General features: G+C 70.1%; 39 protein-coding genes and 4 pseudogenes. 14 read left to right on the plus strand and 29 right to left on the minus strand.

Annotated elements, in window-relative coordinates; genetic code table 11:
- On the minus strand, window positions 1-435 hold a 435-nt coding region (locus IEY95_RS20985), incomplete at its 3' end, for a nucleoside/nucleotide kinase family protein (protein WP_189187609.1).
- 165 nt (window positions 436-600) lie between these two features.
- On the opposite strand from IEY95_RS20985, the gene IEY95_RS20990 reads away from it, so the two are divergent.
- The 3 genes from IEY95_RS20990 to IEY95_RS21000 all read left to right on the plus strand — a co-directional run bounded on the left by IEY95_RS20990 (window position 601) and on the right by IEY95_RS21000 (window position 3,830).
- Window positions 601-1,293 (plus strand): DUF2293 domain-containing protein, encoded by a 693-nt coding sequence (locus IEY95_RS20990; RefSeq protein WP_189187610.1) that lies wholly within the window; start codon window positions 601-603, stop codon window positions 1,291-1,293.
- 333 nt (window positions 1,294-1,626) lie between these two features.
- Window positions 1,627-2,106 carry an anthrone oxygenase family protein gene (locus IEY95_RS20995; protein ID WP_189187611.1) on the plus strand — a complete coding sequence of 160 codons (480 nt, stop codon included), beginning with the start codon at window positions 1,627-1,629 and terminating at the stop codon, window positions 2,104-2,106.
- A gap of 236 nt (window positions 2,107-2,342) precedes the next feature.
- Window positions 2,343-3,830, plus strand: a complete 1,488-nt coding sequence (locus IEY95_RS21000) for a glutamate synthase subunit beta (RefSeq protein WP_189187612.1) — start codon at window positions 2,343-2,345, stop codon at window positions 3,828-3,830.
- A 146-nt stretch (window positions 3,831-3,976) separates the two neighbouring features.
- Here IEY95_RS21000 and IEY95_RS21005 read toward each other — a convergent pair whose 3' ends face one another.
- Window positions 3,977-4,513, minus strand: coding sequence for a carboxymuconolactone decarboxylase family protein (locus IEY95_RS21005; protein WP_373294501.1), 537 nt, complete (start codon window positions 4,511-4,513; stop codon window positions 3,977-3,979).
- Window positions 4,514-4,560: 47 nt separating this feature from the next.
- Here IEY95_RS21005 and pdxR point away from each other — a divergent pair, with 47 nt between their 5' ends.
- On the plus strand, window positions 4,561-5,970 hold the full coding sequence (gene pdxR / locus IEY95_RS21010) for a MocR-like pyridoxine biosynthesis transcription factor PdxR (protein ID WP_189187614.1): 1,410 nt from the start codon (window positions 4,561-4,563) through the stop codon (window positions 5,968-5,970).
- Here pdxR and IEY95_RS50725 read toward each other — a convergent pair.
- The 3 genes and pseudogenes from IEY95_RS50725 to IEY95_RS21025 form a co-directional block, all read right to left on the minus strand.
- Window positions 5,968-6,389, minus strand: a pseudogene (locus IEY95_RS50725) (SAM-dependent methyltransferase); the annotation flags it as partial. The gene pdxR and the pseudogene IEY95_RS50725 sit on opposite strands and share 3 nt — an antisense overlap.
- An 84-nt stretch (window positions 6,390-6,473) precedes the next feature.
- Window positions 6,474-6,737 (minus strand): DUF397 domain-containing protein, encoded by a 264-nt coding sequence (locus IEY95_RS21020; RefSeq protein WP_189187615.1) that lies wholly within the window; start codon window positions 6,735-6,737, stop codon window positions 6,474-6,476.
- Window positions 6,738-7,598 (minus strand): Sco1979 family transcriptional regulator, encoded by an 861-nt coding sequence (locus tag IEY95_RS21025; protein ID WP_189187616.1) that lies wholly within the window; start codon window positions 7,596-7,598, stop codon window positions 6,738-6,740. It abuts the gene before it with no gap.
- A gap of 179 nt (window positions 7,599-7,777) precedes the next feature.
- On the opposite strand from IEY95_RS21025, the gene IEY95_RS21030 reads away from it, so the two are divergent.
- The 3 genes from IEY95_RS21030 to IEY95_RS21040 all read left to right on the plus strand — a co-directional run bounded on the left by IEY95_RS21030 (window position 7,778) and on the right by IEY95_RS21040 (window position 11,026).
- Window positions 7,778-8,458 (plus strand): ATP-binding protein, encoded by a 681-nt coding sequence (locus IEY95_RS21030; RefSeq protein WP_189187617.1) that lies wholly within the window; start codon window positions 7,778-7,780, stop codon window positions 8,456-8,458.
- A 77-nt stretch (window positions 8,459-8,535) separates the two neighbouring features.
- The gene (locus IEY95_RS21035) at window positions 8,536-8,901 is read left to right on the plus strand and encodes a hypothetical protein (protein WP_229703218.1); all 366 of its coding nucleotides are present in this window, start codon (window positions 8,536-8,538) and stop codon (window positions 8,899-8,901) included.
- Window positions 8,902-9,163: 262 nt separating this feature from the next.
- Entirely contained in the window at window positions 9,164-11,026 is a 1,863-nt protein-coding gene (locus IEY95_RS21040; protein ID WP_189187787.1) for an ABC transporter ATP-binding protein, read from the plus strand.
- A gap of 71 nt (window positions 11,027-11,097) precedes the next feature.
- Here IEY95_RS21040 and IEY95_RS21045 read toward each other — a convergent pair whose 3' ends face one another.
- From IEY95_RS21045 to IEY95_RS21060, 4 genes are all read right to left on the minus strand, one after another.
- Entirely contained in the window at window positions 11,098-11,271 is a 174-nt protein-coding gene (locus IEY95_RS21045) for a DUF8839 family protein (protein WP_189187619.1), read from the minus strand.
- A gap of 217 nt (window positions 11,272-11,488) precedes the next feature.
- A complete protein-coding gene (locus IEY95_RS21050; protein WP_189187620.1) occupies window positions 11,489-12,199 on the minus strand; it encodes a DUF899 domain-containing protein in 711 nt (236 codons plus the stop codon).
- 82 nt (window positions 12,200-12,281) lie between these two features.
- Window positions 12,282-13,442: a cytochrome P450 family protein gene (locus IEY95_RS21055; protein ID WP_189187621.1), complete on the minus strand. Its 1,161-nt coding sequence runs from the start codon at window positions 13,440-13,442 to the stop codon at window positions 12,282-12,284.
- A 24-nt stretch (window positions 13,443-13,466) separates the two neighbouring features.
- Window positions 13,467-14,810 carry an amidohydrolase gene (locus IEY95_RS21060; protein ID WP_189187622.1) on the minus strand — a complete coding sequence of 448 codons (1,344 nt, stop codon included), beginning with the start codon at window positions 14,808-14,810 and terminating at the stop codon, window positions 13,467-13,469.
- 149 nt (window positions 14,811-14,959) lie between these two features.
- Between IEY95_RS21060 and IEY95_RS21065 the strand changes: the two genes are divergently transcribed.
- Window positions 14,960-15,913, plus strand: a complete 954-nt coding sequence (locus IEY95_RS21065) for an endonuclease/exonuclease/phosphatase family protein (protein ID WP_189187623.1) — start codon at window positions 14,960-14,962, stop codon at window positions 15,911-15,913.
- Between the two features lie 46 nt (window positions 15,914-15,959).
- Here IEY95_RS21065 and IEY95_RS21070 read toward each other — a convergent pair whose 3' ends face one another.
- The 7 genes and pseudogenes from IEY95_RS21070 to IEY95_RS49155 all read right to left on the minus strand — a co-directional run bounded on the left by IEY95_RS21070 (window position 15,960) and on the right by IEY95_RS49155 (window position 23,238).
- Window positions 15,960-18,113 carry an FUSC family protein gene (locus tag IEY95_RS21070; protein WP_229703189.1) on the minus strand — a complete coding sequence of 718 codons (2,154 nt, stop codon included), beginning with the start codon at window positions 18,111-18,113 and terminating at the stop codon, window positions 15,960-15,962.
- Between the two features lie 545 nt (window positions 18,114-18,658).
- Window positions 18,659-19,072: pseudogene (locus IEY95_RS21075) on the minus strand (DUF7873 family protein); the annotation flags it as partial.
- Between the two features lie 692 nt (window positions 19,073-19,764).
- Entirely contained in the window at window positions 19,765-20,220 is a 456-nt protein-coding gene (locus tag IEY95_RS21080) for a hypothetical protein (protein ID WP_189187624.1), read from the minus strand.
- A gap of 49 nt (window positions 20,221-20,269) precedes the next feature.
- On the minus strand, window positions 20,270-21,457 hold the full coding sequence (locus IEY95_RS21085) for an amidase domain-containing protein (RefSeq protein ID WP_189187625.1): 1,188 nt from the start codon (window positions 21,455-21,457) through the stop codon (window positions 20,270-20,272).
- A gap of 175 nt (window positions 21,458-21,632) precedes the next feature.
- Window positions 21,633-22,592 carry a hypothetical protein gene (locus tag IEY95_RS21090; protein ID WP_189187626.1) on the minus strand — a complete coding sequence of 320 codons (960 nt, stop codon included), beginning with the start codon at window positions 22,590-22,592 and terminating at the stop codon, window positions 21,633-21,635.
- 359 nt (window positions 22,593-22,951) lie between these two features.
- Window positions 22,952-23,113 (minus strand): annotated as a pseudogene (locus IEY95_RS21095) (transposase); the annotation flags it as partial.
- Window positions 23,104-23,238 carry a lipocalin family protein gene (locus IEY95_RS49155; protein WP_229703191.1) on the minus strand — a complete coding sequence of 45 codons (135 nt, stop codon included), beginning with the start codon at window positions 23,236-23,238 and terminating at the stop codon, window positions 23,104-23,106. The pseudogene IEY95_RS21095 and the gene IEY95_RS49155, both read right to left, overlap by 10 nt.
- A 339-nt stretch (window positions 23,239-23,577) precedes the next feature.
- On the opposite strand from IEY95_RS49155, the gene IEY95_RS21100 reads away from it, so the two are divergent.
- The gene (locus tag IEY95_RS21100) at window positions 23,578-24,048 is read left to right on the plus strand and encodes a RidA family protein (protein ID WP_189187627.1); all 471 of its coding nucleotides are present in this window, start codon (window positions 23,578-23,580) and stop codon (window positions 24,046-24,048) included.
- A 73-nt stretch (window positions 24,049-24,121) separates the two neighbouring features.
- Here the strand turns inward: IEY95_RS21100 and IEY95_RS21105 are convergent, their stop codons facing one another.
- Both IEY95_RS21105 and IEY95_RS21110 read right to left on the minus strand, forming a co-directional pair.
- A complete protein-coding gene (locus IEY95_RS21105) occupies window positions 24,122-24,859 on the minus strand; it encodes an aspartate/glutamate racemase family protein (RefSeq protein WP_189187628.1) in 738 nt (245 codons plus the stop codon).
- Between the two features lie 2 nt (window positions 24,860-24,861).
- Window positions 24,862-26,334 (minus strand): NCS1 family nucleobase:cation symporter-1, encoded by a 1,473-nt coding sequence (locus IEY95_RS21110; protein ID WP_189187629.1) that lies wholly within the window; start codon window positions 26,332-26,334, stop codon window positions 24,862-24,864.
- Between the two features lie 158 nt (window positions 26,335-26,492).
- Between IEY95_RS21110 and IEY95_RS21115 the strand changes: the two genes are divergently transcribed.
- Window positions 26,493-27,185, plus strand: a complete 693-nt coding sequence (locus IEY95_RS21115) for a GntR family transcriptional regulator (RefSeq protein ID WP_189187630.1) — start codon at window positions 26,493-26,495, stop codon at window positions 27,183-27,185.
- Here IEY95_RS21115 and pip read toward each other — a convergent pair.
- The 3 genes and pseudogenes from pip to IEY95_RS21130 all read right to left on the minus strand — a co-directional run.
- Window positions 27,182-28,150, minus strand: coding sequence for a prolyl aminopeptidase (gene pip, locus IEY95_RS21120; protein WP_189187631.1), 969 nt, complete (start codon window positions 28,148-28,150; stop codon window positions 27,182-27,184). The two genes, IEY95_RS21115 and pip, sit on opposite strands and share 4 nt — an antisense overlap.
- Window positions 28,151-28,159: 9 nt before the next feature.
- Window positions 28,160-28,915, minus strand: a complete 756-nt coding sequence (locus IEY95_RS21125; RefSeq protein ID WP_373294506.1) for a uracil-DNA glycosylase — start codon at window positions 28,913-28,915, stop codon at window positions 28,160-28,162.
- A 140-nt stretch (window positions 28,916-29,055) separates the two neighbouring features.
- Window positions 29,056-29,322, minus strand: a pseudogene (locus tag IEY95_RS21130) (YfcC family protein); the annotation flags it as partial.
- 101 nt (window positions 29,323-29,423) lie between these two features.
- Here IEY95_RS21130 and IEY95_RS21135 point away from each other — a divergent pair.
- Complete coding sequence (locus tag IEY95_RS21135; RefSeq protein ID WP_189187633.1) at window positions 29,424-29,984, plus strand: RNA-binding S4 domain-containing protein; 561 nt, start codon at window positions 29,424-29,426, stop codon at window positions 29,982-29,984.
- A 165-nt stretch (window positions 29,985-30,149) separates the two neighbouring features.
- Here the strand turns inward: IEY95_RS21135 and IEY95_RS21140 are convergent, their stop codons facing one another.
- The 3 genes from IEY95_RS21140 to IEY95_RS21150 form a co-directional block, all read right to left on the minus strand.
- Entirely contained in the window at window positions 30,150-30,599 is a 450-nt protein-coding gene (locus IEY95_RS21140; protein ID WP_189187634.1) for a DoxX family protein, read from the minus strand.
- A 316-nt stretch (window positions 30,600-30,915) separates the two neighbouring features.
- The gene (locus IEY95_RS21145) at window positions 30,916-31,605 is read right to left on the minus strand and encodes a class I SAM-dependent methyltransferase (RefSeq protein WP_189187635.1); all 690 of its coding nucleotides are present in this window, start codon (window positions 31,603-31,605) and stop codon (window positions 30,916-30,918) included.
- A 69-nt stretch (window positions 31,606-31,674) separates the two neighbouring features.
- Window positions 31,675-32,661, minus strand: coding sequence for an acyltransferase domain-containing protein (locus IEY95_RS21150; protein WP_229703195.1), 987 nt, complete (start codon window positions 32,659-32,661; stop codon window positions 31,675-31,677).
- Between the two features lie 94 nt (window positions 32,662-32,755).
- Here IEY95_RS21150 and IEY95_RS49160 point away from each other — a divergent pair, with 94 nt between their 5' ends.
- Complete coding sequence (locus tag IEY95_RS49160; protein ID WP_229703197.1) at window positions 32,756-33,052, plus strand: DUF6343 family protein; 297 nt, start codon at window positions 32,756-32,758, stop codon at window positions 33,050-33,052.
- 7 nt (window positions 33,053-33,059) lie between these two features.
- Here the strand turns inward: IEY95_RS49160 and IEY95_RS21155 are convergent, their stop codons facing one another.
- The 4 genes from IEY95_RS21155 to IEY95_RS21170 form a co-directional block, all read right to left on the minus strand.
- The gene (locus IEY95_RS21155; RefSeq protein ID WP_189187637.1) at window positions 33,060-33,440 is read right to left on the minus strand and encodes a tetratricopeptide repeat protein; all 381 of its coding nucleotides are present in this window, start codon (window positions 33,438-33,440) and stop codon (window positions 33,060-33,062) included.
- A gap of 50 nt (window positions 33,441-33,490) precedes the next feature.
- Entirely contained in the window at window positions 33,491-34,099 is a 609-nt protein-coding gene (gene coaE, locus IEY95_RS21160) for a dephospho-CoA kinase (protein WP_189187638.1), read from the minus strand.
- 60 nt (window positions 34,100-34,159) lie between these two features.
- Window positions 34,160-35,098: a PAC2 family protein gene (locus tag IEY95_RS21165; protein WP_189187639.1), complete on the minus strand. Its 939-nt coding sequence runs from the start codon at window positions 35,096-35,098 to the stop codon at window positions 34,160-34,162.
- 199 nt (window positions 35,099-35,297) lie between these two features.
- Window positions 35,298-36,824, minus strand: coding sequence for a flavin monoamine oxidase family protein (locus IEY95_RS21170; protein WP_229703220.1), 1,527 nt, complete (start codon window positions 36,822-36,824; stop codon window positions 35,298-35,300).
- 300 nt (window positions 36,825-37,124) lie between these two features.
- Between IEY95_RS21170 and IEY95_RS21175 the strand changes: the two genes are divergently transcribed.
- Complete coding sequence (locus IEY95_RS21175) at window positions 37,125-38,087, plus strand: right-handed parallel beta-helix repeat-containing protein (RefSeq protein WP_189187641.1); 963 nt, start codon at window positions 37,125-37,127, stop codon at window positions 38,085-38,087.
- Between the two features lie 147 nt (window positions 38,088-38,234).
- On the opposite strand, the gene rpsA is transcribed toward IEY95_RS21175, so the two are convergent.
- Complete coding sequence (rpsA, locus tag IEY95_RS21180) at window positions 38,235-39,731, minus strand: 30S ribosomal protein S1 (protein WP_189187642.1); 1,497 nt, start codon at window positions 39,729-39,731, stop codon at window positions 38,235-38,237.
- Window positions 39,732-39,977: 246 nt separating this feature from the next.
- Here rpsA and IEY95_RS21185 point away from each other — a divergent pair, with 246 nt between their 5' ends.
- Window positions 39,978-40,928, plus strand: a complete 951-nt coding sequence (locus IEY95_RS21185; RefSeq protein ID WP_229703199.1) for a class I SAM-dependent methyltransferase — start codon at window positions 39,978-39,980, stop codon at window positions 40,926-40,928.
- The last annotated feature ends 9 nt before the right edge of the window (window positions 40,929-40,937 follow it).

Genomic DNA, 40,937 nt, shown 5'->3' on the forward strand with positions numbered 1-40,937 from the left:
GAGGGGGCCGTGCAGCAACAGGAGACCGCCGGGCGGGAGTTGGACGTAGGGGCTGCGGGTGGCCCGGTCGGTGGCCGGGTCCCAGAGGTCGGGCAGGACGCGGCCGTTGCCGCCCGCTTCGAGGGGACCGAAGACCTCGCGCCAGAGGGCGCCGGTGTCGACCCAGCCGTCGTAGTAGGCCTCGATGTCTTGGTGGCCGTACTCGAGCCGGAGCGACGCGGGACGCAGGAAGTCCGCGGTACCGACCACGAGGGAGGACCGGCCGTGTATGCGCAGCGCCTCCGAGACACGGTGGGCGAGGTCGCCGGGGCGTGCGGCCGGGGCTCCGTCGAAGGCGATGCGCGGCCAGGGGCTGCCGTCGTTCGGTTTCAGGTCGAGCAGACGCTCGGTGAGGAGGTCGCCGAGCCGTTCCCAGGTGATCGCTTCGAGTCGCACAGGCCCATGATGCCGCGATCACGAGGTGTTCTCGTGGGGCCGGCGGGTGCGAGGAGCTCAGGATGCTCGCACCCGCCGGCCCCGGAGGACGGCTCACGACCACGACTGACGCGCGCGGCTCACCGGCGGCGTAGATCCCGGGGCGGACGGGGGAATGAACCGCGTATGGCATCGATCGCAACTCCCCCGCAGCGCACCGGACTTCTCGTCATCCAGCCGCTCAAGAAGCGGCACTGTGCCGAGTGCCGGACCGGGCCACTGGCGCTGCTGGTGCTGGAGGAGGGGTTGCCGCGGTGTCTGGACTGCGCGGATCTGGGGCATCTGGTGTTCCTGCCGCGCGGTGACACGGCGCTGACGCGGAGGTCGAGGGAGGGCAGTGCGCTGTCGGCGGTGGTGGTGCGGTTCAACCGGCGGCGGAGCCGGTACGAGCGACAGGGCGTTCTCGTCGAGGAGACGGCGCTCGCCCGGGCCGAGAAGCGGTGCCTGGCGGACGCGGAGGCGCGGCGGCGACGCCGGGTGCGGGACGCGCGGCGGCGCGAGGCGGAGGATCTGCGGTTCACGGACACGTTCGCGCGGGAGATACGCCGGCTGTTTCCCGGTTGCCCGGCCGACCGTGCACAGACGATCGCCGCGCATGCCTCGGTGCGCGGCAGCGGGCGGGTCGGGCGCAGCGCCGCGGGTCGTGCGCTGTCCGAGGCCGCGGTGACCGCGGCGGTCCGCGCCTCCGTACGGCATACGGACACGCCGTACGACCAGTTGCTGATGAGCGGTGTGCCGCGGCATGAGGCGCGGCGGCGGATCGCCGGGGCCGTGGACACCACACTGCGGGGATGGCACGCGGGGCGTGCGCCGACGTGACCGGGCGCCATCGACGACTTCGGCCAATTCGCCACTACAGCCGCTTCACCACTTCAGCACTTCAGCACTTCAGCCACTTCAGCACTTCAGCCACTTCAGCCACTTCGCCACTTCGGCCGCACCGACCACACCGACCACACCGACCGCACCGACCTGTCGACCTGTCGGGCGGCAGCGCCGGGGTCGGCATCGCCCGGACAAGCCCGCCTGGACGCTCGCGTATGCGCCCGCACCCCTCGACCATGGTCACTGTCCCCGTACGGGATTTCACTTGTGGTGACGGTAGGGCGCCGTGCAGGATCTTTGATCTCGGGGATCGATGCGGGGGTTGTCATGATCGATGGGCCGTATTTCGTGCTGACGTTGCTGGGTGTGCTCGGCTGCGGGCTGGTGGCCGGGGTGTTCTGCGGGTTCTCGACGTTCGTGATGAGGGGGCTCGCCGAGCTGCCGCCAGCGCAGGGGGTCGCCGCGATGAACGCGATCAATGTCGCCGCGCTGCGCCCGGCGTTCATGCTGGTGTTCCTGAGCTCGGCAGGGCTGTGCGCGGTTCTCGCCGTGGTGACGTTCGTGCTGTTGCCGGACGACGGGACGGTGGAGCTGCTGCTGGGTAGCGCGCTGTATCTGTTCGGGTCGTTCGGGGTGACGGTCGTCGCCAACGTGCCGCGCAACGAGACGCTGCTCAAGATGGACCCCGGGACGCCGGAGGCGGCCGTGTACTGGCGTACGTACGTGCGCGAGTGGACGACGTGGAATCACATCCGCACGGTCGCGTCGGCCGCCGCGGCGATCTCGTACACGCTCGCCCTCACCTGAGGCACACGACCTCCCTGAGGGCGCGGCGCCGGAGCACCCGAGGCGGACACTCACCTCACTCGAGGGCGGCGCATGCGCGACGAGGAAGCCCAGCGGGAGCGACCCCTCAGCTGAGCGGCGACGCCCACGGAGGGGACGTATCGTGGCGGGAAAGGAGTGTCGCCCGACGGCCGTGGGCCGATCGTGTCCGACGGCCGCGCGCCTCCGTGCCCGTCGCGTACGCAAGGGAGACGGCCATGGCCGATCCCAAGGGATTCATGACCACACCGCGCGAGGAGTACCCGCGCCGGCCCGTCGAGGAACGCGTACGGGACTGGAACGAGGTGTACGTCCCCAGGGCGCTGCTGCCGATCATCAACAGGCAGGCCGATCGCTGCATGGACTGCGGGATCCCCTTCTGCCACGACGCCTGTCCACTGGGCAATCTGATCCCCGAGTGGAACGATCTCGTCTCGCGGGACGACTGGCGGGCGGCGAGCGACCGGCTGCACGCCACGAACAACTTCCCCGAGTTCACGGGGCGATTGTGTCCCGCGCCGTGCGAGGCGGGCTGTGTGCTCGCGATCAACCAGCCGGCGGTCACCATCAAGAACGTCGAGGTGGCCATCGCGGACCGTGCCTGGGAGGACGGTTTCACGCCACCGCGCCCGCCGGACCGGCTCTCCGGACGGACCGTCGCGGTCATCGGATCCGGGCCCACCGGGCTCGCCGCGGCCCAGCAGCTGACGCGGGCCGGACACACCGTCGCGGTGTACGAGCGGGCCGACCGGATCGGCGGGCTGCTGCGATACGGGATCCCCGCGTTCAAGATGGAGAAGCGGCACCTGGACCGGCGGCTCGAGCAAATGCGGGCGGAGGGAACGAAGTTCCGTACGTCGACTGCTGTCGGAACGGACATCCGCGCCGCCGACCTCAAAGCACGCTACGACGCGGTCATACTCGCCATAGGCGCCACTGCGTGGCGTGAACTCGACGTACCTGGACGGGAGTTGGCCGGCATCCATCAGGCGATGCAATATCTGCCGCTGGCCGACCGGGTGTGCGAGGGAGATCTGGAGGTCTCGCCGCTGTCCGCGGCCGGCAAGCACGTCGTGATCGTCGGCGGCGGTGACACCGGTGCCGACTGTCTGGGGACGGCCGTACGGGAGCGCGCGGCGTCCGTGACCCAGCTGGACATCTATGCCCAGCCGGAGGCGGAGCGCGACGAGGACGTCGAGCCGTGGCCGACGTACCCGAAGATCTATCGGCTCTCGGCCGCGCACGAGGAGGCCGGCGTGCTGGGGACGGCGCCCGCGGCGGACGCGGACGCCCGGCTCTTCGCGGCGTCCACGCTCCGCTTCACCGGGGACGCGGACGGGCATGTGCGCTCGCTGCACCTCGTCGAGGTCGACGAGCGGCGCCGCCCGGTCCCCGACTCCGGGCGGACCCTCCCCGCCGACCTCGTCCTGCTCGCCCTCGGCTTCTCGGGCCCCGACCGCCATGACGGCCTGCTCGATCAGCTCGACCTCGAGCTGAACCCGCGCGGCACGATCGCCCGCGACCCGGACTTCGCGACCAACGTCCCCGGGGTGTACGCAGCCGGGGACGCGGCCCGCGGCCAGTCCCTGATCGTCTGGGCCATCGCCGAGGGCCGCGCGGTGGCCGCCGCGGTGGATCGCGCCCTTTCGGGAGCGTCTCGCCTGCCGGCGCCGATCGGGCCGTACGACCGCCCCATGAAGGTGTAGGAATCCCGCCACCGAGCACCACCGAACGCCACCGAGTGCGGCTCAGTTCGGCACCGCGAACCGGGCCGTCGTGGTGCCTCGCCGTTGCGGCGGAACGGAGTTGTCGCTCATCGGTTCCGGTCGGAGGTCTCCGCGCGCAGCGGGGTCTATCGCTCGTCGGTGCCCGCCACCTTCGCCGTCGACAGCGCCACGCGATTCCATGTGTTGATCGTGAAGATCAGGGCCAGGACGTGAGCCAGTTCCTGGTCGTCGAAGACCGCGGCGGCCTGCGCGTACACGTCGTCGGGCACGCCCGCGTCGGCGACCCGCGTGACGGCCTCCGTCAGCGCGAGGGCCGCCTGCTCCCGGGGCGTGAAGAAGTGACGGGCCTCGCGCCACACCGCGACCATGTGCAGCCGGTCCTCGCTCTCGCCGGCCTTGCGGGCGTCGTTGGTGTGCATGTGAAGGCAGTAGGCGCAGTGGTTGAGGTGCGAGGCGCGGATCTGGATCAGTTCGACGAGGGCCGGGTCGAGCCCGTCGCGGGCCGCCGCGTCGAAGCCGATGAGGGCCCGGAAGACCTTCGGGGCGGACTTCGCGAAGTCGAGCCGGGGGTTTTCGGCCACGGACGCCACGCCCCCAGCAACACCAGCAGAGGCAGTAGAGGAGGAGGTTCCGGCCGTCGTGTGCATCGTGTTCGTCGTCATGACCATGAATCTACGGGCCGGAAAGACCGACTGTAGGGTGCATTTCCATGGCGGAATCATGGGTCAATTACGCGGAGCGCATCGGCGCCGACCTGCACCTGGAGCTGTCGGGTTCGGGCGGGCGGCGGGCCGCGCTGATCCGTGCGCTGCGCGAGGCCGTACGCAGCGGCAGGCTCGCCCCGGGCACCCGGCTGCCGCCGTACCGTTCGCTCGCCGCCGACCTGGGCGTCGCACGCAACACCGTCGCCGACGCGTACGCCGAGCTCGTGGCCGAGGGCTGGCTGACCGCCCGGCAGGGCTCGGGCACACGGGTCGCCGAGCGCGCCGTGCCGCCGGGCGCCCCCGCGCGCGTGCCGAAGAAGGCGTCTCCACGCGCGCGTGGGCCCCGGCACGACCTGCGGCAGGGCACGCCGGACACTGCCTCGTTCCCGCGCGCCGACTGGCTCACGTCGTACCGCCGAGCCCTCCAGCAGGCGCCCCACGAGGTCTTCGGGCCCGGCGATCCGGCGGGGCGGATCGAGCTGCGCGAGGCGCTCGCCGAGTACTTGGCACGCGCGCGCGGCGTACGCACGGAGCCCGGACGGATCGTGATCTGCTCCGGCTTCGCCCATGCCCTGCGGCTGCTCTTCCCCGCCGTCCTGCGGGGCCCGCTGGCTGTCGAGTCGTACGGTCTCGGTTTCCACCGCGAGCTGCTGGCCGCCGCGTCCGTACGGACCGTTCCGCTGCCCCTGGACGAAGACGGCGCCCAGGTCGCCGAGTTGGGCAGGGAGCGGGCCGTACTTCTCACGCCCGCACACCAGTTCCCGACCGGTGGTCCGCTGCATCCCGAGCGGCGCACCGCGGTGATCGGCTGGGCACGCGCGCGTGGCGGGGTGATTCTGGAGGACGACTACGACGGGGAGTTCCGCTACGACCGCAAGCCCGTCGGCGCCGTACAGGGCCTCGACCCCGAGCAGGTCATCCACATCGGCTCGCTCAGCAAGAGCCTGTCGCCCGCGCTGCGGCTGGGCTGGATGGTCCTTCCGGAGCGGTTCGTCGACGCCGTACTCGCCGTCAAGGGTGAACGGGAAGCCTGGGCCAGTGTGTTGGACCAGCTGTCGCTCGCGGACTTCATCGTTTCCGGGTCGTACGACCGCCACGTGCGGCGGATGCGGCAACGGTACCGGGCGCGGCGGGACCGTCTCGTGGCCGCACTCGCCGCGCGGGCACCGCACATCGAAGTCACCGGGATCGCGGCCGGGCTGCACGCGGTGCTGCGGCTGCCGCCCCGGACCGAGCGGTCGGCGGTCAAGGCCGCCGTCTGGCAGGGCGTTGCACTCGACGGGCTCGCCGAGTTCCGGCACCCGGCGGCGGTGACGGCCGCGCCGGACGGGCTGGTGGTCGGCTATGCGACGCCCGCGGAGCATGCCTACGGGGCGGCGCTCGACGCGCTGTGCGGGGTGTTGCCGCCGGGCTGACCGCAGTGCCAGGGTGACGCCGACCGCCTTGAGCTTCTCGACGGCGGCTGCCGACTCTTCCGGTGTGAAGTCGGCGGTGGCGTGGGTCATCATCGGATAGCTGCCGGAGGGCAGTTCGGACAGCAGCCGGCCGGTGGCGCTGTCCAGGAACTGCCGTACGCCGTTCTGGGCCGGCCTGGGGGTCCCCCCCAAGCGTTCATGGGGGTCCCCCCAGGCGTTCAGCGCTGGGGGAGCGTGGCACGGTGCATGAACGCGCGGTTGACCCGTGCCATCACCGGCACCCTCGGGTCGAGGACGAGCATCTGCCGCCCCATCTCCTCGTCGACGGGGTAGTTGTCCTTGCCGCCGAGATACCAGTCGTACATCCGCGCGGGATGCGGCTTGCTCGTGTCGATCTCGATGGGGAGCCGGCCGGTCATGACCGTCTCCGTAAGTCCGTGCCGCGGTAAGTATTCAAGTCATTGCCAAAATCAGGGAAGTGGGAAAAAGGGAGCACACATGGGTCAGGAGAGAAGGAAGTCCGCCTCTCCCGCCTTCGCGCCCTGGATGAACGCGGTCATCTCGCCCGGTGTGTAGATGAGGGCGGGTCCGTCGGGGTCCGCCGACTGGCGGACCGCGATGCGCCCGTCGGCGAGCTTCATCGCCTCCAGGCAATTGCCGCCGTTTCCGCCGCTCCACGGCTTGTGCCAACCCTCGTTGCCCAACTCGCGGGCAGGCATTCCGTTGTAGATGCGCACATTGCGTATCCGCGGCTTGATGCGTTCCATTCACAGCTCCTTGCGGAGATCCCGGAGGATCTCCTTCGTGCGATGTGCCGTAGCGGCCTGAGCCGCCATGCGGTCCATGACCTCGAGGTGGGTCGCCACCTCCGAGCGCGCGTCCAGGTAGACGGCGCCGGTCAGGTACTCGCTGTAGACCATGTCCGGGAGTTCCGGCATGGCAAAGCGGAACAGCACGAAGGGCCCATAGGTGCCGGGGTGCGGACCCGAGGAGAACGGGATCACCTGCAGCGTCACATGGGGCAACTTCGTGGCCTGGAGCAACTTGTCGATCTGCGCGCGCATCACCTCGGGACCGCCGATGGGGCGGCGCAGGGCCGTCTCGTCCATCACGGCCCAGATCCGGGGTGCGTCCTCACGAGTGAGCAGATCCTGGCGTTGCATGCGCAGCGCCACATGCCGTTCGATGTCCTCGGGTCTGGTCTGACCGATGGCGCCCGCCTTCAGGACACCGCGCGCGTAGTCCTCGGTCTGCATCAGACCGGGCACGAAGTGAGGCTCGTACGAGCGGATGAGCGCGGCCGCGCCCTCCAGACTCACGTGCATCGAGAACCAGTCCGGCAGGATGTCGTGGAACCGCTGCCACCAGCCCGGTTTGTTGGCCTCCTCGGCCAGTTGGACGAAGGCCTCGGCCTCCTCGTCGCTGACGCCGTACGACTTCAGCAGTAGTTGGAGGTACGGGATTTTGAGGGAGACCTCGGCCATCTCCATACGGCGGACCGTGGCGGGCGCGACACGCAGGATGCGCGCGGCCTCCTCACGCTTGAGACCCGCGCGTTCCCGCAGGTCCAGCAGGCGTCGGCCGAGGACGACCTGACCGACCGTCGGCGCGGACCGCGGTTCGCTCACGTCCCACCTCCACTGAGTCCGGACAGCCCGGGCGGCGCCGTTCGGGGTCTCTCTCGACTGCCCCAACTGGCGCCGCTCGACGTGCTGTTGCGAGCAGTGTGCCACGCGCCTTCACGGAGTCACACGGCACTCTGCATTTTTCAGAGTGACACTTGCCAAGTGTTCACGGCGGGGCGATAGTGGCAAGCGTGACTCCGTCCGCGCCGTTAGGAACAGACGCCGCCGAAGACCGGACCGACCTCCGTGCCGCCGCTGGGCTCCGCCCCGGCGCGGCCGCCGAGCGCCGGCTCCGCTTCGAGCTGGCCGCACACCCGGGATCCGTCGCTCAGGCCAGACGTCTGGCGCGTGCCCGGCTGTCCGGCTGGGCGGTGTGCGAGGACACCTGCGACACGGCGGCCCTCGTCATCTCCGAGCTGGTCACCAACGCGATCGTGCACGCCGCGGGCGAACGCGTCGTCTGCGAGCTGCACGACCGCGACGACATCGTGCGAATAGCCGTGCGCGACGAGGGATGCGCTCCGAGTGAACCGCATCCCTCGCCCCAGCGGCCCGAGGAGGAGCACGGGAGGGGATTGCTCCTCGTCGCGGCCGTGTCCAGGGCCTGGGGGGCCCAGGACACCGGGCCCGGCCTGCTGGTCTGGGCGGAGCTGGAGCGCGTGGCGGGCGGGGCGGACTCGGACACCGGAGCACACCCGGATCCAGGCTGGCGCGCGACGGACACCGAAATACGTTCCGACCTGGGCTGGAGCGCGAAGAAGCCACCGGCCGACGGCCGGGGCGCCGGGACGGAGGCGTTCTGGGGAACGGGAACCACGGGAGTCCCCCCGGTCGAACCGGGCCTCGATTGGGGGAAGGTGTGAGAGGTACCTCGGCAACGGGGCCTGGAGCGCAGGTCCTGAGCCTCGACACGCTGGTCCGCCTGAAGCGCGGGCAGCGGATGCCGGGGCCGCTGAGGCGTCTCCTCGTCCCCGAGGGCATGACCGCGCCGCTGGGCTGCGACGCGGTGTCGGTGCCCGCCCGCTTCGGACCTCTGCTGCTGCCGCGACTGCCCCGCGTGGGCTGTGTCTACGCCGACGGGGCGCACTGGTGGTGGATCGTGCCCTCCGACTCCGACGTCGCGCTGGAGTGGCCGGCGCCCGCGCGTTACGCCACGGGCGCGGTCGTACCGGACACGCCAGCCCCTCCCGGGCTCATCCACAAACCGGACGGCACGCTTCCGTACACCCCGCCGATCCCCCTCTATCTGGCCCTGTGCCAGGTCACCGGAACCACACCCGCTTGGTCGCGTCCGATCAGCGCGTAGGCGCTCAGGTCGGGCGCGGGGCCTCAGGCACCGCAGGAGTGTCCGAAGTGTGCCCGTCGGTGCGCCGGTCACCGCAAAACCCCGCTGCCACCGTGCGTGGAGCGGCGCGTTCCTGGGGAATGGACCGTTCGTCCATTCCTGGGGGAGGCCAACGGTGGGGAAGACCGCACGAAAACCGGCGGGGAAGAAGAAACACGGCGACGACGGGCCGCCGCCCTCCGACTCGGAACACCTGCTCTTCGGCGGTCCGCTCCGCTACGACATGGGCTGGTCCCAACATGCCGACGCGTTCCTGGAGTTGAACTTCCGCGCGATGGTGACCCGGCTGCCGTCGCTGCTCGCGTCCAGTTTCCGACTCGCCTGGAAGGCGGACCCACGCGCCGCCCGTGTCGTGCTGGTCTCCGAGCTGGCCCGCGGCGGAGCCCAGGCGGTCAGCCTGCTGGCGGTCAACAGTGTGCTCGGGCGGCTGATGACGAGCGGCCCGGTCGAGGACCGGTTACGCGGCGCGCTCCCCGCACTGGTCACCGTCGCCACCGTGATGCTGGTCGGCGCGTTGCTGCGGGCCGCCTCGACGTACGCCACCGGACGCCTGGAGCCGAAGGTGGAGCGGGTCGCGACCGAGCTGTACCTGGAACGGGCGGCGGCCGTGGAGCTGGCCGCGATCGAGGACGACGCCTTCCACAAACTGCTCGACACCGCGCAGTACGGCGCCCAGTCCGCCCGGCGCATGATCACCATCGCCGCCCGCGTCGTGAACGCGCTGATCTCGCTGTGCGCGGCGGCGGGCGTGCTGACGGTGCTGCACCCCGCGCTGCTGCCGCTGCTGGTCACGATGACGCTGCCGAGCGCCTGGAGCGCGCTGACGATCGCGCGACGCCGCTACGAGTCGTTCCACACCTGGGTGCAGCACGCCCGCGCCGGGCATCTGATCAGCAGTCTGCTCACCGAGCCCGCCGCGGCCCCGGAGATCCGCGTGCACGGCGTCGGGCCGTTCCTGCTACGCCACTTCCGCTCGATGTCGGAGAGCGCCGAGGCGGAACAGGCGCGCCTGGCCCGGCTCTCGGCCCGCACCGGTCTGATCGCCGCCGCCTGGACGGGGCTTGCCACCCTGGCGACGTACGCGACGCTCGGCGGGCTGCTGCTGGCCGGCGCCATGGCGCTCTCCGTCGCCGGCACGGCCGTGATCGCGATCCGCACCGGCTCCGCGAGCCTCGGCACGCTCGTCCTGGAGGTCAACTCCCTCCACGAGGAAGCCCTGTTCGTGGGCGACCTGCAGCGCCTGTACGTAGAGGCCGCCGAGCGCGCGATCCCGGTGGGTGGCGATCCGCTCCCCGACGACCCGAGTGAGATCCGCTTCGAGAACGTCACGTTCACCTATCCGGGCACCTCGACCAGGCCCGCGCTCGCGGACGTCACCCTCAACCTGCCGCTCGGCAAGATCGTGGCGCTGGTCGGCGAGAACGGCTCGGGCAAGACGACCCTGGTCAAGCTGCTCGCGGGCCTCTACGCGCCCGAACGCGGCCGGATCCTGTGGGACGGAGTCGACGCGGCGACCGCGGACCGGCATCAACTCGCCGAGCGCATCGCGATGGTGGCCCAGGACTTCAAACGGTGGCCCTTCACGGCGCGCGTCAACGTCGCGGTCGGCCGCACCTCGGCCCCGCTGACAGACGAACGCCTCACCTCGTCAGTCGCCGAGGCCGGCGCGGAGGACGTGGTGGCGGATCTCCCGCGTGGCCTGGACACGCTCCTCGCCCGCGGCTTCAGTGGCGGGCACGAGTTGTCGGGCGGGCAGTGGCAGCGCCTGGGCATCGCACGGGCCGCGTACCGGCGCGGGGCCATCCTGATCGTGGACGAGCCGACGGCCGCGCTCGACGCCCGGGCCGAGCTGGAGGTCTTCGAGAAGATCAGGGCCCTGGCGGGCACCGGTCAGACGGTCATCCTCATCACGCACCGGCTGGCGTCCGTGCGCCACGCCGATCTCGTGCACGTCCTCGACCAGGGCCGCCTCGCGGAATCCGGGAGTCCGGACGAACTCCTGGCCACCGGCGGCATCTACGCGGAGCTGTACGCACTGCAGGCGGAGCAGTTCACGACGCATCCGTCGTCACCGAAGGTGAGTTGACCTCATTCGGCACGCCGCACCCTGTGTCGCTCGGCCGTACCCCGGGTCTCACCGGACCGTTCGCCCGCATGTCACTCGCCGACGTCGACACCTCGTACGACGACCAGGAACGCGTCCGTGGAGAGGTCCATGACGACCTCAGCGGCCTGGCCCTCCTGGCGGCGCGCCTGTGCGAACTCCTCCGCGGGCCACGACCCGCGCGGCCCACCGGCGGGAAAGCGCTCCAGCACCGTTCGCCCGTTCACCCTGCACCTCCATGTAGCGCTGCTCTCCTAGAGTTAAACGCCCTCCATGGGGTGAACGGCTCGCGAAGTGACGGTACTGAGACGTAGTCGACACTTGGTCGCGGGTTCGCTGTGAGGGAATTCTCAGCTCCCGTTACCCGCCGTATCAGTCCTTGTACTCGTCGTGGTATCAGTCCTTGTACTCGTCGTGGTGTCAGTCCTCGTACTCGTCGTGGTGTCAGTCCTCGTACTCGTCGTGGTACCGGATCCGCTCGCTGCCCGCGGGCGCCCCCAGCGCGGATGCGCGCCCCTTGGGCTGCTCCCATTCCTCCTGCCGTCCCAGTGCGGTGAGGTCGAGGAGGCTGGTCGTGGAGCCGAGCCCGTCGAGGCCGCGTTCGTACGTGGAGTACGTGTGGAAGACGCGGTCGCGGTCCCGCAGGAAGCAGCTGACGCCCGGACGCTCGTACGGCTCGCCGCCGTCCTCCTCACCCTCGTCGCTTCCCATGAAGGACACCTGGAAGTCGTGGTTGAAGTCGCTGTCGTACGACGAGTACCAGGGCACCGTCCAGCCCATGCGCGCTTTGAAGGGTAGGATTTTCGTGTACGGCGCCCGGGACACGGCGGCGAACTCGGTCCCGCGGGCTCGCAGATGCGCGAGGTGCCCGATCTGGTCGAGGAACGCCGAACAGCTGCGGCAGCCCGCGTCCCATTCGGGCGCGAACATGAAGTGGTAGACCACGAGTTGGTGCCGCCCCCGGAAGAGGTCGAGCAGCGTCACCTTCCCGTCGCCGCCCTCGAACACGTACTCCTTGTCGATCTCGACCATCGGCAGCCCGCGCCGCTCCGCGTTGAGCGCGTCACGCGCACGCGTGGCGGCCTTCTCCTTGGCCAGCAGTTCCTCGCGCGCGGCGCGCCACTCCTCGCGCGAGACGATCGGCGGAAGCGTCATGTGCTCCTCCTGCGGAACGGTGCCTTCTGTGTAGTGACCGGCCGCAGAAGCAGAACTCATCGGCGTATCGCCGAGATATTTCTCAGTACGTCACCGGAAGCGCGAGCAGGCCGCGGGCGCGCAGGGAGGGCCGCCACCGCAGCTCGGCCGGGTCCCCGTCGAGCGCGAGGTCCGGGAGGCGTTCCAGGAGCGCGGACAGGGCGATCTCCATCTCCAGGCGGGCCAGCGGAGCGCCCAGGCAGTAGTGGATGCCGTGGCCGAGCGCGAGATGCCCGGAGGTGTCGCGGCCGAGGTCGAGGCGGTCGGGGTCGGGGAAGCGGCGTGGGTCGCGGTTGGCGGCGGCGAGGGACAGCAGGACGGTCTCGCCCGCGGGCACGGCGACCCCGCCGATGGTCACGTCCGCTGTCGGGAAGCGCCGGATGGCGAGCAGGGCGGGACCGTCGAAGCGGGCGAACTCTTCTATGGCAGACGGGAGTTGGTCAGGATCGACCGACCGACCGGGGTGGGTGAGCAGCCCCAGGACGGCGTTCCCGATGAGCTGCACCGTGTTCTCGTACCCCGCGAAGAGGATGAGGAAGGCGAGCGACATCAACTCGTCCTCGGTGAGCCGGTCATCCGCGTCGCGCACCGCGATCAGGTCGGACAGCAGATCGTCCGCGGGCTTCTTGCGCTTGGCCGCGAGGAGCCCGGTGAAGAACCCGAGCATCGCCACGATCGCCTCCTTCGCGGCCCCGGGGCGGGCCGGGTCGGGTGCGACGAGCGCGTCCGTCCAAGCTCGGAAGTCCCGCCGGTGTTCGTCCGGAACGCCGAGCAGGTCGCCGATGACCGTGATCGGCAGGGGCGCGGCGTACGAGGCGATCAGATCCGTACGGCCGTGCGGGCCGAGTGCGTCGAGAAGCCGGCCGGCGGTCTCCCGGACGGGCGCCCGCAGTTGCTCGATGCGACGCGGTGTGAAGGCCCGCCCGACCAGCCGCCGGATGCGGGTGTGGTCGGGTGGATCCATGTTCAGCAGATTGGCGTCGAGGGCCGGCGGGAGGGCGAAGCCCTGGTAACTCCCGGGCAACGCATGCCTCTTGTCGAGCGAGAGCAGCGGGTTCGCCAGGGCCTCGCGCACATCGTCGTACCGCGTGACCAGCCAGGCGGGGCTGCCGTCGGGTCCGGCGACGCGATGCACGGGCGCGGTGTCGCGCAGGCGTGCGTAGACGGCGTACGGGTCGTCGATGAGGCCTTCGGCGGGGTCCATGGTCTCCACCCTAGGCACGGTCGATCATGTGTCGTACTCCTGGATCCGCCCGCCGTGGCTCCGATCGACGAGCGAGGGAAGCCGCTCCCCCAACTCCCCCACAGTGGAAGGCAGATCGATGGTCAGCAGTCGCCGGTCCCGCATCAGCACCCGGCCGTCGACGATCGTCGTCCGTACGTCGCCGGCGCGGGCGCTGTGCACGAGCGTGGCGGCGAGGTCGTGCACCGGCTGGGTGTGCGGGCCGGTGAGGTCGACCAGGATGATGTCTGCTCGCCGCCCCGGCGCGAGACTGCCGATCCGCTCGCCCAGGCCGACCGCCCTGGCGCTCTGGAGTGTCGCGTGGTGCAGGGCTTGACGGGACGTCAGCCACCGTGGGTCGCCCTCGGCCGACTTCTGCACGAGGGAGGTGAGCGCCATGGACTCCCACACGTCCAGGGAGTTGTTGGAGGCGGCTCCGTCCGTGGCGAGCCCGACGGGGACGCCGATCCCGCGCAGGGCCCGCACCGGTGTCGGGCCCCAGGCGAACTTCAAGTACCCGCGCGGTGCGGTCGCGACCGCCACCTGTCCCGTCGCGCCTTCCAGCACGGGCAGGTCGCGGTCGATGATGCCGGTGCCGTGCGCGATGAGGATCTCCGTGTCGAGGAGCCCGGTGCGCTCCAGGATCTCGATCGGCGTACGCCCATGGCGCGCAAGGCTGTTGTCGGTCTGGTCGCGGCTCTCCGAGGCGTGGAGGTGCACGGGAAGTCCGTGCTCGCGGGCGAGCTCGGCGGTCGCGGACAGGTCGGCGTCGTCCACGGTGTACGGGGCGTGCGGGGCGAGTGCGGTGGTGATGCGCCCGTTCGCACCGCCCCGGTTCCGCAACGCGAACTCCAGTGACTTCTCCAGCCCTTCGGCGCCCTGCGAGGAGAAGAAGGCCTCCCCCAGGTGCGCGCGCAGCCCGCTCTCGGCCGTCACGGCGGCGACGGTGTCCATGGAGAAGTAGTGGTCGGCGAAGCAGGTGACGCCACCGCGGATCATCTCGGCGCAGGCGAGCCGCGCACCCAACTCCACGTCCTTTTCCTTGAGGTTGGACTCGATGGGCCAGATGAAGTCGTTGAACCACTCCTCGGCGGGCAGGTCCTCGGCGATGCCGCGCAGGGCGACCATCGCCGCGTGGGTGTGGCAGTTGATCAGTCCGGGCATCGCCACCTGACCGCGGGCGTCGATGCGCTCGACGGCGTCCAGGTCCCGTACGTCGTCGGTGATCGCCTCGATGACCCCGCCTCGTACGACGATCGAGGCGTCCTCGACGAACCCGATCTCCTCATGCTCGTCGTGTACGAGGGCGGTGCATCCGGTGATGATGAGATCAGCGGGAGACTGCGTCATTGCGTCACCGTACGACGGTGTCGTGACGCCGGGGGAGGTGAACCGCGCATCCCGTCCCAGCCCTGTCGCCGGGCCGTTCGCGCGAGCACCCTGGGCATCACGAAGCGTGCCTTCTGACGTCACCGACCCGCCTTCTGGAAGGAGCCGGCATGCTCCTCGGCACCTGGAACCTGGAGAACCTGTACCGGCCCGGCGGCCCCTTCGGACCCAAGGACAAGGCCGCCTACGAGACGAAGCTCGCCGCCCTGGCCGCCGTCATCACGGAACTCGACCCTACGCTGCTGGGCGTGCAGGAGGTCGGGGACCCGGACGCGCTCGCGGACCTGGCCGGAATGCTGGACGGCGAGTGGCAGGTCACGCTCTCCGGTCATCCGGACGACCGCGGGATCAGGGTCGGCTTCCTCAGCCGAGTGGTGCCGCGGATACTCGCCGACACCAACGTCTTCCCCGAGCTGCTGCGCCCCGTGCAGGCCGACGACACCGGGAGCACCGTGTCGCACGCGGGCCGCGGCCTCCTGGCCGTGGAGATATCCACCCGGGCCCTGACTCTCCAGGTGGCCGTCTGCCACCTCAAGTCGAAGCTGCTGTCGTACCCCGGCGGACGCTTCCAGCCGCGCGACGAGGGCGAGCGGGCCCGCTACGGCGCGTACGCCCTCTACCGGCGGGCCGCGGAGGCCACGGCGCTGCGCGCGCTGGCCGACAACCTCCTGGCCGGCGAGGGCCGCACCCGTGACGTGGCGGTGCTCGGCGACCTCAACGACGAGGTGCAGGCCGCGACCACCCAGATCCTCCTCGGGCCGCCCGGCTCCGAGATCGGGACGCCCGGGTACGACCGTCCCGACTCGGGCGACGCGACGCGCCTGTGGGACGTGGCCCCGCTGATCCCCGCCGAACAGCGGTATTCGCGGGTGAACTCCGGTCGCCGGGAGCTGATCGACCACATCCTCGTCAGCCATCGCCTGGTCCACCGCGTCACCGCCGCGGGTACGGGGCTGCCCGGCACGGAGCAGCCCACGCTCCCGTCGGTCGGCGCGGATCCGGGAGAGCGGCGCGGGGCGGCGGGGTCGGACCATGCGCCGGTGTGGGTGCGGGTGCAGCCGTAGCTTCTTGGTGCGGGCGAGCTCTGGTGCGGGCGAGCTCTGGTGCGGGTCAGACGGCAGTGGGGAGCTGGAGCGGCTTGGGTATCAACAGCCCTGCCCGGTCCCGGCGTTCGCCCAGCTCGTCGAGGAGTTCGGCGATCCGCTCGGTGTGGTGAGGTGTGAGCCGCCCGGTGTCGTCGAGCTGGACGGCGCACGCCGTGGTCGTGTCCACGAGCCGTTCGAGGGTGGCCGCGACCTCGCACGCGCCCTCGGCATGCCGTGCCAGGGCGGGGAGTTCGGCGGCGGCGAGGTCGATCGCGGCGCGGGCCTCGGCCAGCGCCCGATAGGCCTCGCGCCGCAGGATCCACCGGCCGACCCGGTCGTCCTTCGCACGGGCGTCCGTCCGACCGTCGGCCAACGTGCGGGCGTCCGTCCGACCGTCCGTCCGACCGTCGGCCGGCGTACGGGCGTCCGTCCCACCATCGACCGTTGTACCGTCGTCCGTCCCACCATCGACCGTTGTACCGTCGTCCGTCCCACCATCGACCGTCGTACAGGCTTCCGTCCCACCGTCGACCGTCGTACGGGCGCCCGTCCCACCGTCGACCGTCGTACGGGCGCCCGTCCCACCGTCGGCCGTCGTACGGGCGTCCGTCCCACCATCGACCGTCGTGCGGTCGCTCAGCACATGCGCGAGATAGGCGTCCGCCGCCTCCGTGGCGCGCACGAGCCGCGCCCGCACCGTCCCCCCACGCTGCCCAAGCGCCGGCAGATGCCCCACGAGCAGCACGATCGCGCAGGCCAGCAACGTCTCGCCGATCCGGCTCCAGGAGGCCTGCGGCTCCCCTCCCACCATGACGAGCGCGAGCACGAGGACGGTGACGACGGCGGTCTGCGCGGCGAAGTGCCGCATGGCGACGGGAATCAGGGCGCCGCTGATCGCCACCAGGGCGACGAGTCCTTCCGGCCGCGGCAGCAGCGCGGCGAGCCCCGCGAAGACGACCGCGCCGAGCACGGTCCCCGCCGCCCGGCACAGCACGCGCGAGGCGAGCGGCCCGAGATCGGGCTTGACGAGAAAGACGGCGGTGGCGGGGAGCCAGTACCAGTGCGAGTGGTTCCCGTACCAGCGGGCCTGATGCAGGGCCTGCGCCACAGCCGCGCTGGCGCCGAAGCAGAGCGCGACTCGAAGCCCGTACTCGCGGCCTCCGGAACCGAGCGCGGTGCGTACGAGGGATGCGGCGGTACGGCGCCGGGTGTGCAGGGCGTCCGAGGCGCCGCCTCGGTCGAAGGCGTCGGCCGCGTGCAACAGCGCGTCGTCGAGGGCGCGCAGCGCGGGGGCGGACCGGGTCGGCGCGGGCACCGGCCCCGTGTGGGTGCCGGTGCGGACGGCGACGGCCAGCCGCCGCGGTCCTTCCGCCGCCCGAGCGGACACCGCCTCGCCCGCCCAGGCCAGCGCCGTCGCGGCCTCAGCGAGCGGCAACGCGGCGGCGTACTGCGCGTGCAGCCGCCGCTCGGCCGCGGAACTGGCGTACCGCCGCAGCCGGGGCCCGGTGAGCGCGTCCTGCGCGTGATCGAGCGCGGCGGTCAGCGCGACGCGCCGGGCGGTGGCATGGGGGCCGCCGGCGGAGTCCAGCAGATCGGCGATGGCGTCGTAAACGGCGGTCACGGCGTCCCGCTCCCCGTCGAACCGATAGTCCCCGGCGGTGACACCGGTCGTCGGCAGCGCGAGCCGCAGCGCGAGGAGCCAGCTCGCCCCCGAGAGAAAGAAGACCGCACGCTGCCAGCTCGGCTCGGGAAGCGGCATCCCGGCCCCGATGGCCGAGGCGACCAGCACCTGCGTCCCGGCCCCGGAGGCGACGGGCCCGACGGCGCTGACGGCTCCGGCGACGAGCCCGAGTCCGGTGAGGAGGAGGGTGAGCACCACAGCATGGACATGCTGCCCGGCATACGACCCGACGAGCAGCCCACCGGCCCCGGCGAGGGCGGGCACCCCCAGCCTCCTGACGGCGGCCCGCCGGCTCCCCGGCCGGTCGTTGATCCCGGCGAGCATGGCACCGAGCGCGGCGACTACCCCGAGGGAGGTCCGCCCGGCGAGGACGGCCACGAGGAGCAGCGGCCCGGCGGCCAGCGCTCCCCGGACCACCGCACTCCAGGGCACAGGGCCGCGCTGCGCGCGCAGGGCATGGGCGAGCCAGGGCGGTACGGCGACGCTGGGGAGTGACACGGGGCGCACGGGGCTCCTGTCGGACGAGGGCGGGCGGGGTGCCTTCGGGCGACGTCGGCCGGGCTGCTGTGATGTCTACGGTAGATCGAGTTGCTGGAGGAAACGGAACGGGCACGTTTCCGCGATGTGACACTTCACGAGGAAGCCGCGTTCTTTATGAACGCAATCGAGAGGAACACAATCGAGTGGAACGCAATCGCGAGGTGCGTAATCGAGGGTGGTCGGTCGGCCAGGACGACCCGTGATCGTCACTGAACGCGGAGCGGGCCATCGAGCTGCGCGGACTGGACTTGAACCAGCATTTCGGCGCACCGGGGCCTGGGCCAGGTCGATCCGGCGATCGGCGGCGAATACTGAGTCTGGAGCAAGAGTCTGAGATTGATCGCGGTCTGCCTCTGCCGGTTGGGCTACCGCGGCACGGGATGAATGCCGCGGGGAGGAGTCGAACCTCCACTGGAACCGCTCAGTCACGACAAGCTTCAGCTTCAGCTTGCGCTCCTCGCGCACCCCGGCCGTCTTGCGTGGTGGCCGGGGAGTCTTCAAGGCTACCCGAACAGGTAGCCGAACACGGCGTCACCGACCCTCTGGTCGACGACGTCGACGCCATTCGCCTCTTCCCGCGCGAACTTCACGGCCTGCTGCAACTTCTCGACACGATCGAGGAGTTCGTTCACGCGGCGGGCGGGCAGAGCCCCCGAGAACTTCACCGTCGTCCAATACCCGACCGGAATGTCCTCGTAGTACACCTCGACCTGAGCCGGATGCTTCTCGGTGGCCTCGGCCTTCACGTGATTGCGAGGCACCTTCTTCGTACGGAGCGTCCGCACGGGCTCGGTCTTCCAGGCATCGGTGGACGGGTCCTGCACCCAGGACTCGGAGGCGTCGAGAACGGGCAACTTCCTCACGAACGTGTGGAGATCGGTGAGCTGCTTCTCGAGGAACAGCAGATACGACACCGGACGAGGCCGACGAGCACGAGGCGTGGGCGCGCGGCACCGGGCTCAGCCGACTGACCAGCCCGGCCCAGCTCCTGAACTCCTGGGACGAGTTCTTCCCTGCACTGGAGCGCCTGCCCCGGTTCGACCGCGACCTGCGCGCCCTCGACCCGAAGTGGTTCCGGTCCGTCCGCGACCTCCTCGCCGACCTGCAGTCCACGGCCGCCGACCACTGGCATCTCGACCGCTCACCCGAACCCGACTGGCAGAACGCGCACATCACCCCCGAGGCGCAGACCCGGCGCCACTTATGCACCTTTCCGGACCCGGACCTCGCCGGCCAGGACGCGTGCTTCTCCTGGCACGGCCGCATGACACCGGGCAAGGGACGGCTGTACTTCCGGCTGGTACCCGAGCGGAAGGCCTTCCGCCTCGCCTGCGTCGGCACGATGCCGGGGAGCGACCGTCTGTCCTGACAGTAGATTTGGATCACTTCGGTGGTGGGATGCACGTGGCTCAGGGGGCTGATGTCGTCGGAGCACCGGCGGCGTACTGAAGTCGCGGGATACTGAAGGGCGGTGGAGCACTTCAGCCCGCCCCAGCTCCCGGCCCCTCCCCGGCGCGGAGCACGCACATCGGAACGTGAGTGGGTCCGGACACACCTCCGCCCGCCGTCGAGGTGCATCGTCGGTGGGCGGAGGCGTCGTCCCGGAGGGTCACGAGCCGGGCTTGTCGGTCGAGGAGGACTGCTTGCCCTTCCCGGTCGGCTGATGGGTGAAGACGGCCAGGTGCCACGCACCCTTGTCCCGCGTCACGGTGAAGGTGTCCCGCAACGGCTTGCCCGCCTTGTCCTCCGCAACGAGGCGAGCCGATCCGGTGTCCGGGCCCATGTCGTGGTCGATCTGGACGTTCTTGATCTTCCACCCCCGCCCGCCTCTGTCCGCGAGGATCTGCGCGGCCTCCTTCCTCGACCAGCTCTCGTCCTTGACGCCGCCGACTTCGATCAGCCCGGTGGCGCTGCGGTAGTTGAGAGCGTCCACGTAGGCTTCGACGGCCTGGCGTGCCCCGTCGGAGGATGCCGAGCTGGAGGGTTCGGCCTTGTCGTCATGGGACGAGCAGCCGGTTGCGACGGCCAAGGCGGCCAGCACGGCCAAGAGTCGTCGACGTTCCACAGCGCGCTCCTTGTTCATCTGCGGGTTCTCCTGTGGGGGCAGCAGCCTGTCAGGTGCGGTGTGCGTACCACCAGGCACGAGGGTGGTCGGACAGGAGCTTGCGGAGGCTTTTGTTGTGGGTGTCACCGGTGTGGTAGGTCAGGTACGGAGTGCCCTGGTACTTCTTCGTGACGATCATCGAGTGGTCGATGTTGTTGTTGCGGGTCCAGTCCGCCTGGAGCACGTCCGACTTGGCCAACTGCCATACGTTGCCCAGGATCTTGGTCCTCTTCGCGTGCTTCTTCGCGAACCAGTACCAGTTCTCGGCGCCCGCCCAGGTGTAGCTGGTGAAGACCGTCGACGGCCCGTAGAACCAGTACTTGTTGCTCGTCCGCTGAATGAGGGCGCCGCCCTTGGGACCCCACCCCCCGGCCAGCATCGCCTGGGAGATGAAGTTCGTGCAGTCGTTGCCGTAGGTGCGGTACGCGCCGTTGTGGTGGTCCCAGTACCTGTCGGCGTAGGCCACCATCTTGTTGTAGTTGTACGCGGCCGAGACCGCCGGCTTGACGAAGTCGACCGTGCTGTCGGGCAGCGGGGTGGTGTCGGACGCGTCCTCCTTGCCACCCTCGTCCTCGTCCGGTGTGCCGCCCCCGTTGTCGGCAGTGGTGTCGGCGTCCGCGTCCGACACCTGTGTCGTCGGCGTCGGACCGCCCCCGGTGTCGGCCCTGTCCGACGCCAACAGCCACGCACCGTCGGCGCCTTGAGTGAACTTCACCGTGTGCGGGAGCGACAGCTCCTCGTACTCCGGCGCCCCTTCTTCGACCTCCTGCGGCGTGAACGGGAGGCGGAGGCGCGTGTGTTCCGTGAGCTGAAGCGTCGCCGTGTCACCGGTGACGGTCGTGTCGTCGACCTTCACGTCGACTTGCGCCTGCGTGTAGCCGCCGTCGACTTCCTTGTACCGCTTGCCCTTCTCCGCGAGTGCGGCGAGATCGTCCTGCGCCTCGGCCGCCATGGAACGCGTGGCCTTGACCCGGACGATCGCGGCCCTGGCCGGGTGCGGAGACGTCGTCAGCATGTCGGCCCGCTGTTGCAAGTAGCCCTCGGCGACCCCAGCCAGCTCCGTGGTGTCGGTGCTCGCCGACGACGGCTCGGCAGCGGAGGCGGAAGCGGGCTGGGCGCCGGCCGGTATGTCGGCGAGTGCGAGAATCGCCGCCGCTGTGGCCGCGACGACGACGTATCTGTGGTGCGCGATGCGCATGAGACCCCCTGATCATGAGCTGACTGGTCGTGGTCAGCCCTGCGAGTCAAGAGATCCAATTCGAACGGTGCGTTCCCATATGGCAGGTTCTTGATCTCGGAATGTCTGGTTCCTCGTAGGTGAACCGCCGCAGTCAAGAGTTCGAGTACACCGGCGAGCCCGTTCGGCGGCTCGGTCACAGGGGGCCGAGATACTCCACCACAGGACGGCCCACCTGGGTCAGCAGAGGCACGGTATCCGGATCCATGACGATGCCGGTGATGAAGAGCCCGCTTCCTGCAATGACATGCACAATGCAGCCCACGAGCATGCCATCCCCCGTCCAGTCGAGCGTCAGCCCCAGCCCGAGGTAGATCAGACCGGCGACCACCACACTGGCCACCACCACTCCGAGGTCAAAGGCGAGCCCCCACACGACCGCCGGCCCCGGATTGGCCGAATACATGGTGTGAAGAGCGGATCCCGCGATCGGCAGCGGAAGTCCCACGGCAAGAAAGGTCACGAACGCCATGGCCCGGCCCTGCGGGCTTAGCGGCTTCCGGGGCCGCGCGGGGCGGCTCTGCGCGGGGCCGCTTCCCACAACTGGACGCCCGCTCGCGCCCGCACCCACCTCACCACTGTTCGAGGGGATCCGGGTGTCCCTCTTGCCACCGTCGGCCGGCTCCCACAAGGCAGCCTCGTGATTCCCGCCCGCCTTTTCGTCAGTGTCGCCCCGCACGGTCTCGCCCACCAGGACAGTCGCTCGCCCCTCCGCCCCGTGCGACTTCATCTCATCGCTCAGTTGGCGAAGCTCATCGCGTACGGCACCGAGCTCCACTTCCGCCCGCTCCAAGAGCTGAGCGAACTGCTCCGTTTCCCTTTCGTCCCGCACCGCATCCGCGGGTTCACTCGGGACGCTGGAAGCTCGCTCGCGCTCCTCCGCCCGTCGCTGCCGCGCAAGCTCCTGCTGTGCCTGGGCCAGCAGGACCTCGGCCTTCGCCCGTTCCCCCTCGGCCTCCCGCATCATCCGCTGGGCCTGCTCGACGCGCAGCGCGGCGTCCTCCGGTTTCTTCGAGAACTCGGCATGAGCCTCGGCCCGCCCCTCGGCCTTCGCCCTCCTCGCTGCTCTTCCAACTCCTCGCAGCGTGCGGCCCATTCCCCTACCGCACGCGCCAGCACCTGGACCACAACGTCGGCGCGTTCCCGCGCCTCGTGGGCTGCTCGCCCCTGGTCTTCCACTGTGAGGTATACGTGCGTCACATGCTGGTCGCCGCCGGACTGGTACACCTGCCCATGCTCCGAGGCACGACCCCAGGCTTCGGCTCGTCCACGAGCACCGGAGCCCCAGTTCTCCAGTCCGCTCATCGCTCGGTGATGCGCTGGTCACGGACCGACTGGTAGATGCGGCTGCTCCCCTCAGCCCGCGCTTCCAGGTGCACGCCCCCGCTGATTGTCTGACCTCCGGATCCCTGCTGCAACCGGTCCAGCAGCCCGCGCAGCTCATCGGCCGCTCCGCTTCTTCGACGTGCCGTTGCGTGAATTGCCCGAGCCCGCACCCGCCTTGTCGCCCTTCTCGTAGCCCAGGTGCTCGGTCAGCTCCGCCTCCAGCGCGCCCTCCAGCACCAGTTTCACCAACCCGGCCAGCAGCCCGCCCTCGCCGACCAGGTTCACCCTTCCTGGCGGGCCCGCTCGATCAACTGCTCGACCAGATCCGGGTCCAGCTGGGCCGCTCGCGCCAACTCCGCACCCGTTCTCACGCTGTTCGCGACGCTCTCGCGCGGGCCATCGTCCTTGATCGCCATGGTGGATCCTTCCCGGCAGAGGCGACACCTCATGCCAGACGGGCCACACCAGGGCTTACACGAAATTCAGGACAGTCCCCGATGGCACCGATCCCGAGGCGTGGGCCAGGCTGCGGCAGCTCAACCAGCACCTGGCGAGCGGGCCCAGAGGGCAGGCCAGCTGATGATGCTCTCGCTCCGGTCGAGTTTCGGTGTGCGTCCTGGGCACATCCCTGGTGCACTCCGCCGCCGCACCGCAGCACGGCAATCTCCGAAGCCGTTGCTTGGAAGATCGCGTAACCGGATGTCGGGCCCGGCAACGTCGGCAAAATCGGGTGCGGGCCCCTTCGCAAGCGTCGCATGATCGGAAGGTTGCTCGTCGGTCGAACATCAGGAGTCATTGTGGTCCAGGTCCAGCGCGTCACCGTCCCCAGCCTCTTCGCACCGCCCGTCTACTCCCACGCGTCCGTCGTCGAGGCCGGAACGAAGCTCGCCTTCCTCGCCGGGTCCGTGCCGCTCGACGCCGACGGGAAGATCGTCGGCGAGGGCGATCCCGTACGGCAGGCCGAGCAGGTCCTGGCCAACCTTGACGAGCAACTGCGGGCGGTCGGCAGCGACATGGCGCACGTCGTGTCGACGGACGTGTACGTCGTCGGCAGTGAGCCGGCGGTGCTCTCCGCGGTCTGGGATGTCGTCGAGGCGTCCGGGCTCAGCATCGGCCCGCACTCGTCGACACTGATCGGGGTGGCCTGCCTCGGTTACACCGGTCAGCTCGTGGAGATCACGGCGACCGCCGTCGTCCCCGATCGCGCCACGGAGGCTGGGGCCTAGCCCGAGCCCCCGCACCCGCACCCGCCCGAACCCGATGCGCAGGGGCGGCCGAACCACCCCGGTCGCCCCCAGATCACCCCGCCGGAGGTGAGCCCTCCGCCCCCGGCGCCCCCCACGTCCGCCGCTTCGGCACCGGCCGCGCATATCCCCCCGCCCGACTCGTCGTCAGCCCCAGCGACACCAGCGACTCCGCGAGCTTGACCGCCGCGGCCACCCCGTCGACGACGGGCAGACCCAGCTTCTCCCCCACCGCGCGTTGCAGTCCGGTCATCCCGGCGCAGCCGAGGACCAGTACCTCGGCCCCGGCTTCCCGGGCGCGCTCGGCGGCGCGCAGGAAGGCGGCTTCCGTGCGCTGGGCGTCTCCCAGGTCGAGGACGCCGAGGCCCGTGCCGACGACCGCGGCGCAGTTCCGCCCCACCCCCGCCGCTTCCAGGCTGTCCTCGATCTGACCGCACGACCGCTCCAGGGTGGTGACGACGCCGTACCGGCGGCCGAGCAGGCACGCGAGATGAGCGGCCGCCTCGGTGATGTCGACGACCGGTACGTCGACCAGCTCGCGCGCTCCCTCGCGTCCGTGCTCCCCGAACCCGGCCATGACCACGGCGTCGTACGGCTCCTGGTACCTCCGCAGGGTGTCGAGGACGGCCGCCGCCGAGAGGTAGCTGTCGAGCCAGCCCTCCGCGGACTCGGGTCCCCAGGCGGGGGTGAGTCCGAGCACGGTGGTGCCCGGGCCTGCGGCGGCCCGGGCACCTCGTACGATCTCCTCGGTCATCTCCTGCGTCGTATTGCAGTTGGTGACGACGATGCGCACGCTCAGCCCTCCACAGGGACGGGGGCCGGTTCCACGGCGGCGCGCTCCGCGCGGCACAGCACCGCGTACAGTCCGGCCGCGAGCGCCGTCCCGATGAACCAGGAGTACGGGGCAACGTCGCTGAAGTCCTTCACCAGGGCGAGGACCGCCGCCACCGCCGCCGAGGGCAGGAAGGCCCACAGCGCCTTGGGGTTGACGCCCTTGCGGTAGTAGTACCGCGATCCCGGCCGGGCGTCGAAGAGCTGCTCCACGTCGACGCGGCCGCGCTTGACCCAGTAGTAGTCGAGCATGATCACGCCGAACAGCGGTCCCAGGAAGGCGCCGAGGCCGCCGAGGAAGTAGTTGACGACGGTGGGGTTGGAGAAGAGGTTCCAGGGGGTCACGACCAGCGCGGCGACCGTGCTGATCATGCCGCCGACCTTGAAGGTGATCTTCTGCGGCCAGACGTTGGCGAGGTCGTACGCCGGGGAGACGAAGTTGGCGACGATGTTGACGCCCATGGTGGCGATGGCGAAGGTCAGGGCGCCGAGGACCAGGATCCAGGTGTTGCCGACCTTGGCGACGAGCAGCGCCGGGTCGGTGATGGCCTCGCCGAACGCCTCGATGGAGCCCGCCGTGACGATGACCGACACGATCACGAAGGCCGTGGAGTTGATGGGCAGGCCCCAGAAGTTGCCTCGCTTGACCGTCTTGTAGCTGGGCGCGAACCGCGAGAAGTCGCAGAAGTTGAGCATCAGCGTGCCGTAGGTGGCGAGGATGAGCCCGACCGCGCCGAACCACTGGCGCCACTGCTCGCCGACCGGGACGGGGTGCGGGGTCGAGGTGAGCGAGATGCTCCAGCCGGCCTTGGCGAGGACCCAGATGGCCAGCGCGATCATCACGAGCCAGATGGCCGGACCGCAGAAGTCCTGGAACTTGCGGACCGACTCCATGCCCTGGCTGATGATCATCGCCTGGATCAGCCACAGCGCGAGGAAGGACGTCCAGCCGAGCGCGTCCAGGCCGAGGAAGGAGTGGTGGGTCCACGACTCCAGGCCCGGCCAGGCGGCGAGCAGCATGACGTTGACGGCGACCGAGGCCAGATAGGTCTGGATGCCGTACCACATGATGGCGATGATCGCCCTGATCAGCGCGGGGATGTTGGCGCCCCAGACGCCGAAGCTGATGCGGCTCACGACGGGGAAGGGCACGCCGGTGCGCTGTCCGATACGGCCCATCAGGTTCATGCCGCCGTAGATGAGCACGAAGCCGACGAGCAGCGACGTGAAGATCTGCCAGACGTTCATGCCGAGGACCAACAGACCTGCGGCGAAGGTGTAGTTGCCGAGGTTGTGGACGTCGGACATCCACATGGCGAAGAGGTCGAAGACCTTCCAGTTGCGCTTCTCGGCCGGCGCGAGGTCTTCGTTGGTGAGGCGGGGGTCGGGGACGAAGGCTGGTGCGCCGGTGGCTTCGGCGCTGTCGGCGAGGGACACGGGGCCTCCATGGGCGAGGGGACGGGGGGCGGCCTGATGGAGCGCGGGGCATCTTTGGTATACCAAACTGCCTCATGGTCCCCCCGTCAACCGTTCTGACCGATGTCCGATCCGTTACGGCTCCGTAAAACACCCCTCGCGTCGGCGAAGATGGCCCCATGACGAAGATCGAACCCCTCGGAGCGGAACGGGAACCCCTCGGCGCGGTGCGTGAGCGCGTCCTGGCCGCGCTGCGGCAGGAGATCATCGCGGGGCGGCTGGGCCCTGGCGACCGTCTGGTGGAGCGCGAGCTGGCCGAGCGTTTCGGGGTCTCCCGGGTTCCGGTGCGCGAGGCGATCCGCGCGCTGGTCGCCGAGGGGTTCGTTCTCTTCGAGACGCCGCGTCGGACCGTCGTACGCCGTCTGACTCCGACCGATGTCAAGGAACTCTTCGAACTGCGCGAGGCCCTCGAGGTCTACGCGGCCGGACTCGCCGCGTCCCGCGCCACGGCAAAAGCTCTCGCGGAACTGCAGGAGTTGCTCGACCACGCGGCGACCGCCACCCGCGCGGACGACGCGGAGGCGATCACCGACATCAACACCCGCTTCCACGACCGCATCCTGGCCATGGCGGGCAACAGCCTGCTGATCTCCGTCATGGAACCGGTCGACGGCCGACTGCGCTGGCTCACCCGGCAGAACGAGGAGTGGCCCCAACTCCTCACCGAACACCGTGAGTTGTACGAGTCCATCGCGTCCGGTGACCCGGAGCGGGCCCGCGCGCACGCGCTCGCGCACGTCCAGGCCAACTACCGCTCGACGGTGCGGCACCTCTTCGGGGACGAAAGTGCTGCTGTCATCGACGGCAACTAGACCTTCCTTGCCGCGTACTTGGCCGTAGCCGCCACCAGCGCGTCCACCACCCCGGGAGCCCCCGCGTTGTGACCCACGTCGTCGACGACGACCAACTCGCTGCCGGGCCAGGCATGGTGAAGGCGCCAGACGATGCCCAGCAGATTCCCGAAGTCGAGGCTGCCCTGGACCAGCGTGCCGGGGATGCCTTTGAGCAGGGGTGCGTCGCGCAGGACGACGCCCTCGTCGTTGCCCGCTCCCAGGAAGTGGTCGTTGCCCCAGTAGTGCGTGACCGTGCGGGCGAAGCCCATGCGGAAAGCCGGGTCCTCGTAGCGCTCCACCGACCGCGGCGGCGCGGGGACGATCGCCGTCTCCCAGTCGGTCCAGGCGCGTGCCGCCCGGGCCCGCACCTGCGGATCGGGCGACTCGATCAGCCTGTTGTACGCAGCCGCGAGGTTCCCGTCACGCTCGTCCTCGGGCAGCCCGGCGAGGAACCGCGCGAAGGCCTCGGGGAAGATCTGGCCAAGTCCCCGGGTCAGCAGGGCGACTTCGGCGTTCGAACCGGTGGTCACCCCGGTCAGCACCAGCTCGGACACGGCGTCCGGATGCGTCTGCGCGTACCGCAGCCCGAGCGCCGACCCCCACGAGACCCCCCACACCAACCACCGGTCGATGCCCAAGTGGCCGCGCAGCAGCTCCAGGTCCCGGATCACATGAGCCGTCGTATGGACGCTCATGTCCGTCTCGTACGCGCTCGCGCTGGGCGTGGAGCGGCCGGCGCCGCGCTGATCGAGCAGGACGATGCGGTACGCCTCCGGGTCGCAGTACCGCCGGTACCAGGCACCGCACCCCGAGCCGGGGCCGCCGTGCAGCATCACCGCGGGCTTGCCGCGCGGGTTGCCGCAGACCTCCCAGTACACGCGGTTGCCGTCGCCGACGTCGAGCATTCCGTGGTCGTACGGTTCGATCTCCGGATAGGGGCCCATCGCGCGAGGCTAACCCTCGTACGGTCGTGTCGTCAGCCCCGCCGCCCGGGCCGCCGTGCTCAGCACGTCCCGCAGCATGGCGGGGGTCAGCCGCCCGGTGAAGGTGTTCCGTTGGCTGACGTGGAAGCACCCGAAGAGTTCGAGCCCGTCCAGGGACACATGGGCTCCATGCGCGAAGGCGGGCCGCGGCCGGGGCACGGTCCATCCCGCCTCGGCGAACGCGGGCAGCGCGGCCTGCCAACCGAAGGCCCCGAGCACCACCACCGCCCGCAGCGAGGGCCGCAGCAGCTCCAACTCCCGTACGAGCCAGGGCCGGCAGGTGTCCCGCTCCCCGGGCGTCGGCTTGTTGGCGGGTGGAGCACAGTGCACGGGCGAGGTGACGCGTACGCCGTACAGCTCCAGACCGTCGTCCGCGCTCACCGATGTTCCCCGCGACGCGAGCCCCACATCGTGCAGCGCCGCGTAGAGCACGTCTCCGGACCGGTCCCCCGTGAACATCCGCCCGGTCCGGTTTCCGCCGTGCGCGGCGGGTGCGAGTCCGACGATGAGCAGCGAGGCGTCGGCCGGTCCGAAGCCCGGGACCGGGCGACCCCAGTACGTCTGGTCGGCGAAGGCGGCGCGCTTGGTGCGAGCCACCTCCTCGCGCCATGCGACCAGGCGCGGACAGGCCCGGCACCCGGTGATCCGCGCGTCCAGTTCGACGATGCCCCTGCCGTCCGGCCCGTCGCCGTCCAGGCCCCTGCCGTCCGGCCCGTCGCCGTCCAGGCCCCTGCCGTCCGGCCCGTCGCCGTCCAGGCCCCTGCCGTCCGGCCCGTCGCCGTCCAGGCCCCTGCCGTCCGGGCCGTCGCCGTCGAGGCCCCTGCTGTCCATGGCTTCACCGTACGACCGGAACGTCACGGGCACGACTACGTCATCACAGCCCCCGCCGCCACGAACCCGCAGATCAGCAGGAGGAGGATCGCAAGGAGCGGCCAGATGAAGCGGAGGTACTTGTCGTAGCCGACCTTGGCCAGGGTCACACCGCCGATGGTCACCGCTGTCGTGGGGACCCAGAGGTTCGTCCAGCCACTGGCGGACTGCCAGGCGGTGACGACGACGGCACGGGAGACGCCCGCGAAGTCGGCGAGCGGGGCGAGAATCGGCATGGCGAGAGTCGCGTGGCCCGAGGAGGCCAAGCGAGATGTCCGCGGCGGAGGAGGCCACGCCCGTCGGGGTGGTCCGTGCGGCGGAAAATCCGCGCGGCCCGGCCGCCACGGAGGACTAAGGTCGAGACATGGCTTCTGACGATGCGGACGTCGACAAGGACGACGAGCAGGACAGCACGGACGGTACGAGTGGCGCACGCGGCTCGGCCGACCCGGTCTCCGCGGCCCGGGCCGCGGGTCCGTCGAGCGGCGAGAGTGTGCGGGTCGACAGCTGGATCTGGTCCGTCCGTCTCGTCAAGACCCGCTCGATGGGCGCCACCGCCTGCCGAGGCGGTCATGTCCGGGTGAACGGCGAGCGCGTCAAGCCCGCATACGCCGTGCGCGTCGGGGACGAGGTGCGGCTTCGGCACGATGGCCGGGAACGGGTCGTCGTCGTGAAGCGCGTGATCCGCAAACGGGTCGGTGCTCCCATCGCCGCCGAGTGCTACGTCGACAACAGCCCGCCGCCTCCGCCGCGCGAGGCTGTCGCCCCCGCGGGCATCCGCGACCGGGGTGCGGGGCGCCCGACCAAGCGGGACCGGCGTGAGCTGGAGCGCTTGCGGGGGCTTGCCCTCGGCTCCTCCGGTTTCTCTGGTTCCTCCGGCTCGTCCCGCTCCTCCGGCCGGGAGGGCGACGCCGACGGTTCCTGAAGGCCGGCCGGGGTTCGTCCGGCCGGCCGGGTTTCGAGGCACCCGGGCCGCTGGGGCGCCGGTTCCGGGGCGCTGGGGCGCCGGTTCCGAGGCCGTACGACGTCGAGGGCTCCCCCTGTGGATCTGGGGGAGCCCTCCGCCGTGCACGACCTACGGCCACGGCCGTCACGCCCGTCGGCGTACCAGGCGGAGCAGTTCTGTGGTGTGACTCCGCCGGGCCCACGCGATCAGGGCGAGCGGCAGAATCAGGATCAGCGGGGTCGCCACGTACGGGCCGTGGATGACGGTGACGTTCACGATGAACGCGCCGACCATCAGCGCGCTGAGCGCCACCGCCGCCACGGAGTCCAGCAGCGGGACCAGCAGAGCGAGGCCTCCGGCGAGTTCGAGTGCGCCGATGATGTACATGCCCGTGTGGCCCCAGCCCAGCTTGTCGAAGCCCTCGACGGCCGACGGGTGCGCGATCAGCTTGGGGAGGGCGCTCGCGATCGCGTAGAAGAGACCGAGGACGACCTGCAGGGCCGTGAGGGAGATGCGGGCGCGGCGGGCCCGGGGGGTGCCGGAGGCGGGCGCGACGGGGGTGACGGAGGTGAGGGGAGCGGTGGTCTCGGACATGGGGAGTCTCCTGTGTCAGCGGTAGCCGGTGCTTTCACAGAGATAGACCTGGGGAGCCTGCGGAACTCATCGGTGGGGGACGGGATTTGTTTCGCCCGGGGTCTCTCCCCCCTCCCCCTCCCCTCCCCCTGACCCCCGTTCGTTGAAGGGCTCGTCCTCAAACGCCGGACGTGCCGGATGCTGTCACCCACAGCCGAAGCCTGCCGGACTGGCCGGATGCTGCCCCCTCAGCCGGAGGAGCCGGACGCGCTGGATGACGCCGCAAACCTGCGAGCCGACGCCCACACACGTGACACCAGCGCTGCGCGGAAATGGCTCAGCCCTTCACCGCCCTCACCCACACACCGTCCTCCGTCAGATACTGGTCCACCCGCAGGCCCGCCTCCCCCAGCGCCCCCTCGAACTCGTCCTTCGTCAGCGGCCGAGCCCGGAACGTCTGGGTCCAGGTGGCGTCCGGGAACTCGTACTCCGCGCGGACGGAGTTCACCCCGTCGCCCACCGGCTCCGCCGACACGATCCGTAGGGTGAATCCGGAGGGGTCGACCCGTTCGCGAGGCACGTTCGTGTGGTAGTCCGCCCCCTCGCGCTGGATCAACACGCAGCCTTCCTCGGTCACATGACGAGTGCACGTCTCCAGGAACGCCTGGCGCTCCGCGGCGTCCCCGGTGTGCACGAGGAACGACGCGAGCATCACGACGTCGAACGTCTCGCCCAGGTCGAGGTCCTCGACCGTACTGCGTATCGTGCGCGCTCCGCGGACCCGCTCCAGCATCTCGGCGGACTCGTCCACGGCCGTGATCGTGAACCCGCGCTCCAGGAGCGGGTGGGTCATCCGTCCGACCCCGCTGCCCAGTTCCAGGATGTGCGCGCCCGCGGGCACCGCCGCGGTGATGATGTCCGGCTCCTCCCCGATGGGCAGGCGCGCGTAGAGCTCGACCGCGCAGCCGTCCGGTGTGATGGCACCGGGTCCGGTTCCTTCGTGTCCCTGACGCTTCTCGATCCTCATATCCGTCCAACGGGCGGCCCTCGTCAGCCCGTTCCCGCCCCGCGCTCATTCACTCGTTCGAGTGGTGAACTACAGAGCGAACCATCCTTGCCCGCCGTACCAGTGCCCGCCGGCGCGCAGATGGTCCCCCACCGCCCGCTCGACGCTGTTGCGCCGGGGCAGCTCGTCCACCGGCAGCTCAGGATCGCCGAAGACGAAGCCGACGGGCACCCCGTCGTCCGGGGTCTTCTCCTCGTACGCGGCCTGGAAGCGGTCCTGGAAGCGGATGATGTTGGACTCGGCCGGCAGATACCGCTTGAGCTGCGGGTCGAGCAGCCAGGAGTGGCACACGGCGACTTCGTAGCGCTCGTCGGGGTAGTGGCGGGCGAAGAACTCCCGTGCCAGCGCGAGCGACCGGTCGCAGGCGGTGGGTGACAGGGGGCCGCGGAAGTCGGTGATGTGCAGGCTCAGGCAGGGGTCGCCGGGGCCCAGTCCCAGGCCGGCCGCCGCGACGGCCCCACCGGTGTGCCGGCCCAGTCGCGCCCGCTGGAACTGCAGTCGGCCAAGCTGGAAGAGCTCTCCGTGGAAGTGCAGGGCGATCCACCAGGGGAACAGCAACCCCGGCGAACCGATCCTTCTGTGGTGCACGGCCACATGGCGGCCGAGGTCGGCGAGGGTGTGCCGGGACACGTCCTCCGGGACGCCGCGCTCCCGGTGATAGGCGCGCACATACGGAAGCGCCGCGATGAAGACGTACGCATGGAAGCAGCGCCCGAGCGCACCCGTCGAGGCGGGGAACGCGGGCGGCTCCCAGCCCTTTCCTATCTCCCCCATGTCCCGTACGAAGCGTCCGACGCAGCGCGCGAGGAGCGTCATCGCCTCCGGGTCCGCCGCCAACCGGGAGCGCGTCGCGACGAGTTCATTGATGTGCTCGTGGGCCACGGTCAGGTCGAGCAGGACGTCGGGCAGCTCGTCCACGTCCGGAAGCACCGCTTCCACCTGGGGCGTGCCCTCGCTCTCCAGGTCCCTCAGCCACTCCGCGAGCCTCGCGTCCGCCCGCAGTGCCTCCAGCAGCACCGTCGCCTCCCCGCGTCGGTCGTCGGTCCGACCGCTCTCCCTTGGTGAACGTGCACCACGAAGAGTACGTTTCCCAGTAGGAGTAGTGATCCCGATGCGTACGGGCAGTGAACCGACGACAGCGCGCAGTGCTCTGCGGCTGCGCTTCTGGCTGAGCCTGTGGGGTCTGATCTGGGCGATCTTCGGGACGGCCGCGTTCGCGCTGGCCGGGCGGCCCGGGTGGGCGGTCGCGTGCGGCGTGCTGTGGCTGATTGTCACCGTGGACATGACGATGATCCTGCGGCACATCCACCAGGGGCCGCACTACCAGCCGGGCCGCGACGTCCCGCCCTACTCGCCGCCGGAGAGCGGCCTCCCGCCGTATCGGCCGAGGCAGCGCCGGCACCCGTAGCCGAGCGTCACGTCTCGAAACGCGCCGCTTCCAGGTACTGCGGCTTCGGGTCGAGCGCCGCCGCCAGCCTGAAGTGCCGCTTCGCCTGCTCGGGGCGGCGCTGGCGCTCGTAGGTGCGGGCGAGCGCGAAGTGCGCGAACGCGTTGTCCGGCTCGCGCTCCAGGACGATCGTGAACTCCAGCTCGGCGGGGCGCAGTTGCGCGGCGGCGAAGAAGGCACGCGCGCGCAGCAGCCGGGCTGCGGTGTTCTCCGGATGCGCGGCGATGACTGAGTCGAGCAGCTTCACCGCGCCCCGGGGGTCCCGCGCGTCGAGCAGTCGCTCGGCGGCGCGGAAGTCGATGACATGCGTCTCCGGAGTACGTCCGGTCGAACCGCTGGTCTCGGGCACGGCAGAGTCCTTCCCTCACTGCAAGGGTTCAACGCCCCCACAGGGGGCCGCTATTCCTGGGGCTGGTGGGCCCTGCGGACGAGATCGGTCCATACATCCCGTACGCGCCGCTGCAACTCCTCCAGGGGCACGTCGTTGTCGATGACGATGTCAGCGATCTCCAGGCGCTTCTCGCGCGGGGCCTGGGCGGCCATGCGCGCGCGGGCGTCATCCTCGGCCATGCCGCGCAGCCGTACGAGGCGGTCGAGCTGCGTTTCGGGGCTTGCGTCGACGACGATCACGAGGTCGTACAGCGGAGCGAGGCTGTTCTCGGCGAGCAGGGGCACGTCGTGGACGACGACGGCCTCTTCGGAGGCGGCGTCTTCGAGCTCGCGGGAGCGGAGGCCCACCAGGGGGTGCACGATCGAATTGAGGACGGCGAGTTTCTCCGGGTCGGCGAAGACGATCGAGCCCAGCTTGGGCCGGTCCAGGCTGCCGTCCGCTGCGAGCACGCCCTCGCCGAAGGCGTCGACGACAGCCGCGAGCCCGGGAGTTCCGGGTGCGACGACCTCCCGTGCGATCATGTCCGCGTCGATCAGCACCGCGCCGTGCTCGACGAGCAGCCGCGACACTTCGCTCTTGCCGGCGCCGATACCACCGGTCAGGCCCACCTTCAGCATGCCCAGCAGCTTAGGGCCTGCCGCTGACAGGCCCTTCGACAGGGAGCCCTGGAGCGACGCCTAGGCGTCGCCCTCCCGCTCCGCCAGGAACCGCTCGAACTCCAAACCGATCTCGTCCGCCGACGGGATGTCCACCGGTTCCGCGAGCATGTTGCCGCGCGTCTCGGCGCCCGCCGCGGCGTCGTACTGGTGCTCGAGGCCCTGGACGAGGGCGACGAGCTCTTCGTCGCCCTCCTGGATCTGGCGGTCGATCTCCGTCTGCGTGCGGTGCGCCTCCGTGCGCAGGGAGTGCGCGATACCGGGGAGCACCAGGCCGGTCGCGGCCGTGATGGACTCCAGGACCGTCAGCGCGGCGTCCGGGTACGGGGAACGGGCGATGTAGTGCGGCACGTGCGCGGCGACGCCGAGGACGTCGTGTCCGGCCTCCATGAGGCGGTATTCGACGAGGGACTCGGCGCTTCCGGGGACCTGCGCCTCGTCGAAGGGGCTGCGGTGGCCGGGCACCAGCTCGTTGCGGTTGCCATGCGGGGTGAGGCCCACGGGGCGGGTGTGCGGGACGCCCATGGGGATGCCGTGGAAGTTCACGGAAAGGCGGACGCCGAGCCGCTCCACGATCTGCTCGACGGCGGCGGCGAAGCGCTCCCACTCCACGTCCGGCTCGGGGCCGGACAGCAACAGGAAGGGCGCCCCCGTCGCGTCCTGCACGAGACGTACGTCGAGCGTGGGCTCTTCGTAGTCGGTCCAGCGGTCGCGCTTGAACGTCAGCAGCGGGCGCCGGGCCCGGTAGTCCACGAGACGGTCGTGGTCGAAACGGGCCACGACCTGGTGGGGCAGCGAGTCGAGCAGCCGGTCGACGATCTGGTCGCCGGTCTCGCCCGCGTCGATGTATCCGTCGAAGTGGTAGAGCATGACAAGACCGGCCGACTCCTGAGCGAGCGCCACGTCGACAACGGCCAAGCCCTTCGGCTCCCATGCGTACAAACCCTGCGGATCAAGCACTGTGACCGCTCCTCCTCGTGTTCGTACTGCACAACGTGGTGCGGAGCGCGGGCATTCCCGCCCGCGCTCCGCACCGCCGCCTCTTACCGACTTCTCAGCCGCCACGAGCGGCTGGAAAGACATCCGCGGACGGTTGCCGAGTCATCCACAGAGGGCCCTCGAGGCATCCACTGATGGCTACCAGGACAGCACGCGCGTGTTACGAGGACAGCACGCGCGCGTGCAGCGCGGTGACCGCCTTGCGGGCGGAGGTGAAGGCGCCGTGCTGCCAGGCATCGGTATAGCTGAGCCAGTCGCCCGCGAAGTAGACCCGCCCTGTGGGCTCGTTCAGCGGCTTGTAGCGGGCGTCGTCGGGCCCACCGGGGGTGTCGTGCCAGGCGGCCTCCAGGTGGGGCGTCTGGCGCCAGTGGTGCGAGAAGGAGGACGCGAGTTCGGTGCGGTACTTCTCGCCGTAGATCTTCACCCCCGCGGCCACCGCGCGCTTCTCGCGCTCCTCGGGGGTGAGTTTCGCGTACGAGTCGGCGTCGTCGCCGTAGTTGTAGTAGCCGATCAGCACACCGCGCTCGCCGTGGAAGCCGTACGAGGGGTGCCAGATGTGGGTGATGTCCTGGTCGGTCTCGGTGATACCGCCGTAGATCTTGTGATCAAGCTCCCACCAGCGCGAGCGGTACTCCAGACCGATCTTGGCCGCCGACGAGGGGGTGATCGCCTCCAGGGCGCTCTGCACTCCGGAGCCGAGGTTGTGCGGGATCTTGGCGAGGATGTTGGGCGGCAGGGCACCGATGCAGTAGTCGGCCTCGATGGACTTCGTACGGCCGCCCTGGGTGTAAGTGACGGTGACGCCACTCCCCTTGTCGGTGATTTTGGAGACCGCGGCGCCTGTCCGGATGCGGTGGGACCCGATCGCCTTCGTGAGCGCTTTCGGTATCTGGTCCATGCCGCCCACCGGTTGGAACATCAGCATCGCCTGGTCGAAGCCGAACTCGAAGGAGAAGTAGCGGCCGACGCCGGTGGCGAAGACCTCGGAGGCGGTGGGGATGTCGCCGAGGAGCACACCGGGGGTTCCCGCGGCGGCGGGGACGGTGGTGTAGCCGCGGCGCTCTCCGCCTTCGTAGGTCAGCTTGTCGCCGAGTTCACCGAAGTCCTTGAGGAACTCGACGAGTTTCTCCTGGTCGGTGGCGGTCAGCTCCTTGTCGAGAGCGCCCTTGCCGGTGGCCTTGGCGAGCAGTTCGGAGACGTAGCCGTAGACATCGGCCTTGGCGGTGCGATACCGCATCGGCTTGGTCATGCCGGTCGACTCGTTGTAGAGGTACGCGTCCGCGTTCGTGTTCGTGAACACCTCGATCGGGACGCCGAGTTCGCGGCAGTAGTCGAGGGTGACCATCCACTGTGGAAGGCGGGCGGGGCCCGCGTTCATGTAGTGGCCCTCGCCGAAGCGGGCCGTCTGCGTGTTGCCGTAGAGGTCGGTGGTCGTATCGCCGCCGCGCACCGTGAAGTTGCGGCCGCCGGTGCGGTCTCTGGCCTCCAGGACCGTACAGTCGTAGCCCGCCTTGCCGAGCTCGTACGCGGACGCGAGTCCGGCGATGCCGCCGCCGACGATGACGACCTTGGCGGCGCCGCGCCCGGTGAGCGTGAAATCGCTCGACTTCGGTGCATGGAAGGGCTGTTCACGTCCCGCGGCCTGCGCGGTGGGCGCGAGGCCGAGGGCGCCCATGGTGGCGAACATCGCGCCCGCCCCACTGGTGAGACCCACAGTGCGGAGAAAGGCGCGCCGGCTCGCATCGGTGGATCGTCGCTGTGCTGCCATGACTTCGGCTCCCCTCACGATCTTGAATGACCCGGGGATCCTGGCAACGCCCTGTTACAGCGCTGGAGTTACTCGTGTATCTGCCACGTTTCTCTCCCCGCACACCCGGACCGGTCCAGACCTTGACGCGGGCATGCAGCATCCGTACGTTCATGTAGGCACCCAGAGTTCACGTACGAGAACAAACTTCTATGCGAACCGACGGGAAGGTCCCCCCACATGCGTATCCGGCGCACGCTCCTCCTCCCCCTGCTCGCCACGACGGCGGCCACGGTCGGCGCAGCCCTGACCGCTCCACCGGCCGAGGCCGCCCAGGTCATCGAGGTCTCCACCGCCGCCCAGCTGAAGTCCGCGCTCACCTCGGCGTCCCCCGGCGACACGATCCACCTCGCCGACGGCACCTACACGGGCAACTTCAAGACGTCGAAGGCGGCGAGCTCCGGCTCCCGCATCACCCTCGCCGGGTCCTCGAAGGCCGTCCTCAGGGCAAGCGGCGGCTACGGCCTCCATCTCGACGGCGCCTCGTACTGGACGGTCCAGGGCCTCACCGTCACCGGCGGACAGAAAGGCATCATGATCGATTCGGCGAAGGGCGTCGTCGTCGACACGGTCACCGTCCACGGACTCGGCATGGAGGGCGTCCACTTCCGCAACTCCAGCACGGACGGCGTGATCAAGAACTCGAAGATCTACGACACCGGCAACGACGGCCGTGGCATGGGCGAGGGCGTGTACGTCGGAACGGCCGGCGGAACCTCCGACAAGAGCGACCGCATCCAGATCACCGGCAACACGATCGGCCCGGACGTGGGCGGGGAGAACGTCGACATCAAGGAGGGCACCACCGGCGCCCGCATCACCGGCAACACCTTCGACGGCAGCGGCCTCACCGGCGCCAACTACGACGACTCCTGGGTCGATGTAAAGGGCAACGACGTCCTTGTGGAGAACAACAAGGGCAGGTCCACGACGAACGACGGCTACGAGACCCACACCCAGCAGTCCGGCTGGGGCTGCGGCACGGTGTTCCGCGGCAACACCTCGGACCTGACGGGCGCGACCGGCGACAAACAGCTCGCGATCAACGTGACCAACTCCAGCGCGAGCTGCAGGACGACCGTCTACGCGTCGAACACGGTGACGGGAGGCAGGGGCCTCACCAACATCACGGTCACTCCATAGCGCCGTCCGGGTGAGCGCCCCCGCAGAGGCGCGGGAACCGCGCGATCAGCCCCCTCGAACCCGGGGACCCAACAAAAAGACGGTGGGCCGCACCCCTCAGGGGGTGCGGCCCACCGACCAGCTACTGCCTAGCGGAACCTACTCGGTTCAGCTCTGGCCACCCGCGAGCTTCTCGCGAAGCGCGGCGAGGGCCTCGTCCGACGCCAGGGCGCCGGAGGTGTCGTCCGACTCCGAGGAGTACGAACCGCCGCCGGCGGCGGCCGGAGCCGCACCCGCGTCGCCGCCCTCGGCCGCCGCCTGGGCGTCGGCCTCGCGGGACTTGATGACCTGCGCCTGGTGCTGCTCGAAGCGCTGCTGCGCCTCGGCGTACTGGTGCTCCCAGGCCTCGCGCTGGGTCTCGTAGCCCTCGAGCCAGTCGTTGGTCTCGGGGTCGAAGCCCTCGGGGTAGATGTAGTTGCCCTGGTCGTCGTACGACGCGGCCATGCCGTACAGGGTCGGGTCGAACTCGACCGAGGCCGGGTCGGCACCGAAGGACTCGTTGGCCTGCTTCAGCGAGAGGCTGATGCGACGACGCTCGAGGTCGATGTCGATGACCTTGACGAAGATCTCGTCGTTGACCTGGACGACCTGCTCCGGGATCTCCACGTGGCGCTCGGCCAGCTCGGAGATGTGGACCAGACCCTCGATGCCCTCGTCCACGCGGACGAACGCACCGAACGGAACGAGCTTGGTGACCTTACCCGGGACGACCTGACCGATCTGGTGCGTACGGGCGAACTGCTGCCACGGGTCTTCCTGCGTCGCCTTGAGCGACAGGGAGACGCGCTCGCGGTCCATGTCGACGTCGAGGACCTCGACGGTGACTTCCTGGCCGACCTCGACAACCTCGGAGGGGTGGTCGATGTGCTTCCAGGAGAGCTCGGAGACGTGCACGAGACCGTCGACGCCACCCAGGTCCACGAAGGCACCGAAGTTGACGATCGAGGACACGACGCCGGAGCGGACCTGACCCTTCTGAAGGGTGGTGAGGAACGTCTGGCGAACCTCGGACTGGGTCTGCTCCAGCCAGGCGCGGCGGGACAGGACCACGTTGTTGCGGTTCTTGTCCAGCTCGATGATCTTCGCCTCGAGCTCCTTGCCCACGTAGGGCTGGAGGTCGCGGACACGGCGCATCTCGACGAGAGAAGCCGGCAGGAAGCCACGGAGGCCGATGTCGAGGATGAGACCACCCTTGACGACCTCGATGACGGTACCGGTGACGATGCCGTCCTCTTCCTTGATCTTCTCGATGGTGCCCCAGGCGCGCTCGTACTGGGCGCGCTTCTTCGAGAGGATCAGGCGGCCTTCCTTGTCCTCCTTCTGGAGGACCAGGGCTTCGATCTCGTCGCCGACGGCCACGACCTCGTTCGGGTCGACGTCGTGCTTGATCGAGAGCTCGCGGCTCGGGATGACACCTTCGGTCTTGTAACCGATGTCGAGCAGGACCTCGTCCCGGTCGACCTTCACGATGACGCCGTCGACGATGTCGCCGTCGTTGAAGTACTTGATCGTCTCGTCGATCGCGGCGAGGAAGGCTTCCTCGTTACCGATGTCGTTGACCGCAACCTGCGGGGTGGTGGCGGTGGTCTCGGTGCTGCTCGTCATGTGGGAAAGGGCTCCGGTACGGACGGTGAGTCGTAGGTACTGCTTACGCCGGGAGCCCGTTTCGCTCTGCAGAAGGCCGGACAGCCAAGGAAGCGCCCGGCCTGGACGGTGCTTTTACAAACACACGCCAGTGGCGCCTCGAAAACCGAGGGGACATACATACAGATGCGAGCGCAGCCTGCTACGTCTGAGGAGCGCAGGCCCGCAGCGCAACTTGTAGCATACGGGGGCAGCCGGGCAGGGTCAATGCGCGAAGGCGCACACCCGGGGCGGATCCCCGCATACCCGGCACAAAACCTGTCTCATGAGGCCACGCGGGCCACGGCGCGTCTCTGGCGTGACATCCCGAGACGGGTTGGACGGAAGAGTACGACGAGGGAGCCGATCATCCAAGAGCCCGAACCGTTCGAGCCCGAAGCCACCCGACGCGAAGCGGGCGTCACGGAGAGTTCCCGCGCCAATCGTGGCTGGTGGGACCGGAACGCGGACGAGTACCAGGTCGAGCACGGCACGTTCCTCGGCGACGACCGCTTCGTATGGGGTCCCGAGGGCCTCGACGAGGTGGAGGCCGAGCTGCTCGGCCCGCCGGAGGATCTGAAGGGCAAGGACGTCCTGGAGATCGGTGCCGGCGCGGCCCAGTGCTCGCGCTGGCTGGCCGGCCAGGGGGCGCGGCCGGTGGCCCTGGACCTCTCCCACCGCCAGCTCCAGCACGCGCTGCGCATCGGCGGTTCCGTGCCGCTCGTGGAGGCGGACGCGGGCGCCCTCCCGTTCGCCGACGGATCCTTCGACCTCGCGTGCTCGGCCTACGGCGCGCTGCCGTTCGTCGCCGACCCGGTCCGCGTCCTGCGGGAGGTGCGCCGGGTGCTGCGCCCCGGGGGCCGCTTCGTCTTCTCGGTGACGCATCCGATCCGCTGGGCGTTCCCGGACGAGCCGGGCCCCGAGGGGTTGAGCGTCTCCGCCTCCTACTTCGACCGCACTCCGTATGTGGAGCAGGACGAGGAGGGCCGCGCGGTGTACGTCGAGCACCACAGGACGATCGGCGACCGCGTCCGCGATGTCGTGGCCGGCGGGTTCCGCCTGGTCGACCTCGTCGAGCCGGAGTGGCCCGCCTGGAACACCCAGGAGTGGGGCGGCTGGTCCCCGCTGCGCGGGAATCTGATACCGGGGACGGCGATCTTCGTCTGCGAGCGCGACTGAGGACACGGA

Source organism: Streptomyces albiflavescens (assembly GCF_014645835.1).
In the GTDB taxonomy this organism is placed as follows: domain Bacteria; phylum Actinomycetota; class Actinomycetes; order Streptomycetales; family Streptomycetaceae; genus Streptomyces; species Streptomyces albiflavescens.

What these genes read in the sequence shown, in the direction of transcription:
- IEY95_RS20990 (WP_189187610.1), top strand. Translation starts at nt 601, where the DNA reads ATGGCATCGATCGCAACTCCCCCGCAGCGCACCGGACTTCTCGTCATC.
- IEY95_RS20995 (WP_189187611.1), top strand. Translation starts at nt 1,627, where the DNA reads ATGATCGATGGGCCGTATTTCGTGCTGACGTTGCTGGGTGTGCTCGGC.
- IEY95_RS21000 (WP_189187612.1), top strand. Translation starts at nt 2,343, where the DNA reads ATGGCCGATCCCAAGGGATTCATGACCACACCGCGCGAGGAGTACCCG.
- IEY95_RS21005 (WP_373294501.1), bottom strand. Translation starts at nt 4,513, where the DNA reads ATGACGACGAACACGATGCACACGACGGCCGGAACCTCCTCCTCTACT.
- pdxR (WP_189187614.1), top strand. Translation starts at nt 4,561, where the DNA reads ATGGCGGAATCATGGGTCAATTACGCGGAGCGCATCGGCGCCGACCTG.
- IEY95_RS21020 (WP_189187615.1), bottom strand. Translation starts at nt 6,737, where the DNA reads ATGGAACGCATCAAGCCGCGGATACGCAATGTGCGCATCTACAACGGA.
- IEY95_RS21035 (WP_229703218.1), top strand. Translation starts at nt 8,536, where the DNA reads ATGCCGGGGCCGCTGAGGCGTCTCCTCGTCCCCGAGGGCATGACCGCG.
- IEY95_RS21040 (WP_189187787.1), top strand. Translation starts at nt 9,164, where the DNA reads ATGGGCTGGTCCCAACATGCCGACGCGTTCCTGGAGTTGAACTTCCGC.
- IEY95_RS21050 (WP_189187620.1), bottom strand. Translation starts at nt 12,199, where the DNA reads ATGACGCTTCCGCCGATCGTCTCGCGCGAGGAGTGGCGCGCCGCGCGC.
- IEY95_RS21055 (WP_189187621.1), bottom strand. Translation starts at nt 13,442, where the DNA reads ATGGACCCCGCCGAAGGCCTCATCGACGACCCGTACGCCGTCTACGCA.
- IEY95_RS21060 (WP_189187622.1), bottom strand. Translation starts at nt 14,810, where the DNA reads ATGACGCAGTCTCCCGCTGATCTCATCATCACCGGATGCACCGCCCTC.
- IEY95_RS21065 (WP_189187623.1), top strand. Translation starts at nt 14,960, where the DNA reads ATGCTCCTCGGCACCTGGAACCTGGAGAACCTGTACCGGCCCGGCGGC.
- IEY95_RS21085 (WP_189187625.1), bottom strand. Translation starts at nt 21,457, where the DNA reads ATGCGCATCGCGCACCACAGATACGTCGTCGTCGCGGCCACAGCGGCG.
- IEY95_RS21090 (WP_189187626.1), bottom strand. Translation starts at nt 22,592, where the DNA reads ATGGGCCGCACGCTGCGAGGAGTTGGAAGAGCAGCGAGGAGGGCGAAG.
- IEY95_RS49155 (WP_229703191.1), bottom strand. Translation starts at nt 23,238, where the DNA reads ATGGCGATCAAGGACGATGGCCCGCGCGAGAGCGTCGCGAACAGCGTG.
- IEY95_RS21100 (WP_189187627.1), top strand. Translation starts at nt 23,578, where the DNA reads ATGATCGGAAGGTTGCTCGTCGGTCGAACATCAGGAGTCATTGTGGTC.
- IEY95_RS21115 (WP_189187630.1), top strand. Translation starts at nt 26,493, where the DNA reads ATGACGAAGATCGAACCCCTCGGAGCGGAACGGGAACCCCTCGGCGCG.
- pip (WP_189187631.1), bottom strand. Translation starts at nt 28,150, where the DNA reads ATGGGCCCCTATCCGGAGATCGAACCGTACGACCACGGAATGCTCGAC.
- IEY95_RS21135 (WP_189187633.1), top strand. Translation starts at nt 29,424, where the DNA reads ATGGCTTCTGACGATGCGGACGTCGACAAGGACGACGAGCAGGACAGC.
- IEY95_RS21140 (WP_189187634.1), bottom strand. Translation starts at nt 30,599, where the DNA reads ATGTCCGAGACCACCGCTCCCCTCACCTCCGTCACCCCCGTCGCGCCC.
- IEY95_RS21145 (WP_189187635.1), bottom strand. Translation starts at nt 31,605, where the DNA reads ATGAGGATCGAGAAGCGTCAGGGACACGAAGGAACCGGACCCGGTGCC.
- IEY95_RS49160 (WP_229703197.1), top strand. Translation starts at nt 32,756, where the DNA reads ATGCGTACGGGCAGTGAACCGACGACAGCGCGCAGTGCTCTGCGGCTG.
- coaE (WP_189187638.1), bottom strand. Translation starts at nt 34,099, where the DNA reads ATGCTGAAGGTGGGCCTGACCGGTGGTATCGGCGCCGGCAAGAGCGAA.
- IEY95_RS21170 (WP_229703220.1), bottom strand. Translation starts at nt 36,824, where the DNA reads ATGTTCGCCACCATGGGCGCCCTCGGCCTCGCGCCCACCGCGCAGGCC.
- IEY95_RS21175 (WP_189187641.1), top strand. Translation starts at nt 37,125, where the DNA reads ATGCGTATCCGGCGCACGCTCCTCCTCCCCCTGCTCGCCACGACGGCG.
- rpsA (WP_189187642.1), bottom strand. Translation starts at nt 39,731, where the DNA reads ATGACGAGCAGCACCGAGACCACCGCCACCACCCCGCAGGTTGCGGTC.
- IEY95_RS21185 (WP_229703199.1), top strand. Translation starts at nt 39,978, where the DNA reads ATGCGCGAAGGCGCACACCCGGGGCGGATCCCCGCATACCCGGCACAA.